Raw genomic sequence first — 56794 nt, 5'->3', positions numbered from 1 at the left:
ATTTATGTCGATACCCTAGCATCAAACGCCGGTTGCGATAGCATCGTGATCCTCGACCTCATGGTCAATGAGATCTTCCGTGATACCAGTTTCGAGGCTATCTGCTTCGGTGATACCCTGGCCTGGAACGGATTGATGCTAGATTCTACCGGGATCTATGTCGATACGCTGGCATCAAACGCCGGATGCGATAGCATCGTCGTGCTCGACCTGATGGTCAATGAAATCTTCCGCGATACCAGTTTCGAAGCGATCTGTCTGGGCGATACCCTCGCCTGGAACGGATTCATGCTCGACTCTACCGGCATTTACGTGGACACCCTGGCATCAAACGCCGGCTGCGATAGCATTGTCGTACTCGACCTGATGGTCAATGAGATCTTCCGCGATACCAGCTTCGAAGCCATCTGCTTAGGCGACACGCTCGCCTGGAACGGATTCATGCTCGATTCCACCGGTATTTATGTGGATACGCTAGCTTCAACTGCCGGCTGTGATAGCATCGTAGTGCTAGACCTCATGGTCAACGAGATCTTCCGTGATACCAGCTTCGAAGCCATCTGTCTGGGTGATACCCTGGCTTGGAACGGATTCATGCTCGATTCCACCGGTATTTATGTGGATACGCTAGCTTCAACTGCCGGCTGTGATAGCATCGTAGTGCTAGACCTGATGGTCAATGAGATCTTCCGTGATACCAGCTTCGAGGCCATTTGCTTCGGCGACACCCTCGCCTGGAACGGATTCATGCTCGACTCGACCGGTATTTATGTGGATACGCTGGCGTCTGCAGGTGGATGCGATAGCATCATTATACTTGACCTTATGGTCAATGAGATCTTCCGGGATACCAGTTTCGAGGCCATCTGTCTGGGTGATACCCTCGCCTGGAACGGTTTCATGCTCGATTCTACCGGGGTCTATGTCGATACCCTGGCATCAACCGCCGGTTGCGATAGCATCGTCGTGCTCGACCTCATGGTCAATGAAATTTTCCGCGATACCAGTTTCGAAGCCATCTGTCTGGGTGATACCCTTGCCTGGAACGGATTCATGCTCGATTCTACCGGTATTTATGTGGACACGCTGGCGTCTACCGCCGGTTGCGATAGCATCGTCGTACTTGACCTCATGGTCAATGAGATCTTCCGCGATACCAGTTTCGAAGCCATCTGTCTCGGTGATACCCTCACCTGGAACGGTTTGATGCTCGATTCTACCGGAATTTATATCGATACTTTGGCATCAACCGCCGGGTGCGATAGCATCGTCGTGCTAGACCTCATGGTTAATGAGATCTTCCACGATACCAGCTTTGAAGCTATCTGTTTGGGTGATACGCTCGCCTGGAACGGATTCATGCTCGACTCGACCGGTATCTACGTAGATACGTTGGCGTCCGCAGGTGGATGCGATAGCATTATTATACTCGACCTGATGGTCAACGAGATATTCCGCGATACCAGCTTCGAAGCCATCTGTCTAGGCGATACTTTAGCCTGGAATGGATTCATGCTTGACTCGACCGGAATTTATATCGATACTTTGGCCTCAACCGCCGGTTGCGATAGCATCGTCGTGCTCGACCTCATGGTTAATGAGATCTTCCGCGATACCAGTTTCGAGGCCATCTGCCTGGGTGATACGCTCGCCTGGAACGGGTTCATGCTCGATTCTACCGGTATTTATGTCGACACCCTGGCATCAACCGCAGGTTGCGATAGCATCGTCGTGCTCGATCTGATGGTCAACGAGATATTCCGCGATACCAGTTTCGAAGCTATCTGTCTGGGTGATACCCTCGCCTGGAACGGATTCATGCTCGACTCCACCGGTATTTACGTGGACACCCTGGCATCTACTACCGGTTGCGATAGCATCGTCGTGCTTGACCTGATGGTCAATGAGATCTTCCGCGATACCAGCTTCGAGGCCATCTGTCTGGGCGATACTCTCGCCTGGAACGGTTTGATGCTCGATTCTACCGGTATATATGTCGATACACTGGCGTCCGCAGGTGGATGCGATAGCATTATTATACTTGACCTCATGGTCAATGAGATATTCCGCGATACCAGTTTCGAAGCTATCTGTCTGGGTGACACCCTCGCCTGGAACGGATTCATGCTCGACTCTACTGGCATTTACATCGATACTCTGGCGACGGCTTCCGGTTGCGACAGTATCATCGTGCTAGACCTGATGGTCAACGATGTACTTCGCGACTCCAGCTTCGCGCAGATCTGTAGCGGCGACACCTTCGATTGGAACGGCACCCTGCTCGATACTACCGGTATCTACACCGATACCCTGGCGACCGCCTCCGGTTGCGATAGTATCATCTTGCTTGACCTGATGGTCAACGATGTACTCCGCGATTCCAGCTTCGCGCAGATCTGTACCGGCGAAACCTTCGATTGGAACGGTACTTTGCTCGATACTACCGGTATCTACACCGATACTCTGGCGACCGCTTCCGGGTGCGACAGTATCATCGTACTCGACCTCATGGTCAACGATGTACTCCGCGACTCCAGCTTCGCTCAGATCTGTAGCGGCGATACCTTCGATTGGAATGGTGTGTTACTCGATACTACCGGTATCTACACCGATACTCTGGCGACCGCTTCCGGTTGCGACAGTATTATCGTGCTCGACCTCATGGTCAACGATGTGCTCCGCGATTCCAGCTTCGCCCAGATCTGTAGCGGCGATACCTTCGATTGGAATGGTGTATTGCTTGACACCACTGGTATCTATACCGATACCCTAGCCACCGCTTCCGGGTGCGATAGCATTATCGTGCTTGACCTCATGGTCAACGATGTACTCCGTGATTCCAGCTTCGCCCAGATCTGTAGCGGCGATACCTTCGATTGGAATGGCACCCTGCTCGATACTACCGGTATCTATACCGATACCCTGGCCACCGCTTCCGGGTGCGATAGTATCATCGTGCTCGACCTCGCGGTGAATGATGTGCTCCGTGATTCAACCACCGCATCGATCTGCCCGGGTGACTCAATCGCCTGGAACGGCAACTTCTACGATATGGCCGGCATCTATACCGACACGCTGAGTACCGCTTCCGGGTGCGATAGCATTTTGGTACTGGATCTCGGCATATCAACCAACTGTATAGATTCTACCCTACTCAGTATCTGCGCTGGTGATTCTATCGTCTGGAACGGAATGGTATATGATTCTGCCGGTATCTACACGGATACGCTTATGGCTGCGAACGGTCAGGACAGCATCGTTACCCTTACCCTGGATATCCTGCCGACCTTCATGGATACTACTTTTGCAGCGATCTGCGAAGGAGAGCTATTCAACTGGAACAATACGACCTTTGATTCCACCGGAATTTACGTGGATACTCTCAGCGCGATGAACGGCTGTGACAGTATTCTCGTATTGGATCTGCAGGTGGCCGACGGCTTTACGGACACGACACTGGCCCGTATTTGCGTAGGGGAAACCTACACCTGGAACGGCAATCTATACGACAGCACCGGCATTTACACCGACTCTTTACAAACTACCAGCGGCTGTGACAGTATTTTGATCCTGGATCTGGCCGTATTGGATGCCTACCGGGATACTACCTCCGCAATGATCTGCATCGGTGATTCCATCGAATGGAACGGACAGTTCTACGATACCTTCGGTATGTACACCGACACCCTGGTGTCCCAGGGCGGATGTGACAGTATCATTGTACTAAACCTGGGTGAAATTCCCGTAGCGATGGATACCACCCAGGCGGTGATCTGTGCCGGTAACAGCTTTGACTGGAACAACATGACCTTCCAGGATGCCGGTATGTATACCGACACGCTACAGGCAGCGGGTGGCTGTGATTCCATCATCCTGTTCCTGGATCTGCAGGTAATTGATTACCCGCTGGTGGATGCCGGAGCCGATCAGTTGCTGGATTGTAATACCAATGTCGTTACGATCGGCAGCAGCGTACCGGGGCCGAATGAAACTTACCTCTGGGCGGGGCCGGGTATCAACGCCACCAATGCATCAGAGCCAGTCATTACCGTTGACCAGGCCGGCATGTATGTCCTTTCCGCCACCAACCAGGCGGGATGTACGGCCAGCGACACCGTCATGGTCGAAATCGACGTCTTCGAACCGGCCCTGAGTGCCGGTCCGGATCAAAGTCTGACCTGTACCGTTAGCACGGTAACGCTGACGGCAACTACCGATCTGCCGAACGCACAGTACCGCTGGACCGGACCGGGCATCAACGCCGGCAACCAGAACCTGGAAAGTCTGCAGGTAGATCAGGCCGGTGTCTATACCGTCTTTGTTACCGACCCGATTACGGGCTGTAGTTCCGATCCGGTAGAACTAACAGTTATTTCGGACATGAACGAGCCGGTACTGGATCTGGATAAGAGCAACAACCTGGATTGTAATAATTCCAGTCTGACGCTGGACGCCAGTAGCTCGCCGAACCTGAGCGGTATGATCCTCGAATGGACCGACAGCAATGGCAACCCGATCAGCAGCGACATGACCCTGACGATAACCGAGCCGGGCACGTACATCTTTACGGCGACGAACCCGAACAACGGTTGTTCGGCCTCCGAGACCATGACTATTCAGGATAGAAAGAACTATCCGGTAGCGGCGGCCGGGGTACCGCAGATCCTGGATTGCGGTAACGAAATGGTTCAACTGAACGCCAATGGTTCCAGCACCGGACCGAACCTGAGTTACGCCTGGGATACGCCAACGGGCGGTATCGTCGGCAATGCAGATCAGTTTGAGATCTCCGCCGATGCTCCGGGTTGGTACTTCGTCCAGGTAACGGACGATGTCAACGGTTGTACCAACCGCGACAGTGTACTGGTAGAAGCTAACTTCGATGCGCCAATCGCTGATGTCGATGATCAGGTGATCCTGGATTGCTTCGATGATCTGATCCTGCTGGATGGTACCCGTTCTTCAGCGGGGCCGGGTATCAATTACCGTTGGGAAGCGATCTCCGGACAGATCCTGAGCGGCCGCAACAATCCTTCGGCCGTTACCGACAGTCCGGGTACTTATGTACTGAACGTGATCAATATTGAAAGCAAATGTATCGACCGGGATACGATCGTGGTCATTCCACCTAATCCACCGACGGGCGCCACGGTGGAAACTTCCGTCGTCTGTTTCGGTGAAAATAACGGAACTATTTCCGTGAGCAATATTACGGGAGGTACGCCGCCGTACCTGGTAGCCGTCGGTAATGAAGTATTCACCACTCAGTTTGAATACGAAAACCTGGCTCCGGGCACTTACCCGGTAAGAATACAGGATGCGTTCGGTTGTGAATGGACCACGGTAGTCGTTCTGGAAGAACAGCCGCCGATTGAGGTGGACCTCGGACCGGACCTGAGCATCAAACTGGGTGAGACCATCCAGCTCAATACGGATGTGAACATTCCGTTCTCCGAGATCGATACGATCATGTGGGATCCGGCGGATAGTCTGAGTTGCACCAACTGCCTGGATCCGATCGCCGGACCGTACGAGACCACTTCCTTCCAGGTGACGGTAGTGGATACTTTCGGATGCCGGGGCACGGACGATGTGGCAATCGCCGTTGATCTGCGGCCGGACATTTACGTGCCGAATGGTTTCTCTCCGAACGGAGACGGCACCAACGATCGTTTTGTAATCTACGCCGGGCCGGGTATCCGCCGGATCAAAGAACTGAAGATCTTTGATCGCTGGGGCGAATTGGTATTCGAGATCTATGACTTCCTGCCGAACGAGGTGAACTTTGGCTGGGACGGATGGTTCCGCGGTAAACCGATGAACGCAGCGGTATTCGCCTGGTTTACGATTGCCGAAACGATCGACGGACGGGAGATCGTACTGAAGGGAGATCTTACGCTGGTGCGGTAAGAATGGGGATTAGGATAAAGTTTTCTCCGGCTTTTTCTATCTTCACCTCAGAACCAGCTTGAGACGACAAATGCTACAATTTGAGCAAACGGCAGCAGCGTATACCGACAAAACTGCGATACTGGCTTCGGGCCAGCAATATACTTACGAGCAATTGATCCGGGCGGCCCGTAGTTTTGCCACACAACTACTGGCCGGCCGGAACGACCTTAATGAAAGCCGGGTTGCCTATATGGTCGAGCCCGGCTTTCATTATGTACGCACCCAGTGGGCCATCTGGCTCGCCGGAGGCATTGCCGTACCGCTCTGCATCAATCATCCGCCCCCGGCACTGCGCTACACCCTGACCGATTCCCAGGTGGATCAGGTGGTCTGTACTGCGGCCTACCTCGACCTGATCCGTCCACTGACGGAAGACCTTGATCTGGAACTCATCGTGCTAGATAAAACTCTGGAGGCAGATCCGGAGATCGAACCACTGCCGGAGATCGGACCGGACCGCCGGGCCATGATCCTGTACACCAGTGGTACGACCAATCAGCCCAAGGGAGTCGTTTCCACTCATAAAAACCTGCGGGCCCAGATCGAAGTACTGCACCGGGCCTGGGAATGGTCCGATCAGGATCACATCTTATGTGTATTGCCGCTGCACCACGTCCACGGCATCATCAATGTGGTCAATTGTTCGCTCTGGCGGGGAGCGAGTTGCGAGTTCCTCCCGGCTTTCAGTCCAGAAGCCGTTTTCGCGGCCTTCCTGCGGGGAGAGATCAACGTGTTTATGGCCGTACCGACGATCTACTACAAACTCATCGCTCACTACGATACCCTGCCGGCGGATGAGCAGGCGAATATTCAGCGTACGCTGCGAAAGTTCCGGCTGATGGTGAGCGGATCGGCGGCATTACCCGTTTCGGTGATGGAACGCTGGGAAGCGATCAGTGGCCACCGGCTGCTGGAACGCTACGGAATGACCGAGATCGGCATGGCGCTCAGCAACGCTTACGCCAGTCAGCGGTTCCCGGGTCACGTCGGCCTGCCGCTGCCCGGAGTGGAAATACGGCTGCGCTCGGAAGACAACGAACCAATCGACGCGGAAGAAGCCGGTGAGATCCAGGTAAAAGGGCCAACCGTATTCACGGAATACTGGCAAAAACCCGAACCTACCGCCGAAGCCTTTACGGCGGACGGCTGGTTCAAAACCGGGGATATTGCCCAGTTGGATCCCGAAATGGGCTACCGTATTCTGGGCCGCAATTCGGTCGATATCATTAAATCCGGCGGATACAAGATCTCCGCGCTGGAGATCGAAGAAGTACTCCGGCGGCATCCCGCGATCAAAGATTGCGCCGTAGTGGGTGTTCCGAACGAAGAATGGGGGGAAATCGTGGCGGCGGCACTGGTCGGGGTGGACGGTTCGATTGACATTGAAGCCCTGAAAAACTGGTTGAAGGACTACCTGCCGGGCTACCGGATACCGCGTTACTATACGACGGTGGCGGACCTGCCCCGCAACGCCATGGGCAAAGTGACCAAAAAAGAAGTTGTCAAATTGTTTACCAATCCGGCTTAACGGCCGCCACCAAAGCCTGAGCTATGGATGCCTATACCCTATTCCCCTACTGGTTCATCATCGTTTTGCTGATCGTCAATGCGATTGCCGTGGGCCGTATCGAGATCGACATCGAGGACGAACACCCTTCAAACGAACAACATGACTGAATACCTGCAACAACACGGCAGTACCCTGCTCTGCATTACGCTCTACGTAGGGGTGATCATCTACCTCAACCAGTGGTTTGGGAAAATTGCCGCCCGCAATGTCAACGCCTATTACCTGGCGGAACGCAAGATCCCCGGCTGGGTCGTTTCCCTGGCGTTCTTTTCCACCTTCATCAGTACCAGTACCTATATCGGCCAGGCCGGCGAATCCTTCCGCTTCGGCTTTTCCTGGGTGTACGTCGGTTTGATCTGGGTGCTGTTCTGCATTATATCGTGGCTGTTTCTAGGGCCACGCATGCGGGCGCAATCGGTGCGCCTGAAATCGGTGACCGTACCGGATTACTTTCACCTCCGTTATCAGAGTGATCTGTCGCGCGTGATCCGCGTCCTGTCCTCCCTGATCATCCTTTTCGCCACGATGTGGTACATGACCGGGATTGCCAAAGGCGGAGCTAATCTGCTCAGCGTCGTACTGGAGATGCCCTACTGGCTCGGCGCATTTTTCCTGATCTTTTTTACCTGTGCCTATACCGTGATCGGCGGCATGTACGGTGTGATGTGGACGGACGCCGTACAGGGCATCCTCATGCTGATCGTAGCGGCCATGATGGTCGTAATCCCATTTGTGTATGTAGGCGGCTGGGATCCCATGTTCGAAAAGCTTTCCAACCTCAGCCACCCGGGACCGAACGGTGAACCGCTGGGCAATGATCTGCTGGAATTCGGAAAAACCACCACTTTCGCCTACATCCTGGCCATTGGATTTTCCATCGGTATGAAACAGATCTCGGATCCCAAACTCATCATTCGTTTTTATTCCATTAAGAATAAGAAGGACATGCGTTTTGCCATGATCTGGACCCCCATTTTTCTGGGCCTTTCCCTCCTGGCGGTCATGTCCGTCGGTGCACTCGTACACACCATGGTTACTCCGGAACAGGCGATCGGTCTGATGGAAGATTCCGACGAAACGGTCGGTCTGATGTTCAAGATATTCGATAATCCGCTGCTGACCGGCATTGCCATGATGGGCCTCTTTGCCGCGGGTATGTCTTCCCTGGCCAGCGTCACCCTGATTGCCGGCACCAGCATTGTAAAGGACATCTGGCAGATGTGGAAACCCATGACGGACCGGGCCACCGTGCTCAATACCAAATTCAGTATGGTGGCCTACTGCATTGTGGTTTACCTGTTCACGCTCGATCCTCCGGCCGGGGTAGTGGAGATGTCTTCCTTTGCCGGTTCGGTTTTTGCCGCCAGCTTTTTTCCAACCATTTTCGGGGGGCTTTATTTTAGATGGGGAACGGACCTCGGAGCGCTGGCGTCCATGATCGCCGGTATGATCGTTAATTCTGTCTGGCGGTTTGGGATCCGCTTTTCGGTACCCGGCATGGAAAATATCCACGAAGTGTTCCCGGCTTTCGCCATTTCCCTGCTCGTTTACGTGATCGTCAGTAAGATGACCGCCAAACGCAAACCGGACGAAAAGCACCTGGATGTCGTGTTTGGCAAATAAGGGTCATTTTGATCAGTTGGAGATCTAGCCAATGACTGTTCAGGAATGGATCATTGCGAAAGCATAAAATAGTCCTGTTCAGGGAGTGGGAAATAATGGCGATTCAGGATAGAGGCCGGAAAGGTCTGAAAAGGCGTTATAAATACCGAATCCCGGTGCAGGTCCGCGCCAAAACGCAGGGTATCCGGATGGATCAGCAGGGTCTTCACCCCTTCCCTTCCGGATCGGCAATGGGTAATGATCAGGCTCTCGTAGGGTACCGCCCAACTCATCAGTAAGGTATCCATCGGAGCGGAGTCTTCATCCAGAAAAAACCGCTGCTCCTCCGGCGGCGTAGCGGACATCCGCTGTGCTATCCATTGCCACCGTTCTTCAAACGGCGTGTGGTGCGCCGCGATCGTAACCAGTCGCAACACCAGTATTCCCGCAAACAGCCAGAATAGCGTGCGTTCCCTCAGCAAAGGAGTTATGTCAAAAAGAAAAGGAACCATTACGAAAATGGTCAGTGCCATATAATTCACCTCCACGTAGAAACGATTGGTGGCGTTGGGGGCACCGATATGCAGGAGCATGAGGTACCCGAGACCGGTAACCCACACCAGCGCCAGTTTCAGCCAGTATCTGCGATAAGCGTAAAAAGCAGTAACCAGCAGCATGAAAACCGGAAAAAAGTACCAGAGACTGAGCGCATTTTCCAGGAATTTGGCATGCGCCGGAAAGTCAAAATAGTTCGGAAAGAACTTTACGAGATTGGTGGAAAAGGTGCTGTATTTATCGTTGTCGTACCAGTTGGCGAAAATCAGGGATTTCACCGCAAGTACCAGCAGCATTCCGCCGGCCATCAGCCAGTACGGCCGACCGACTAATTTTTCCCGAAGATGCAGACCGAAAAAAGCCCAGAGGAAAAAGAAAGAGATAAATATCAACGGATGGTAATAAGCTAGGATGACCACACCCAGCGCACTTACCAGCCACATCCAGCGCCGATCCTGCCGGGGGAAACGCAACCAATAGGCAAAAAATACCAGTACGGCTCCCAGGCCCTGCTGTTGTTCGGAAGTAGCCCAGTAGAAAGCATCATATACGATCAGGGTATAGAGTAGGACGATGGCCCAGCCCAGTCGGTCGTTTCGCAGCACTTTAACCGTCAGCCAGTAGAAGAACAGGAACAGCAAGGGAAAAGAGATCGAATATAGCAGGGAGACCACCGCCAGCGGGGCTTCCGCTTTGATCGCGAGTAGGGGTAACAACTGCACAACAGCCGAACCAAAGCGGTTGACCATCACCTGTACCGTGCCCTCATTGACCATCAGAAAGGTCTGGTAGGCAATATCCAGAAACCAGGCCCGCTCCCGAAAAAATACGGCAGCCAGGATCACCAGTGCGATCATTCCGGCGTAACCGAGTAAACGAAGAGCGGGCCCGGTAAAGGTGTACCCCTGTTTGCTTTCCATGGGGCCAAAGGTACAAAAAGACTTAGTCTATATAACGCTGCATAATGCTGTCGATACCACTGATCGGCACCCACAGGCGTTTGTACGGCGCTTTGAGTTCCTGCTCCAGTTCGACCATGGTCCGTTCGAGCAGGAAGACATCCAGTATTTTATCGAGGTCTTCCTTTTTCTCCGGCACAAAAATGCTGCCCTTGACCTTGGCCAGATAGGCCTTCAGGAAGATCTGGCTCATATAGTGGAACCATTTTTCCGCCCAGGGTCGCATGGAGTTCCGCTCTTCCTTCCGGATGTGATTGTTATTCAAAAGCCCTTCGTATGCCACATAGTGGAAAGACCGGATCATGCTGGCTACATCCCGCAGCGGGGAGCGCTTCAACCGACGTTCACTGTAGCGCTGGTTCGGATCGCCTTCGAAATCCACAAATACGAAATCACGCCCGGTAAACAGGGCCTGGCCCAGGTGCAGATCACCGTGGGTCCGGATCTTGGCGATATCGATGGTTTCTTTGTAGATCTGCTTCAGCGTATTGAGGATCTCCTGCTTTAAGGGCTGAATACGTGCCACATCATCCCGGTAGTGATCGGGCAATTTTTTGTCGTGCCGGTTCAGCGACTGGAAAGCCTTTCGGACCAGCGACTGGAACGAGGAAAAAAGCGATCGCTGGTAGTGCAGCGAAAAGGACTCGGGACTAAACTGCGGATCCACATCATCGTCGGCCAGAGCCAGGTGCATTTCACCGACCCGCTGGCCCAGCAGTTTTACCATTTCGGCCGTGATCGGGTTCAGCATATCCTTCAGGTCCTTATCGGGAATGGCGTCAAAAGCGACCGGATCAATGATGGAACCCTTTTTAGGCTGACGTGTCGGCGTGGCGCTGAACTGGATATTTTCGTAGTAGCGCTTCAGGTCATCCAGGAGATAAGTCCAGGTTTCCGTCTGATAATCAACGGCTCGTTGCAGCATGCCTAACAGCATGGATCCACCGTCCGGACTCACGTAATCAAACCCGCCCACCAGTCGGGGGGTATGTTCAAAACCTTTGCGTTCGCTCAGGAAACGGGTGATCTCCATATCCGGATTGATCGCCTTATCCAGCTTGCGATACAGCTTCAGGTAATAATCGTTGTTGAATAATATCGACGTATTGTTGTGGTGCCCGGCGATCAGCAGTCTGGATTTGATCTCCTCGGTTTTCTTCAGGTATTTACCCAGTTTCTTTTCGCTGTAATACTGGATGTTACCGTGTTTAACCTTGATCTTTTTATTGCCGGCCACCTGCCGGAAAAGGTATTCCTGCATCTGCGTATCCAGGAATCCGTCAAAAATGAACCCATCCTGATCGCCGACCTGCGCGTGGGCGATGACGCCCTGCGGGTACTGTTCGGGCAGTTTGCTGTTTTCCAGACTGAAACAAAAGGCCAGTCCCATCTGGTAGACATCCGGCAGGCCACTTTCGTATTGTACTTCCAGGATCAGCAGGTAGGCTCCCTTGCCGTTGTAGGGAATTTCCACTTTCTCCAGGATCGACGTTCCCAGGATATTTTTGTCCTTGCCCAGGAACCAGTCGCTGCGCATCAGGTAAGCGGGCAGTACTTCGCTCTCCAGCTTTTCCTGAATGGCCGTATCCATTTTTTGCCACTGATCGAAAGCCACATTCGGGATCTCATCCGGATCCGGCAGACTGGAAGCTTCTTTTTTCAGCAAGAACCAGTGGTAGGCGTGCGGACTGAGCGTGAATATATAGTCATCCTGCTCGGAGACGAGCGGAAAGCGGTTTTTACTGAACACCTCGATCGGCACGTACCCTCCGTATTCGCTGAGGTCCAGTTCCGCCACCTGGGAGAAACGCGACAGATTGACCACCACCAGAATGATCTGATCTTCGTAGGTGCGGGTGAAGGTCAGTACCTTAGAATTTTCGGGATGCAGGAACTCGATCTCGCCGCGACCGAAGGCCTTGAATTTTTTCCGCATATCGATCATCCGCTTCGTCCACCAGAGCAGCGACGAACCGTTGCCCTGCTGGGTTTCCACATTGACCGAGCCGAAATGGTATTCCGGATCCAACACTACCGGCAGGTAAAGTTGCTGGGGATTGGCCTGGGAAAAGCCAGCATTCCGGTCCGGCGACCACTGCATCGGCGTACGTACACCGTCCCGGTCCCCGAGATAATAGTTGTCTCCCATACCAATCTCGTCTCCGTAATAGATCACCGGGGTGCCGGGTAAGGAGAACAGCAGGAAGTTGATCAGTTCTATTTTTTTCCGGTTATTCTCCATCAGGGGCGCCAGTCGCTGCCGGATACCGAGATTGATCTTCGCCTTCGGGTTTTTGGCGTATACTTTGTACATATAGTCCCGCTCCTCGTCGGTGACCATTTCCAGCGTCAGCTCATCGTGGTTACGCAGAAAGATCGCCCACTGGCAGTTGTCGGGGATCTCCGGGGTCTGGTCAAAAATATCCGTGATGGGATAACGGTCTTCCATCCGCATGGCCATGAACATGCGCGGCATGATCGGGAAATGGTAGTTCATGTGGCATTCATCGCCATCTCCGAAGTAAGAGGCAGAATCTTCCGGCCACATATTGGCCTCCGCCAGCAGCATCTTACCGGTGAAGTTCTCGTCTACGTGCTTCCGCAATTTTTTGAGAAATGCGTGGGTTTCGGGCAGGTTCTCGCAATTGGTACCTTCCCGCTGAAAAAGATAGGGCACGGCATCGAGGCGGAAACCGTCCACCCCCATTTTCATCCAGTGGTCGATGATCTTAAATACCTCTTCCTGCACCTGGGGATTGTCGTAGTTCAGATCCGGCTGGTGGTGGAAGAAACGATGCCAGTAGTACTGTTTGGCTACGGGGTCCCAACTCCAGTTGGAAGCTTCGTAGTCCTGAAAGATGATCCGGACCCCTTTATATTTCTTTGGATCGTCCGACCAAACGTAGTAATCCCGCTCCACCGATCCTTTGGGCGCCAACCGGGCCCGCTGGAACCAGGGATGCTGATCGGAGGTATGATTGATAACCAGTTCGGTGATGACCTTGAGATTTCGGTCGTGCGCTGCCTTGATGAATTTTTTGAAATGCTTGATCTTTCCGTAGGAAGGATTGATGTTGTAATAGTCTGCGATATCGTAGCCGTCATCCCGTAGTGGAGATGGGTAAAAAGGCAAGAGCCAAATTGCGGTCACACCGAGGTCTTCCAGATAATCCAATCGGTTGAGCAATCCCATGAAATCACCAATACCATCGTTATTGTGATCCATAAAGGCTTTAATGTGCAGCTCGTAGATAATGGCATCCTTGTACCAGTGGAGGTGATCGTCAATTTCCTTGTGGTTTTTTGTCATAATCCGGTTTGAAGTCATTTTATATTTGAGAGAAAATTTTACTTAGTTTAGATAAATACCGGGGAGACGGCCGGGGCGCGCTGCCCTTGCTGCCGGCAAAATACGTTCGGGCAAAATGACAAATCATTGCCACTAAAGGCCGCGGTACCAGTCCCTTAAAACAATAGCATTACAGTGATGATCGTACCGAATACGCAAGCATTTGTTGAAGGAGTAACTTCCTTTCCGGTGGTCAGCTATTTCGTACCGGGAGTTACCGACAACGAGAATCTGCCCACTCTTTAAATACGAATATTTTAAAGCATGTTCAAATTTCAGGTCATCAGAACCAAATATTGGCGGGCTATAAACAGATGGACGAGGGGTCCGATCGGTTCAGAAGTTGATCGCGGTGGGCGGATGGCCGGCTGTTTTCTGGCAACCGGCAAACCTACCGCTCTGAGTAAATCTAACAATTCCTCCCGGAAAAGGATGCATAATCCAGGGAACTTTTCCGGTTTTGGTCCAGATCCGCACTTTCCAACTCCTCTTTTCAATTCGGGAAAGATTACCAAAACTTTTGCCTAAATTCGAGCTTCTGGACTAGTATACTTTCAAAACTCTAAACTTATGCCAACTTTTCGCAGTACCAGGCTGGGAGTGCTATCCTTACTCCTGGTCTTCTTCTTCAGCATCTCACCCGCTGAAGGTCAACGCAATACCACATCTTCATCAGCCGGATACGACGAAAGCCTCTACAATGCGCTGGAATGGCGCAACGTCGGCCCGTTTCGCGGTGGTCGCTCCGCGACGGTAACCGGTGTGCCCGGCAAACCTAACCTCTTCTACTTCGGATCTACCGGCGGTGGTGTCTGGCGCAGCAAGGACGGTGGACAGACCTGGGAAAACATTTCCGACGGTTATTTCGGCGGCTCCATCGGAGCGGTAGCGGTTAGTGAATACGACAATAACGTGATCTACGTCGGCGGTGGTGAAAAGACCGTTCGCGGTAATGTTTCCTACGGTTACGGCATGTGGCGTTCGGTAGACGCCGGCAAGACCTGGACGCATATCGGGCTCGACAATTCCCGCCACATCTCCCGGGTACGCATCCACCCGCGCGATCCGGATCTGGTTTACGCCGCAGTAATGGGCGATCTGTATAAATCCAGTGATGAAAGAGGCGTTTACCGCAGTAAGGACGGCGGTAAGAACTGGGAACGCATCCTGTTTGCCAATGCCGATGCCGGTGCGGTAGACCTGATCCTCGATCCCAACAACCCCCGCATCCTTTACGCCAGCACCTGGCGCATTCGCCGGACGCCCTACAGTCTGGAAAGCGGTGGCGAAGGTTCGGCGCTCTGGAAAAGTACGGATGGTGGTGACACCTGGAAAAACATTTCCGGCAACAAAGGCCTGCCCGAAGGCATCTGGGGGATCAATGGGGTAACCGTGTCTCCGGCCAATTCCGAAAGAGTCTGGGCCATTATCGAGAACGACAACGGTGGCGTATTCCGCTCCGACGATGCCGGTGAAACCTGGACCAAACTCAACGATGATCGCAACCTGCGCCAGCGGGCCTGGTACTACAGCCGGATCTACGCGGATTCTCAGGACGAAGACATCCTCTATGTGCTCAACGTTCGTTATCATAAATCGACCGACGGCGGCCGCACCTTTGAATCCAATAATGCCCCCCACGGTGACCACCATGACCTCTGGATCGCTCCGGAGGACAACCAGCGGATGATCATCGGGGATGACGGTGGCGCTCAGACGAGCTTCGACGGTGGTGAGAACTGGTCCACCTACGGCAACCAGCCGACGGCCCAGTTTTACCGCGTCATCACGGATAATCATTTCCCCTATCGCATTTACGGCGCCCAGCAGGATAACTCCACGGTTCGGATCGCACACCGTACCTCCGGCCGTTCTATCGGAGAAAGCGACTGGGAATCTACGGCCGGTGGCGAAAGTGCGCACCTTGCCATCGATCCCGATAATCCCGAGATCGTTTACGGTGGTAGTTACGGCGGCTTCCTTACCCGGGTGAACCACGCTACGGAGCAGGCCCAGGCGATCAACGTCTGGCCCGACAACCCAATGGGTTACGGCGCGGAAGGCATGAAATACCGCTTCCAGTGGAACTTCCCGATATTTTTCTCCCCGCACGAATCCAGTAAGCTGTATGCCCTGTCCAACCAGGTGCATGTATCCTATAACGGCGGGCAATCCTGGGAGATCATCAGCCCCGATCTAACCCGTAATGATCCCGAGAAACTGGTATCTTCCGGTGGGCCCATTACCAAGGATAATACCGGGGTAGAATATTACTGTACCCTTTTCGCCGGTGCGGAATCTCCCTACGAAAAGGATCTGATCTGGATCGGATCCGATGATGGTCTGATCCACATCAGCAAGGATGGCGGAGAAAACTGGGAAAATGTCACGCCCGGCCGCATGCCGGAATGGATGATGATCAATAGTATCGATCCCGATCCGTTCGTCAAAGGTGGAGCCTACGTGGCCGGTACCCGTTACAAACTCGGCGACTACGAGCCGTACCTGTACAAAACCGAAGACTACGGTAAAACCTGGAAAAAGATCGTGAACGGTATCCCGGCGGATGAATTTACCCGTGTGGTCCGGGCCGATCCAAAACGCAAAGGTTTACTGTACGCCGGTACCGAAAAAGCGATGTACATATCTTTTGACGACGGTGCCAACTGGCAGCCGTTCCAACTGAACCTGCCCACAGTTCCGATCACGGATCTGACCATCAAGAACGACAACCTCATTGCCGCTACCCAGGGACGGGCCTTCTGGATGATCGATGACCTGACGCCGCTGCACCAACTGAACGAGACGGTAGCCGGATCCGATTTCTACCTGTACCAGCCCATGCCCAGCTATCGCATGGATGGCGGTTCGGGACGGCCTTCCAAAACCGAAGGACAAAATCATCCGGGCGGGGTAATGGTACACTACTACCTCAAGGAAAAACCCGCCGATACCACCGCCGTGAAGATCGCCTTCTACGAAATGGACGGCGACCTGATCAAGGAATTTTCCACCGATGCCAAGGAAAGAGGCAATCAGATTGACGAGCTTAAGGCCGGTGGTAACCGCTTTGTCTGGGATATGCGGTATCCGGATGCCAAAGATTTCAAAGGCATGATCCTCTGGGGCGGCAGCATGTCCGGACCGGAAGCTGTACCCGGAAAATACCTGGTAAAACTGACGGTAGGTGATGAGACCCTGGAACAGGAATTTGAGATCCTGAAGGACCCGCGTTCCGAATCTTCGATCGCCGACCTGCAGGAACAGTTTGACTTTGTACAGGGTATCAATACCAAGGTTTCCGAAGCCCACCAGACCATCATCGATATCCGGGATGCCCGCGATCAGATGAAATCTCTGAGCGAGCGGATGAAAACGCAGGAAGACAGCAAAGATATCCTCGATAAGATCAAGGCTATTCAGAAAAGCCTGACCGAGGTAGAGGAAGAACTGTACCAGACGAAGAACCGCAGCCGGCAGGATCCACTCAACTATCCGATCAAACTGACCAACAAACTGGCTGCCGTAAAATCCCTGTCGGACCGCGGCAATTTCGCGCCCACCGAACAGGCCAAACAGGTGCGGAAAGAAATTACAGAAAAGATCGACGATCAACTCCAGATCTACCGCGAGGTGATCAACAACGATCTGCCCGAACTGAATCGCATGGTTCAGGAAAAGGCCGTCGACGCGATCATGCTCCAAAAGCCCAAGGTGGTGAATTAAGCTGCCACCTGCATGAGCATCGATGCATTAGCCGGTGCAGTCCCTGGTGGACTGCACCGGCTTTTTTTATTACTGCGGTACGGCCTTTTTCCAGCCGGCCGCCAATTGGGCGGACAGGTCTTGCACCACCGCTGCGGAAGCCTCCCGATCCGCGACATTTTCTTTTTCGTGGGGATCATTCCGCCGATCGTAGAGTTCCGCCTTCACGTATTCGCCCCGGGTACCCGTCCGGTGATCCCAGGTATACCACTCGATGTAGTGATAGTCTGGGGTATTGATCGAATAGCCCATATACCGTCCGCCATCGGCGGCTACCCGGGGGCGGCGGTGAAACTGGCTGAAGGCCGCCGTTTTCCAGGCCCGCTCCGGATCCTCCAAGAGCGGAACGAAACTGGTACCCTGGGCGTAATCGGGGATCTCAATGCCGGCCAGTTCACAAAGCGAGGGGAACATATCCACCAGCTCGACGATGGCACTGGTCTGGACGCCCCTCTTTTCCTGCCCCGGATAACGGACGATTAGCGGTACCTGCAGATCGATATTGTAGTTAGTCATTTTACCCCAACTGTTGTGATCCCCCAGTTTCCAGCCGTGATCACCCCAGACAATTATGATGGTATTGTCGTACAGATTCAGGGCTTTCAGGTGGTCGATGAGGTCTCCCAGCAGGGCATCTACGTAGCTCACACTGGCGTAATATCCGTGCTTCAGGATACGGGCCGTATCCTCACTCATCCGGTAGGCGGAAGTGGGATGACCGATATGGCCGAAACCGTCGTAATGGCGAAGTTCATACATGGAGTTCATGGACCAGATCGGGGCTCCTTCCGGGATGTCCGGATTCGGGGCCAGTGGAATGGATCCGGGATCGTACAGATCCCAGTACTTTTTGGGTACCGCAAAGGGAAGGTGCGGCCGGAAATAACCGAGCCCAAAATAAAACGGCTGATCCGTTTTGGCCAGGCGGGTGAGGGTTCGTTTGGCCAGTTCGGTCTGCGCTCCGTCGTAGTATAGCGTATCGTGCACATCGGCGTCCTCCCAGGCGGGGCCGGTGTTCCATCCGTCCGCATAGCGCACCGCCTGCAATTGCAGCAGGGAATCCCTTTTGATGGCCTGCGACTGGTTGACCGATTCGCTGATATAGAAGGTTTCTCCGTCCCGACCCAGCCAGTCGGGTCGAAGATATTGGGCCGGGCGCAGATCCGGCTCGTGCCACGATACCGAATCCGGCATATAATTGTGAAAGATCTTGCCGATATTGACCGTATGGTAGCCAAATTGGGTAAAGTACTGCGGCATGGTAACCGCCGCCGGATTGATCTCCCGGAACTTGTCCCCAAGATGCCAGACCCGGGTGGAATCCGGGCGCAGGCCCGTCATCAGACTAGCCCGGGAAGGAGCACACACCGCCGCCTGGCAGAATACCTGCCGGAAGGTCATGCCTTCACCGGCCAGCTCGTCGAGACGAGGCGTAACCGCTACGGGGTCTCCGTAGGCACCCAACGTAGGTCGCAAGTCATCGATGGAAACGAACAATACATTGGGTTTTGCCGGCTCTTTTGGTTCAGTGTAGCCCGACGCGCAGCGGATCAGCAGGCAGGCGAACAACAGTAGTTGGAGTATTCTTTTCATGAATATTGGCAGATGATCAATCAGTAAATTGGAACCATCCGACCAAAGTAGTGACTCCTGCTATTTTATTACAGTGATCCGGGCGTAAATCGCCAATCCATTCACTCTCCAACCACTATCGGCCGACTTCCCCTTTTTCCGGCCTGTTCCAGTTGTAACCAATACATGCCGACGGGGAGATCGCCGGGCAATTCCACCTGCAGTTGATCCGGCTCTCCGAAACGGACCTTATTAAACACAGGTTTTCCGGCCGCATCGTACAGCGACAGGCGAACCTGCTCCCCTACCCCAGCTTCCGGTAAACGGACCTGCAGCGCATCCCCGGCTGATACGGGATTGGGGTAAACCTGAAAGGCCAGCGCCGCTTTCGGTTCCCGGGTAGCCACCGGATTGCTTTCCACCAAAAAGGCCAGATCCCAGTACAGCGGCGGTACCGGGATCTCCAGTGTACCGTTTTGGGCAAAGACCGTCTCTGAGCTCAGTTGTTCCCCGGAAAGGCAATCGTACCAGGTAACGGTATAGCCACCATCCGTGAAGTCGCTTATTTTTAGTGTGCCGCCGACGGCCGGATCGGGAGCCCCCTGCTCCTGTACCGACAGGTGGTTATAATCTTTGTTGAGCACCCAGCCCGCCGCCACGCTTGCCCTGTCGGAACGGAGCGCATAGGCGTCCACCCGGGAGCCCAGGCCGGAAAAGGCATAGGAAGCGATGGTGATCCAGTCCGTTCCGGTATTGTCCACAGTGATGATATTGGGTCCGGCACTGATCGGTACGGTGAAATTCTGGCGGGTTCCCGCTGCCTGATCCAGCACTTTGGTACCGTTGACCGTTATGGCGATCCGGGGGTTCGTACCCGCATCCGCATTGGTGGTGACGGTAAAAGCTCCGTCTTCCGGAAAATCAGCTACAAATGTGGGTGGACTGCGAAAACCGGTATTCCACTGGGATCCGTACAGATAGATCCCCAGGTCAGCCCCGGCCGGGGAGGTACCACCGTTCTCGTCAATGGTGATGGTATCCGTCCCGATGCCCGACCAGCCAAGCGTGGGCGTAAGCAGCAGATCACCGCTCACGCCGGTAACAAAAGCTGTGGCCGGTCGCAGGTCTTGCTCCAGGAAGGGTACGGTATTCGCCACATTGGACATCGGTGCGAAGTGGTAGTACAGATCCCGCGGATGGATGTAATTATCCCACCACCAGCTCATGCCCGTGCCCAGACCGCCGCCGAACAAGGTCGCCCACATCGCATTGTGGATATGGATACCGTCCGGATCGGTATTGGCCAGGCTGCTGTTGCCTCCCAGCCCAAACTCCCCCGTCAGGGTTGGTTTTCCGAATTCGTAGAGGTAGCTGGTAATGCCGTTCACCAGGGCCTTTTGCAGATTGGTCGTATTCAGGTAGTAATGGGTCTGGGTCAGGTCAATATCCGGATTGGCCCAAACCATGGGATCCTGCGCTTCATCGGCAAAGCTGGTCGTGACCAGGTGCTGATAGGGATCGATTGATTTCAGGTAGGCCGCCATTTCCGCGTGCCAGTCGGCAATACGGCCCTGGTTCTGCTGATAATTATCGGTCCAGCCCACTTCGTTGAAGAGTTCCCAGGCCATGATCGAGCGGGCGTATCCCCAGCGGGCCACGATGTAGCGCAGGCGGTTGCGGGTATGAGCCCGGGCCGTCTCATCCGTAAAGAAGTCCCAGGTATTCTGGCAGGTGCCGCCGTTGATCATATTGTAGGGACTATCACTCCAGTTGGGATTCACCTGGGAAGAGACCTGGCCGTGGTGTTGAATGCACAACATGATGAAAATGTCCAGTTCCGCACAGAAATCGAATAACCAGTCTTGGTAGGCCATATTGAGTTCCTTGTAGCGCCGCAGTCCGGCAAAGCCATTCCAGCCATTCTTCCATTCGATACCCAGTCCCCAGTGCGCCTGCCACAGGCGAATGAAATTACCGCCGTTAGCGCTCAGTGCATTCAGCCATTGGGTGTAATCAAGTACCGCATTGCCATTCTGCCAGGCCATATTCTCACCTACCGGAATGAACTGCTCGCCATTGTCGAAATGCAGATAATTGGTCTGATTGTTCCGCACGAAGCCCCGGTGTTCGCTGCCGGTGCAGGTGAAGCCGGCGGGTTCCGGCGTGGTACTCCCGGCCGCGTTGGTGATCCGTACGGCGTACTGCCAGGTGCCCGGCCGGGGAGGTGCAAAGCGGATCTTAAAGCGCCCCGTTCCGCTAAACTGAACGTTGCCCGTACCGGTATCCAGGCTGAACTCCTCCATGTAAAAGCCATCAACCTGGAAAGTCTCTCCGTCCGGTGCCGTGAATATGGCATGCACTTCGATCTCTTCGTAATCATAGGGATTGACGAAGGTTCCTTCCAGATCGATGTTCAGTTCGAATTTCTCGTATTGAGCTACGGTCGTATGCACAGCCTCCATGGATTTTACTACGGGCAATTGAGCGTGGAGCAAGATAGGCACAAAAAACAGCAGGGTGGCGTGTAGATATTTAGGCATTCGATAATCGTTTTGCGGTGATCAGTAGAGCGTGGCCCTTTTCCAAAATAAAGGTAAATAGCCAACCTCTGCGATTCACTGGCCGGATTTAACAAAATGCGGGGGAAATGGTAACAATAGCCCACTCACACCAGGCGTAAACTGCCTTTTGTTGCAAATACCCCCCAATTTTGCAGCTTTCCCCCACCCTGCACTGCGCCTTCAATCCAGACCTTTAAGGGTAGAAAATGCGGATGACGGAATGCTTCATCCCATCGGGAAAATTGCGCATGAAAGCGACCGGTGTGATCCGGCGCTCATCGGGCCGCAGCCCTGAAATCCCAAACTGCACAACCTATGCAGACTACGATCAATAAAGCATTAAGGGCGCAGCTGCAACAACCGGCCCTTCGCCTGAAAAATGCGCTGGAGCAGGAACTAGATCATTTGCTGCACTGGTGGGCCGGTAACCTGACCGACGAGCAGCACGGCGGCTTTTACGGCCGCATAGACGGCCACAATCGTATTCACCCGACTGCAAATAAAGGCGTTCTCCTGAATACCGGGCTCCTCTGGGCCTTCTCGATCGCCGGCCGTACCTGCCAGTCCCCCGTCTACCGGAGTCTGGCCGACCGGGCCTGGTACTACATCCAGGCGCATTTTATCGATGATGTCGAAGGAGGGGTTTTCCGGGAACTCGATTTCCGGGGAGCACCCATCCGGACCCAAAAACAGGTTGACTCCCAAGCTTTTTCCATTTATGCTTTTTCCGAGTATTATCGGCTTTCGGGTAATCGGGAAACACTCCGCCTGGCGCAGGAGATCTTTTTTCTGCTGGAACGTTACAGTTTCGATAAGGAAAAGAGTGGTTACCTGGAAGCCCTTTCTCGGGAATGGATGAGACTGGATGCTAAAGAAAATGCAGTGAAAACCCTGCACACCCACCTGCACCTGCTGCAGGCCTACACGAATCTCTATCGCGTTTATCCCGATCCTTCCGTACGGGATGCCCTGCGGGCGCTGATCCGCTGTTTTATCGATCAGTTTATCGATCCGCAGAGTTGGCATCTCCGGTTACATTTTGATGCAGACTGGACCAATATTTCCACCACGATCTCGTTTGGGCACGATCTGGCAGTGAGCTGGCTGCTGACCGATACGGCGACGGTACTGGGAGATGCTAGCTTGCTAAACCAATGCCGAGAAATTGCGGTAGCAATGACCCGGGCCTGCCGGGCTGAAGGTGTCGATAATGACGGTGGCTTTTTTTACGAAAGAGTGCCCGGACAATACACTGATCACGGCAAATACGCATGGGTGCAGTCAGAGGCCGTCGTAGGTTTGCTCAACGCTTTCCAGATCAGACAGGAGGCTGAAATGTTCCTTGCAGCCCAACGATCCTGGGACTTTATTGAAAGGGCCATCAGGGATAAAGATGGCGGAACGTGGCACCGGAAAGTCAACCGGGAACAGGTGCCCGTGCGCAGTGAAGATAAGGTGGGTTCCGGTCACAGTACCTACCATCACGTCCGGGCCCTTACGGAAGGGATCGAACGGATCAATACTTTTTTGTAAAAGAGAGATGGTAGAGTCCCGGAAAGGGCTGATGCCGATCCAGCTATTTTGGGACTCTACTCAAACCTCTACACGCAAGCTGTCCGTAGGGACAGGCTTCTTTAAAGTCTAACAAGCTTCTTTCAGCCCAAGACTTTGATTACAGCTTTATCAAAAAAAGTTAAGCGTTGGGACCGGTCCGCCTGGCCAGGTTACCTTTTGGGTCGGCCCAGCCATTGCACCCCGGAAAAGCATCGGTAATCCGGTCGCAATTTCGGATCAACGCCTTTTGCCAAGGTGCTGAAATGCTGCGGATCATTTTACCCGATCGGAGATCAGGTCCTTCAGCTCGGAAAAAAACTGGATCAACTCCACATTAGAGAAGTAGACCCGGGAATCATAGAGATAATTGTTGTTATTGGGATCGGAGATGATCAATTTTTGATCGTCTTCATATTTGTCAAAATTCAGGTTAATGAATTCGTACCAGGGAAAGAATTTATAGGCATGGTCAGCCGCAAATTCGTCTTCTTTTTTCTTGAATAGTTTGGCATCCTGCTTCTTTTTTAAATTCAGCCCCACCCCTTTCCGGGTCAGAATGACATCCCCGATGTAAGACAGCGGAGCGTCTTCGTAATCGGTAATGTTGTACTTGGTAATCAGTTCCCGTACGTGCTTCAGGTGCTCGTAAGCGCCGGCTCCCTCGCTCATACATTCTTCCACACAGAGGAAAGCCTTGGTCTGTCCGGGCGTATAGTAGCGGTCATTGTATTTTTCGCAAAGTGCCGGGATCTTCTCATCCACATCGGCCAGATTGAGCAGGCCGCCTTCGATCACCAGATACTTCACCGTTTCGCACTTACTGACATCCAGTATGATGCGGTTGGATTCCGAAGAACGTTTTACGCATTCGCTGGAATTAACGTAAAAGATGTCCAGTCCGCGGAACAAAAAGGTCTGACTGAGGCCCTTTTCCCGATTCGAGTAGTTCTGGATCTCCACCAGAAAACTATTCGGCTCGTTGTAGCTGGACAAGGTAAGTTTCGGCATTTCGATCGTGACCTGGGGTACGGTATTATCGATCATATTGGTCGCATCGGCAGTGGCGCCGCTGGTTCCGCGAAAATAATCGGTCAGGTCGATGATCACCGGTGCCTGACCGCTGCCGGGCGTTACCCGGATCAGGTCATTCCCGATCTGTTCCAGAAAGCGGGAAGGTACGAGACTCAGGATGTTACCGGAGCGGGGATTGGAAGTTTTCGCCACGATCCGGATACCGCTGTCATCCCAGGAAAGGGTAACGGGCAGTTCCCGCAGGTTGGGGATATTGCTGGAACCACCGGACTGGGCCGGCGCGGTTGAGGAAAATGCCAGAGCAAGCATCGTGAGGATTAGCATAAAGGTATTTCTACGCGACATTGTAAAAAAGATTTAGTGTAGTTAATCAAATTTGGATCTAGTAGACACCGGCCGCTTTTCTTTGAGCTGGCGCCAGGGTACCGTCCGTTTCCGGCAGGAGAATATCCTCCGAATAGGCCCGGAGTACTTCCCGGTCGTTCAGACTTTCCAAAAAGGCGGCGATGGCCTCCTGTTCGTCATTACTTAGGTTCAGAGCGCCCGGGGGGAAATCAGCATTGGCGGCATGCGGGCGACTTGGATCAAAAAGGTACGCGAGGGTTTCCCGGATGTCGTTAAACAATCCGTTGTGCATATAGGGGGCGGTAGCAGCCAGATTACGCAGGCTTGGCGTTTTGTAGTAGTATCGGTAATCCTGAGCCAGCGCCGCAAAGGGCGGGTGTGCTTCCAGCCCGGGATCACCGTCCCGGAGATCAGCCCATTTCACCCCCAGGTGGATGCCGTGGGAATGGTACTCCTGCCGGCGGAAAAAGGGTGGCTGTAAGCCCGAGAAAAGCGGTGCGAAATGGCAACTGCCGCACATGGCTTTCCCCATAAAAAGATTATACCCGGCCACGGCTTTGGGATTAAGGGTAGTGTCCCGGTCCCGGAAATAGTGATCTAAGGGGGAACCAAAGCTCACCAGGCTTCCGTTGTAGGCGGTCAGCGCTGTGACGACCTGATTGGAATCAATACCCCCAGCCGTGGAGAAACAGTCGGCAAACAGCGCCCGGTAGCTTTCGGAAGTATTAAGTTTTGCCAGGATCTCCGCCATGGAGGTCCGAAATTCCTGGGGATGGTATACCACCGAAAGGATCTGCTCCTGGATACTGGCCAGGCTGTTGTCGTATTTGTAATATCGGTTGAATACACTGTTGATCAGCGAAGGTGCATTGCGTTCCAGCCCGGCCGAGAAGTCAAAACCCCGGCTGGTTGAACGTCCGTCCGAAAAGGCCTTTTGCGGTTTGTGGCAGGAGGCACAGGTCCGTTTGTTGTTGCCCGACAGGATGGGATCGTAGAACAACAATTCCCCCAGGCCTTCCAGATCTTTCAGTTCCACTCCCGCGGGCATGTCGGACAAAAATTCTTGGCGGTTGAGCCAGTTTTCCGCAAAGGGCGAAGCTCCTTTCCAATTCAGCGTTCGGGTCCAGGCCGGGATCTCGGCCCCAAACCGTTGCAGGGCCAGTTGTTGCAGGCTTGTCCAGACCGGCTGTAAGGTATCCCGCAACAGCGCGGCCCGGTCCAATTGGTCAAATTCGGTGCCTTCCAGAGCAGCGTACAGATCCCGCAGTTGGTCCAGAGCCTGATTCCAGGCTTTAGCATCCGTCATTTCCGGACCGAACCACTCCAGATATCGAATATGGGACCGTAGAGCGGCCCGGTAATCGGAAATAACCTCCGTAGGATCGAGCCGGTCAAAACCGCTCAGGGTCAGGAAATACTGCCGATACTGGTCGAGTAAGAGGGAGAATAACCAGTCCTTCGGCCAATGATCGATCCCGACTTCCAGGGCACCAACCGTCCGGGCCAGCAGGCTGTCTATGCGCTGAATTCCGATGGTATCTACCGGACCGCCCAGTGATCTTTCGATCAATTGCAGGGCTCCCGCCTCCGGATAACGCGCATCGTAGATCGCGTCCCGGCGCACCCAGTGCACGGAATTATTGAGCTGGGCCAGTTCGTCCGTGTTCAGCAGGATCGCCAGGAAGCCCTCCACGGTTTTGTAGGCGCGTTTCAATTGCTGGTAGCGAGCCGCCCTTTCAGCCGGGTCCTGCTGCTGCACGGATTTGAACCCTTCCCATTGTTGAAGCAATTGATCCAGGTCTTTTCGAATTTCCTTTTCCAGGCTTTTTTCCAGAGTACTGCGGTTGGCAGCGCCGCCGCCGATCAGGGTAATGGCGACCATTATGCCGATAACGGCCAGGTATTTCATGGATCCGATACATTATTGCAGCCGCAACTGCGTGGATGGCAAAATAGCCGAAAACGCATTGTTAGAAAGGGGAATATTGAGAGCCCGGACACTGACATCCTGATCCAGTTCCCCCAATACCCCATCATTAATACACTACATGCGTTTCTTTAATCGGCCGTTTCGGCGTGGTATTTCTTTTGCATATTGCGGACGTAGGCGGTAACCGACTTGACAATGACCTTACCGTCTTCGTATTTCAGTTCGAGATCGCGGAAATCTATATTATCAAAATTTTCCTTGAATTCCTCGGCCTGCTTATCGGACACCTTGATCTGCAGTTCTCCCAGCTTTGGGGAATGGATCGCGAAGTACTTCTTATCGGCATTGTATTCGCCCAGGACCATTCCCTCTTCCCAGAAGGCATAATTCGTATAGTACTTCAGAACGGTCTCAGCGACTTCTTCCCGAATATTTTTGCGGTACTTATCCCGCTGGTTCATGCGGCGGGCGTGCTCAGCGGCACTTTCGAAATCTTCTTTCCGGGTCCACTCATCGAAGCGTCTTTTGGCCAGTAACTCGATCCGTTCGGGAAGATCCGGGAATCGCCAGATGCGAATGGAGCCATCACGACTGGCGCTGACGATGCGGCTACCGTCGGGACTGTAGATGACTTCTTCTACATCGGAATTGTGGACATTGCGGCTCAGGTCCATGATCATGCTTTGGGTGGCGAGGTCCCACAGCTTCACGGTATGGTCTCCGCCCGAGGTGGCCAGCACGGTACCGTCCGGATCGAAGGCTACCGACCAGACATCCGTCACATGGCCCGGCAGGTCGAATAGTTCCACGCCTTCCACCACATCCCAGACGCGGGCTTTGTTATCCCAGGCGCCGCTGGCCGCCAAGCGGTCATCGCGGCTCCACTCTACATCCCAGACCTCATCCGTATGGCCGGAAAAGGTCTGCATTACTTCGCCGGTCTCGACATCCCAGATCCGCAGCAGGTGGTCGCCGCTGGCGGACATGACCTCCGTACCCTCGCTGTTGAAACACACCGAGGTCACATTGTCCTGGTGGCCGGCAAAGATCTGCAGGCGTTTACCGGAATTGATGTCCCACACGATGGCCGTGCCGTCCCAACTGGCGCTACACAGTTTGGTGCCGTCCGGACTGAAGGCGAGATCGCGTACATAATCGCCGTGCCCGGTAAAAGTGGAAATGCGGCGACCGGTCTCCACATCCCAGATGATCACTTTTTTATCGACACCTCCGCTGGCGATAAAACGCCCTTTCGGGGAATTTTTAATACATAGGATATCGTCGGTATGTCCTTCGAGGGAACGAACCAGTTCCCCGGTTCTCGGATTCCAGACATCTACGGTATTGTTGCCACCGCCGCTGACCAGATAAAATCCATCGGCAGAGAAGTCGATCGCGATCACGGGAGATTTCGTAACAATGCTTTTTTCGAGATAAGGCGCAAAGGTCTGGGCCAAAGAAAGGTTATAGATCAGGCAGAAGCACAGCAGAAAAAGCTTGGCTTTTAAAAGTTGCATGATAAGGGTATTTGCTACACGGCTGACACACACTAGCCATGAGTTAGATTTAAAATAAGGTTTCCGCGGGGAGTCCGGCACTGCAAAGTCAGTACCGGGATCTTTTTCGGCCGATCCGGCCGGCGGTTCTAATCACCGCTCGCAACGTGGTACCGGCGATTCAGGCCTTTCAGATAAGCCGTCAGCGACTGTACCTGTACGTGGCCGTCCACAAAATTCAGCTCCAGGTCCCTGAATTCGACCCGATCGAATTTTTCCTTGAATACCTCCGCCTGATCGAGGGGCACTTCAAACTGGAGTTCGCCCAGTTTGGGAGAAAAAATGGTAAAGGTTTCCTCGTCGGCATTGTAGTCTCCCAGCCGGATGTCCAGTCCCCAGGGTGTATTGGCTACGTAGTAGGCCAGCATTTTGTCGGTGTAATCCACCTTCATCTGGCTGATGCGCTTGTCCTTTTCCTGCATCCGGGCCTCGTATTCCTCGGTCTTTTCCAGGTCTCCCTTTTTCGTCCAGTCTTTGAGTTTCTGGTCGGTCAGCAGGCGGATGCGTTCGGCCAGGTCCGGCATTTTCCAGACGCGGATGGTACCGTCCCGGCTGGCGCTGGCGATATGTTGCCCGTCCGGACTGCAGGAGACTTCTTCCACGTCGGAAGTATGCAGTTCCCCGGAAATGTTCTGAATCAGTTCTCCCGTAGCCAGATCCCAGAGTTTGACGGTTTTATCCCCTCCGGAAGTAGCCAGAACCAGGCCGTCCGGATCGAAATCGACGGACCATACATCCGTGATGTGGCCGGGTAATTCCAGGATCTGCTCGCCGGCTTCAATATCCCAGACGCGCGCCTTATTGTCCCAGCCCCCACTGGCGGCGAAACGGCCGTTCTTACTCCATTTGACATCCCAGATCTCGTCGGTATGTCCTTCCAGCGTTTTGATGACCTGGGCCTTTTCCAGATCCCAGATCCGCAGCAGGTGATCGCCACAGGCAGTAATGACTTCCGTGCCGTCCTGGTTGAAACCGACGGCGGTCACATTATCCCGGTGATTGCCCAGGGTTTCCACCCGGTTGCCGGTGGCCACGTCCCAGAGGGCGGCGGTCCCGTCCCAGCTGGCGCTGCACAGGTAACGACCATCCGGACTGAAAGCAAGGTCCCGAACGTAGTCCCGGTGACCCGCCAGCCGGGAGATCACCCGGCCGGTAGAGAGTTCCCAGATAATTACTTTTTTGTCGACACCGCCACTGGCGATAAAGCGACCGTCGGGTGAGTTGCGCACGCAAAGTACGTCGTCCTTATGGCCTTCAAATGACTTGACCAGCCGGCCGGATTCGGCATCCCAGACATCGACGGTGCGGTTGCTCCCACCGCTGATCAGATACTTGCCGTCAACCGTATAATCAACGGCAATGATGGGCTTTTCAGTAATGATACTGAATTGAAGATTGGCGGGTTCTTTCTGAGCGTGTACCGGGCCGATGCCAAAAACGACCAACAGAAAGATCCACCTGGTGTAGTTTGCAAATAACATTGTTAAGAATTTAGTGAAGAGGTTTTCTATTACGCTCAGGTTGGGGCAATACGATCCCGGGCCAATCACCGCACCTAAGTGTGATTGGGGTCAAAGACCTGCACCGTCGGCAACAGCCGATAGCAGCGGCCGTACCGATCCGGTCATCCGGCGGCAGTAATAGCTACCAAATGAAATGGGAAGTATTCCTTTGGGTGAGACCTCAGTTCCGTGTACAAACTGTTGGTCCGTATCCGGGAATACAGATTACCTAAACCTGAAAACTTAAATTTTGGATTTAAAAACGTTCGATAGACAATTGGAATGAGGGGAAAAACAGAGTAGCTCTTTTCCGGATTGCAGCGTAATCACCGACTACGGATTGCAGTAGTGGAAAAAAACTTTTGGTTTTGAATCTTTGCTAATGACGTGAACGTTTTTTCAACTTATTTGGGTACATACAGTATAGTTCAAAGTGCTGTACCAATTGAGTGTTGTTGTAGTAAAAGAGAAGTGTTGTTGTGTCTGGTGTCTTGCAGTTGAAAAGTAGAATTGTGTTGTAGTTTATGATTGACTTTACGGTGGTAGATCGCAGAAGTTTCAATTTTGATGAAAAATTTTTAATTTCAGACTAATTTATAATTTTATTTTATATGAAAATAACGTAAAATACTGATTATCAAAAATATAAAAGCAGGCCATATTTTACACTCCTCCCCGACAGTCTAAAATATTTTCGTTACCTCCACTCTGGTTTATTCCGGAGCAAAGCCGGAAAATCGCAAAATAAGCCGAACATAGTTTCGTAAATTATCAAAACTTTCTGCAATTTCGCGAAACCGGGAACCTACGTACACTATTTGCTATTTTCCCGCTTATTAAAGTGCCTAAATCTTACCAATATCCATGTCAGACAACAAGATCATATTTTCCATGGAAGGGGTCTCCAAGACCTTTCCACCCAATAAACAGGTTCTCAAAAATATCTGGCTCTCCTTCTTCTACGGGGCCAAGATCGGCGTACTGGGTCTCAACGGTTCCGGTAAATCTACGCTTCTCAAGATCATTGCCGGGCTCGACAGCAATTACGAAGGTCGCATTTCGTTCGACGGTAGTTATAAGATCGGCTACCTCGCACAGGAACCCGAACTGGACGAAAGCAAAACCGTCCGGCAGGTCGTTGAGGAAGGGGTGCAGGAGATCGTGGACCTCATGGCGGCCTACGAGGAACTCAACCTCAAACTGGCCGAACCGATGGACGATGATGAAATGATGAAGCTCATCGATAAGCAGGGAGAAATGATGGATCAACTGGACCATCATAACGCCTGGGAGCTCGATCACCGCCTCAATACCGCCATGGAAGCCCTGCGCTGTCCGCCGGATGACGCCCAGATCAAGGTACTCTCCGGAGGGGAACGCCGCCGGGTAGCGCTGTGCCGCCTGCTGCTCAGCAATCCGGACATCCTGCTGCTGGACGAACCGACCAACCATCTGGATGCGGAGTCCGTAGACTGGCTGGAACAATACCTGCAAGGTTTTCCGGGTACGGTGATTGCCGTTACCCACGACCGTTATTTCCTCGATAATGTTGCCGGCTGGATCCTCGAGCTGGACCGGGGCGAAGGTATTCCCTGGGAGGGCAATTATTCCTCCTGGCTGGATCAAAAAGCCAAACGCCTGGAACAAGAAGAAAAAGCGGAGAGCAAACGCCGCAAAACCCTGCAACGCGAACTGGACTGGATCCGGATGGCTCCCAAAGCCCGTCAGGCTAAGGGTAAAGCCCGTTTGAATGCCTACGAAAAACTGGCCGACGAGGAAATAAAACAGAAAGAGGCTCGCCTTGAGCTGTACATTCCACCCGGTCCGCGGCTCGGGGATCAGGTGATCCAGATCGAGAACGTAGCCAAATCCTACGGAGACCGGGTCCTGTTCGAGAACCTCACCTTTGATATTCCCCGCAATGCCATCGTGGGTATTATCGGTCCCAATGGTGTCGGTAAAAGTACGCTGTTCCGCATCATCATGGGCGAGGTCGAACCCGATACCGGAAGTGTCTCCAAGGGTAATACCGTTGAGATCGCCTACGTAGACCAGAGCCACGAAGAACTGCAACAGGCCGAAAAGACCGTATATGATGCCGTATCCGGCGGGCAGGACCTGATCACCGTCGGCAATACCAGCGTCAACGCCCGGGCTTATCTGAGCCGTTTCAACTTTTCGGGTTCCGATCAGCAAAAAAAGCTGGGCGTCCTTTCAGGCGGGGAGCGCAACCGACTCCACCTGGCCATGACCCTGCGGGAAGGCGGCAACGTACTCCTGCTGGACGAACCGACGAACGATATCGACGTGAATACACTCCGCGCCCTGGAAGATGCGCTGGACGACTTCGCCGGATGCGTGCTGGTGATCTCCCACGATCGCTGGTTTATCGACCGGCTGGCCACCCACATTATTTCATTCGAAGATGAAGCCGAAGTGATCTTCTTTGAAGGGAACTACTCGGCCTACGAAGCGATGAAGAAGGAAAAAATGGGTGATGTGGCTCCGCGTCGTCCGAAGTTTAAAAATGTGATCAACCGGTAGTGAACTACCGATCCAGCTCCATCTCTATGCAAAGGGATGGAGCTGTTTCTTTTCATGCTTCCTCCCCCATCCACGCCAGATACAGGGCTGCTGCCAATAGGTGTTTAAGGTCCTTCCCTTCCTCTTTACCAGTTTAAGTGCTTATAGTATTATTACCCCATCCCAGAATTGAATTTTATAAATAACTTCATTTTGCTTTGACCATCAGATGTAATCAAAAAAAACAATATATACACTTCAATATAATTAAAACTCCCACTGGTGATTTGTCAGCAAATTTCGAATCAGAATTATTGTAAAAAGCCTTCTTTGTAATCAATAATTGCTACATCTAATTCTTTGAATTACAGTTTTTTATACACTAATCGCAATAATAATCGTTTTTCCATTAAATATACTTTTTTAAGGTTCATTATTCCTAACTTTAATCCAAGATCAATTATTTCATTAATAACTAATTCCCCGTTTTATGCTACGCATTGGATCTTATCTATTCCTTTTATTCCTAACTTTTAATGTTGTTGGTTCCGCACAAACTAAGGTTCGTAAACTCCCAACGGCATCGCTAGTGCCATTTACCTACAGTGAATATGCATCTGCACAACAGGCCGACGAAGCTTATCGAATGGTGACCCAGTACGTCACTTCTGCCAATCGATTTAGAATAATAGATCGAGAAAACCAGGAAGCCGTAATGAATGAGTTGGACCGGCAGAAAGATGGCATCTATTTAAATGGCTACATGGTAGAGCAAGGACGTGCACTTGGTGCAAAATACCTCATCATTGGTCATTTATTAAATGCCGATAGAGGCTTACAGTATGCTACCGTTCAACTTGCGGTTGTGGATGTAGCTACCGGCGAAAGTCTTGCGGTAGAATTACTATCTCCTAAAGGCAGAAACGCCAGCACCGTGACAATGGCTACTGAAGAATCGGCCGAGGACGCAAATGCATCAAGCAGTGCTTCCCAAATCACTAAAGATATTGTTGATGGTTTAATTCAGATCGCATTCAACAAAAGTCTCGAAAAGAATGTCAATGACTTTCTGGATGAGTATTTTCCCCTACAGTTCATGATTACCAACCTTGAAGTTGAGGAGGATGCCGTCATTGCCGTTGAATTATTCGGCTACCGGTTTCACCAATTCAAGAAGAACGAGTCTTTCCGGGTTATCGAAGTGATCTACAGAAAAAATCCGGATGGATCTTCCGGTGTCCAGAAAAAGGAGATCGCTTCTCTTAAGGTTACTTCTGTGGAAGGAGATTACGCCCAGTGCAAAGTTTCCAAAAAAGAACAGGAAGCCTTTTTCGAAAAGAAAGATATAGAAGGCCTCGCCGTAATAAAATAGCCTACAAAAAGTCCGTTCGAAACCCGCACGTATCCCTAAGCTGGCAAAACTGTTTCAACAAGGCAAGCGAAATGCTGCTGCAATATTGGTGTACAGAAAGGATTCATTGATCATTTCCTTTAAAAAATTTCCGGCTTCAGAAAGATCCTGGTTTTCGAATGGACTATTATTTACCTATCTATCCGTATTTATCATGCGCATAATAATTCTGCTTCCGATAGTTTTCCTGCTTGCCTGTAACAATAAATTACAGGTGACTACTAACGAACCATTGGGTACCACTTTTCTCGAAAGCCCGGGCTCAGGCCTGGTGACCCTCCGGTCCACTGGCGAAGGATCCAATTTTAAAAAGGCTGAAAAGGACGCCATCATTCGTGCTTTTGAAACAGTCATTCTCCGGGGGATGCCTCGATTTACGGCTCTCAGTCGCCCTATGGTTGCCTCGGAAAGTGAATTTCGTGCCAAAGCACCGGAATTTTTCAATGGCTTGGTACAAGAAGGTACTTACGAACGCTTTATTACTGAACAGTGGGACCCCGTAGAAATAGCTGCACAACGTGGCAAAAGGATTTCTAAGGATATGACGATCAACTACCAGAACCTCCGTAAATACCTTGAAGAGATCGGGGCTACCCGAAAATTTGGTTATTGATTTCGGCTATCAACTATTACGGCCATTCTTGTATCGGTCAAAGTTTCAATTACACTTTAAGTCACCAAGCACTGTAAACCGGTCTGATGACTATCTATAAAACCATATCATAACATGAGATATTTACTCCTATTATTACTTTCCTCTTTTTTCCTTCCAGTTGAAACGCTGGCCCAGGGTAATGGGGAAGTAGCGAACATACAGCCATCAATCATCGTCATTCCCTTCGCCAAAGAACACGAAGACCTACGTACGGTGCTCGAGGAAGATATCGCCCGCCGGGTCGCCATCACAAAAGTCAAAGAGGGATTTGATAATCGAGGGTACACGACCGTTGATTTCCGGGCTACGCTGAATATACTAAATACTGATGCCACTTATACTTCCGGCGATCTGAGTGATGTAAAAAGCGCTATCGTTGGCGCTTCCCGGGCGGATATTTATGTAGAAGTAGAGGTAGATACCATTGCCGGTACGGGTGGGGCAAACAGTGCCCGGATCATCCTTACAGCTTTTGATGCCTTTACCGGAAGGTCTCTGGCCAACAAGACCCATAGCAGTCCGCAAAGTCGGGGTGATTTTACAATGCTGGTGGAAAGAGCGCTCAGTAGTACCGACGGCGATGGAGAGCGGGTAGAACTGGTAGAAGACTTCCTGAATGTCATGCAGGAAAAATTCAATGATATAGTGGAAAACGGCCGTACGGTCAAACTACTTTTCACCCTTGATCAAAATGTAGCGTACGATTTCGATTCCGAGTCTGCTTCCGGCGAACTAATCTTCGATGAGATTGACTTTTGGCTGGAAGAAAATGCATACAAGGGGAACTACAGCGATCTCCGAGGTTCCAATCTAAGCCTGACCATTGATGAAGTACGCATCCCACTTAAGGACGAAAGAGGTCGTAACTACCGTCCTTCTCGTTTTGCCCGTGATATTCGATTATTTCTTAAAGGTTTAAATGTACCAGACAATGGAGGTGGTCTCATAGCGGACACCGATATCCGTGGTGGCACCATTTATGTATCTCTTAAATAAATTATCTAGTTATATGAAATTTCTTCCAATTCTAATTACAATTTTTGTTTGTGCTTTGGCTATAAAGGGCATGGCACAGGATGATAGCCAGCTAACGGTTGGCGTCTATATGAAACCGAATAGTTATTCCGGTCTGGATTCCATTCAGGTTAGCAAACTGGAGACCCGGATCATCAATATCATATCGACAAGCGGCGTTACCTCTAATATTTCCGCTTCCCGGATAGGGCCCATCACGGTCGATCCCGAAGAACAAAACATTTCCATGAAAACGATGGCCCGGGGAGTCGTTTGCTTTCCCAAGATGGAAGTGTACGGTGAAAATACTGTTGATGTAGGTTTGAAGAAAATTAATGTGGTTGATGTATCCCTGACCCTGGCGATTCAATATATCCACGAGGATATTATTTTTTCTAACCTCCAGTTACAACTACAAGGTCAGGGTAGAAATAGCAACCAGGCCATAAATAATGTGATCCGAAATCTCCGGCCGAATGATTCGCGTTTTGCCAAATTTTTAAGTCAAACCCGGGAAAAGATCATTAATTATTACAAGAACAACTGTGATGATATCATCGAGCAGGCCCGCCAGTTGGACCGGCTTGATTCCCCGGTTCGCGCCCTGCAGATCCTGTGGCCGATCCCCAGGGAGGTGAGTTGCTACGAAGACGTCAAGGAAATGACTGTGGATATTTACCGTAAATACGTCAATAAGCGGTGCCGGCAGCTACTCATGGAGGCCAGAACTTACCTGGCGGCTAACAATTATGACAAGGGGCTGGAGCGGCTGCGGTTTATTGATCCAACCTCCCAATGTGCCGAAGAGGCCATGAAAATGATCGAATCGATCCAGCAGGAAATTGATTCCTCCGATGCGGAGAATCGCAAGGCGGCTATGGCCTTACTGATGGAACGGCAGCGGGAACGAGCCCGTACCGAAACTGGCGCCAGAATTGAAACGGAAGTGGCACGGGCTAATGCACAGCTTCCTATTTTACAGCAGAATTTCAATACCGTTCCAGCGCGGCAATAGCATTAAAGGTTTCTAGCCAGACGAAACCCCAATGTCTTGCCACGATAAATAGGCGGACGACTATCCCGAGAAAAAGACTGAATCTCGTTGGGGCCATCCTGAAAAGAACCTCCACGAATCACCCGTCGGGTACCGCCTAAAGGCCCGACGGGATTTTCTTTGGGTGAGTAGGTGTAGAAGTCATCAGCATACCAATCGTTACACCACTCGGCAACATTTCCACTTAGATCGAACAGGAAAAGCGGATTTGCATTTGCTAAGCTGCCTGACTGAACCGGTTGTTCTCTGGAATATCCGGTAATAGAGCTATTGGTCTTCAATCCGGGAGAAGCATCGAAATTTAACTCGCCGGGATCCGCTATGCTTTTTCCATTACCGAAATCGGCCTGTCCTTCTCCCCTTCGCAAATAATTTCCTCCCCCACTGTGAGCGGGTCTGGAAGCAACGTATTCCCACTCGGCCTCGGTGGGCAATCTGTATCCATTGGCCTTTAGATCTGCAAACACCTCTCCTCCGTTAATCTGGTATACTTTCTGATATCCAAATTTTTCGCTCAGCCAGTTGCAGTAATTAACGGCATCAAACCAGCTCACATTTATGACTGGTTGTTTTCCTCTACCCCATCCCTCATCTTCCGGCAGAGGAAGCTTCTTTTCTTCACAATAAGCATCAAAATTTTCAAAAGTGACTTCCACCGGGGCGATAGCAAAAGGACCGACTTCCACCAAATGGACATGATCGGCAGTACCAAAGGTAGTTCCCGTTTTTCGTCCCATTTTAAAAGTGCCGCCGGGAATATCGGTCAGTTTCGGTATGGCAATGACCTTCCGCGAATCGACTACCTTCGGTGGCGGTTGGCGCTTTACTTGGTCGACCACTCCCGGCTGACAGACGTCCTTGTGGACAAAAACAAATTCCCCCGATGGTTCGTGACCGTAAAACGTTCCGTTTTCAGGAGAAGAAACCGAGATGGTGTTCACATATTGCTCCAGATCATTACTGGACACTACATACCGGCCTTTCCGGGGTAATTCCCTCAGACACTGCAGCCAGCGGTCTACAAAAACGGATTCAGCAGGGGTACGCTCCATTTTATTTCCAGAGGAAAAATACAGACGGCTGCGATAGCGAAGAGAAGACCTGGCTAATGTTTCACAGTTGACCTCGCCCTGCCAGGGCAGACCTTTCGGATGCCCTCTGTACCGATTTCCGAATGCGCCCGAATGGCAGGCATCCAAAGCAACGAGAATATGTTTCGCCCGGTTCTCTCCCAGATAATCACGCAGTTGGCCGTAGCTTAGCCAACCTTCTCCGTAGCGCGACGCTTTGGGGCCGTCGCTGGGGATCAGATATCCCTGATTGCTGTGCTCTTTGTATAAACCGTGGCTACTGAAGAAGAACAACACCTGATCCTGGGCCGTAAACGGCCGGCTGTTGATCTCCTTCAGTTTTTCGTGTAGCTCGTCGTTTGTCAGATTAGCAAATTGTTCAACTTTAAATTGGTAACTTTCAGTAAGTTCTTTCGAAAGTATTTTCACTTCTTTTTCTACTTCGGTTAGGGGAGTCCATCCTTTCGTGAAATGGGTATTATAGAAGATAAATGCATAATCTTGACCATTGTAATTCTGGGAGTGTACTATGTTAGGTACCGAAAAAATTATGGTGAAGAACCAAAAAATCAAACTGGGTTTAAACAGAGCGTACATGTTTTTGGTTTATTGTTTTTTCCAGGATAGTGCCTGTAAAAGTTTTATCAAATATCCACCGAGCATGGCTTCTGCAGCCCCTAAACACAAACTGAAGAGACCAAAGGAGATTATGCTGGCAGCTTTGGCCCGTATCAAATAGATTATTACTATGAGATAAATTGGGAAAAGCCAGTAACTGAATCTGATTAAAGAGCCATTGACATAATGAGGCGAAAACTCCGTTCCTTCCGGCTCCGGTGAAGGGGAAAATGATCCAAACTTTACCGGAAAAAAGATTAACAGTACAACGGACAAAAAAGAAAGCGTCGTTTGCAATTCGTCATTGTTGTATCCGCCAGTACTGTATTGATAGATCAGCCAGCATATACTGATGCCCTTACTTAACAGGAGGCTGGAAAGAACGAATTTTCTGAACCGGTCCAATGTCCAGTATTTCCGGCCGTTTCTGGTGGGCTTCGGCTGTGCCGGAAGCCGATCTACCCAGGAGAGAATACCATCCGATATCCGGGCGTGACTCATAGAATAAGTCGTATAATCCAACATACCCTTATTCCATTTTTCTTCCTGTACACTCAATTTACTTTTCAGTACCATCAGCCCCCGGTGCACGTCCTGTAATTGGCAGATCTTAGCGTACTTTATTGCTTCGTCAATAGCTAACCGAAGCTTGCCTTTCACGACTGTATCCTTGATCTCGTCCTTTGAGTAGCTCAATTATTCGATATTTAAGAAGTGTTTTCAATGTAATCCGTCCGGATATAGAAATGGAACTGGTTTTACAGATATCGCGCCCATGGATGAAAAAACGGACCTCGATCAAGAACCTAACACTTCAGAGTAATAGATTAATTGCGTTTCCTTTTCAAAAATTCTATCAGTTCACTCTTAAAGATAATGGCATGCTCCTCAAGGAAATCTTCAAAATCCGGATCCATATCCATCCACCCGCTTTTCCGTGGCCGGTATAATCCTGAGCCAAATTTGCCGGTGATCTTAATGCGCAGATAGACCTCTTTCTGACTTTGACTCAAATTAATATTAAATTCTAGTCTTTCTCTTCGCATATCGTTACAGGGCCCCCACCATAATTCTACGAAATCACACCAGATCGACTGCCTTTCATCGGTTAAGACTTCCTGACACAGATCATTAACGTAGAATTCCAGGTAGAAATCAGATTGCTTATCCGAATGGACCAGAGTGGGTTTCCTGCCTTCACAATCCGGTTTATTCTGTTCGTATTTTTTGCGGGCAAACTCTAAAATAAGCGGGAAGACCTTCTTCGACGATGTATATCCTTTCAATGTCCCTTCCACTCCTCCCGAACCGGTGGAAAAATCATCCATCGGGATGTAAATTTCTACCGTCTGAGATTTACAATCCGCTATTTTGCTATCTTCCTTTACTCGCCCCGCCTCCTGCCACAACCAAATGTAGAAACAGGAGTTATATACTTGCTTTCCGGGATCGTAATGCGGCATATAAATTTGAACGTTTCCCTGGGTTGGATCAATTTCCATAAAGCGGACAAAAGTCTGAAACAAACTCTCCTGTAAAGTAGGTGCACTTACATTTGCCTGATAATTATTCTTTAGGGATCGCCATATCCCGGCGACACTATCGGGATTACTGGAAGGAATTTGCAGAAATAACTCTACCTCATATCCATTATTGGCAACTCTGACACTATCAACCGACAAAAACTGCCCCAGTTCTTTTTGATCTAGCCACCTTTGGAAGAGTTCCGCTTTTTTGGCAAAAAAAGCGAGATCATTTCCTAAATACTCCTGGGCATCTAAATGGTTGGGAAAACAGCAGAGCAATAACAATGAACCTAAAACACAGAATCTGATCAAATACATTGACCGCATAACTTTCGGGGTTTAAATTCCATTTCCTGAATCTATTCCATAGGTGGTAAAATAATTAATTTAATTAATATCTAAGGCTATTATATATACATTCCAAGAATCATCTTTCTATATCCTATCAGGTAAATCATTAACTTTAATGCATGATTATCAAACAAATACAAACATAGGTCGTATTTTTTCCTTTTTAAAAGTATACTTAAAAATTGCTATACTCCCCTACTCCCCCATCCACGCCAGATACAGCGCTGCTGCCGGAGCATATTCGGAGTCTCCCTCCGAATCAACGGCCGAAAGCTCATAGTACTCTCGAAAACCATATCGCTCCATCACCGCCAGACTGAAGGTTTTGACCTTGGTCGCCGCCGCCGTCATACCGAATCGCCAGAGGCCGTGGTACAACAGCCAGTTGGCGGGAATAGAGATGCGGGTATCGGGCGGAAAATCGTAATCTTCTTCAGCAGGTAGTGGCCGCAGCAGGTAAGTAAATGCCGAACTTTTGAGAGTTTCCAACACCACCTCCGCCTGATCCTGATCCGGGATCTCCCCGATCAGGGGCAGAAAGCCACCCAGTCCTTCGGTTGGGAAAGAGGCCTGCTCCTCCAGATCAAAAGGCTTGTAGCTGCCGTCCGCTTCGCTCCAAAGTTTATCGTTGAGGGAAAAGGTGGTCAGTTCATTCCACAGCAGAATATCCGTGACGTCCGCTCCGAGTAGATTACCGATATCCAGCAGGCATTCGTTGGACCATACCAAAAGCGCATTAAAAAGCGGATCCTGCCGTCCTCCGGGCCATACGCTGGGAATCGGCCGCAATTCAGACCTTTTGTCACGATTTTGTAACAATAAATCTTCTTCCGGATGGGTTACAACCAACAAGCCGTCTTCTTCCGGATCGCGTTCCCGGTAAAGAAAGCTATGAAAATCAAATACTTGCGAATAATTTTTTTTCAAAAAGTCCAGAGCGGCCTTTTCGTTGGGCGCCAGTTCGTAAAAACCGGCCAGTAAACAACCAAACAATGGGGGCTGTAAAAGCGTTTTTCCTGCAGTGTAGTAATCCATTGAAGCCATATACGCTAAAACCCTTTCTAAAAAAGAAACTCCTCTCTTCCAATCCAAGTAAGCAAGACCTAAAGCAACAAAACCCACTTCATAGTCCAGTTTGCCATTGAACAACAACTGTTCGTGTTGGATGGTCAGTAATTTTTCGGCCCGATCGATCAGTGATTGCAAGTGCTTGAGTTTTTATACTCAGGATTTTACTGATTACAGCCGACAAAGTTCCCGAAATGCGGGAAAAAAGTCCGTCCGGCATTGGAAACAGTTTGATAAAAAAACTATGTGAACTAAGTTTGCGCGCTCAAATGAAATCAACTTTGTTTGAAAACCAATTAATCCATGACTGCAAAAACAAGACGGTCGAGTAAAAGAGAATTAATACTGGAAAGAGCTCGATCCATTTTTACCGAATACGGTTACGAGAAAACTACTTTAGACGACATCGGGTCCGAATGCGGACTGAACAAAGCCTCACTGTACTACTACTTCCGCAACAAAGAGGAGATCTACGTACAGGTGCTGCTAACCGAAGCTGACAAATACATCAGCGACCTGCAGGAGAAAGTTCAGGACTACCATACTACCGAAGAAAAGATCTTTCAGTACCTGCTGAACCGGATCCGTCGTTACGCCGAAGCGCTCAATGTATCCCAGCTTTCCTTTTCCAGTGTCCAGAAGGTAGAGCCTATGTTCCAGGACCTGTTCCAGAAGATCAAAAACGAAGAGATCGACTTTTTACAGCAACTGCTTTCCGAGGGTATCCGCACCGGAGACATCGAGGAAGTAGATGCCCACGAACTGGCCGAATCCTTATTCGTGATCTCGGATGCGCTCAAACACGAGCGGATGATCCAGGAGAAGCCTTACCATAGCGGGGTTTACAATTATACCAAAGTGGAAGATCAGCTCAGTATGATGATCCGGCTGATCTTTAAGGGGCTTAATTTGAATTAGTCCCCAGGATTAGTTACCATATACCAACGGTAAGTCATACCTTACAGCCCATCCTTTTACCTTTAAGACTGCGGTCGGTGTACATCCGCGCAGATAAGGGGACCGGACTGCGGTCAGCATAACTGAAATTAAGGACCTCTCCAATTGAACAGTAGCTCACCTTCAACCGTTAATCGTATAGATAAGTAACTAAATCAAACAAATGGCAGAACCCAAGAAATCGGTCCCCAATGACAAAAAACCGTCACGTTCACCTTTCAGCTGGATGTGGATACTGCTGGTATTCCTGCTGGCAGGTCAGGCCATGGTGTTTTTCGGTAGTGGAGAGACTGAAACGATAAGCTGGACGGAATTCCGCCGCGGCATGCTGGCCAAGGGTGACGTGGAAAAGATCGTGGTGATCAACAAGGAGGAGGCCGAAGTATACCTGAAACCGGATAAGATCGGAGAAGGTGACTACGCGGATATTGATAAAAAGAATTCCGGTCCGCACTACTCTTTCAATATAGGTTCCCTCGAAAATTTCGAACAAACCATCGACGAAGTACAAACAGATACGCCCGCAGACGAGCGCATCGACTTACAATACGAAGAAAGAACGGATTATCTGGGGAACATCCTCTCCTGGCTGATCCCACTGGCCATCATCATCGGTATCTGGATCTTTATCATGGGCCGGGTACGTCCCAGCGGCAATATGGGCGGCAGCAACATTTTTGACTTCGGTAAATCCAAAGCACAGCTGTTTGAGAAGGATCAGAGTAAGATCACTTTCGACGATGTGGCGGGGCTGGACGAAGTAAAAGTCGAAGTTCGCGAGGTAGTGGATTTCCTGAAGAACCCCACCCGGTATACCCGTTTGGGTGCCAAGATCCCTAAAGGTGTCTTGCTGATCGGCCCTCCGGGTACGGGTAAGACCCTGCTGGCCAAAGCGGTTGCCGGGGAAGCCGGCGTACCGTTCTATTCCATCTCCGGTTCCGAATTTGTGGAGATGTTTGTCGGTGTGGGTGCTTCGCGGGTACGTGACCTTTTCAAAAAAGCCAAGCAGAACGCCCCGAGTATCATCTTTATCGATGAGATCGACGCTATTGGTCGCTCCCGGGGCAAAGCGGCTTCCTTCCAGAGCAATGACGAACGGGAAAATACCCTGAACCAGATGCTGACCGAAATGGACGGTTTTGGTTCCAATACCGGAGTGATCGTCATGGCGGCCACCAACCGGGGAGAGATCCTCGATAGTGCCCTGCTGCGTCCGGGACGTTTCGATCGTCAGATCTATCTGGAACTGCCCACTAAAAGTGAACGCCGCGCCATTTTTGAGGTGCACACTGCACCCCTGAAACTGGCTCACGATCTGAATCTGGACCAACTGGCCAGTCAGACGCCCGGTTTTTCCGGTGCGGATATTGCCAATATCTGTAATGAAGCGGCCCTGATCGCGGCCCGTCGCAACAAGGATGCGGTGGAGTTTGCGGATTTCATGGATGCCACCGACCGGGTGATCGCCGGTATGGAGAAAAAGAACAAGATCATTTCCGAAGGAGAAAAGAAAACCATCGCCTACCACGAGGCCGGTCACGCTACGGCGAGCTGGTACCTCAAACACGCAGACAGTCTGCTGAAGGTATCCATCGTTCCGCGCGGGCGTTCGCTGGGTGCCGCCTGGTATCTGCCGGAGGAAAACGTGATCTACACCAAAGAGCAGTTTGTCGACCGCCTCTGTGCCACTCTGGCCGGCCGGGCTTCCGAAGAGATCAACTTCGGAAAGATATCTTCCGGTGCGCTGGATGACCTCGAAAAGGTAACCAAACAGGCGTACACTATGGTCGCTTACTACGGCCTGAGTGAAAAGATCGGTAACCTGAGTTTTTACGACAGTACCGGACAGTACGAATCCAGTTTCCAGAAACCGTACAGCGAAGCAACCGCCCAACTGATCGATCAGGAAGTGAAAAGCCTGGTGGAGGCGGCTTACGAACGGACCAAAAAGATCCTGGTTGAACACCAGGCCGAACTGGAAGAACTGGCTGAATTGCTCCTGAAAAAAGAGGTGGTCTACAAAGACGACCTGGTAGGAATATTCGGAGAGCGGAAGTTCGCTGAAAGCGAGACCGCTTCTTCCTAGAAGATATAAACAGCGCTAAAAAAGCCGGATAGTCCAAACGATTATCCGGCTTTTCTTTTATACCCCTACTCCCAGCAGAGTGGCAATATGCTGTTCTGCGTAGCCGAAGGAGCCGGTCATGCCTTTACCGCCGATCCCCGTGACAATGTGTACATCGGGCATTACTTCCATTTCAAAGATATCGCGGTCCTTACACTGGCTGTAGATACCGATCCAGGTTTTGTCTATCGCGTAAGTTTCCAGCTGATAGATCTCCCGGGCCGCCCGGATCATAAATTCATTCATTTCATCATCGATCTGAAAATCGACGGGTTCATCGCTTCCGGCATCCCAGTATTCGTGGGAGTCTCCGAGGATCACCCGGCCGTCAGCGGCCTGCTTGAAGAGGATGTGGATGCCCCATTGACGGTGGTAGGCATTGGCGTCTTCCCCGGCCTTGATCCGCGCGAACGAAGGACACTCGTGAAAACTCTCATAACGCCGGATCGTCCAGCCCGTAAGTACGGATCCATTGATCTTTAGGCTGGACTGAGCTTTGGTCAGCAGCATCTGTAGCTTCACGCTTTGCAGGCTACTCCGGCGAAAGGTCTCCGGAAAAAGGGTCTGAAAATCACTGCCGGAACAGACCAGCACCTTGGCCGCGGCAATCGGCACCCCCCGATTGTTGAGCAATACCCGATCCGCTCCCCTGTTCTCGATAGCCGTTACCAGCGTGCCCGGGAAATAGGCCAGTTCGTAACGTTCCCGCAGCCAGGCAATGATCCGATGGATCGCCTGCCTCGGATCGACCGTCAATTCCTGGGTAAAAAAGAGGCCGCCCTGCACGTAATCCGCCCGCAATCCCGGGTAACGCTCCAGGCATTCCGTCCGGCTCAACAGTTGGGACGTATAATCATTATCCCGATTGATCCCGGCCAGCTCTTCCAGCAGGGTCATTTCCTCGTCATCGGACGCGACATAAATGCTCCCGTGGGGCACCACCGTGATGTCGGTCTGCCGCTGCAGATCCCGGTAGATTTCCAGACTTCTGCGACCGTAGGCCTGCCATTTGGCATCCATGCCGGAGGGCACGATCTGCCCGAAATTCCGGACAGTCGCGCTACATGGTTGCTGATCTTTTTCCAGAATAGCCACGCGTTTACCGGCCCGCAGAGCATGGTAGGCATGGGCCACGCCCAGCATTCCTCCGCCGACAATTGCGAGATCGTAAGTGTTCATTTATCTGATTTTGCAGTAATTAACTGATTAGAATCCCAGGGTCATCCTATAGAACCAAATGAGAAAGACAGGCTGACCAGAAAGTTTGGAACGACAAATAGCAAGGCCTTCTCCCATTCTCCAAGCCTCGCCCTCTCCAAGTCTCCAAGTCTCCCACTCTCCAAGCCTCGCAGTCTCGCCCTCTCCCATTCCGTCCATTCTAAAAAAAGGTCCCGGACTTAGAGACCTACCCTTCCTTCAAACTGACCGCAATAGCCTCACCGATGGTACGCACGATGAAATCAATCTCTTCCTTACCAATGATCAGTGCCGGCCGCATCGTGATCACATTGCCTTCGTAAAGTTTGAAGGACAATCCACGTTCCAGGCAGTAACTAAGCACCCGTTGGGCAATCTCGGTGGCCCGTTCTTTCGTTTCCGGATCCTTGACCAACTCAACGCCAATCAGAAAACCCCAGCCGTCGATATGACCGATCACCGGATAGCGCTCCTGCAATTCCCGCAACGAATCCCGAAAATATTGTCCCAGTTCGGCTACCCGTTCCGCGATCCGGTCTCTTTCCAGTACATTGATTACCGCCAGGGCCGCGGCGGCGCTCAGCGGGCTTTTTTCGTGGGTAAAATGACCGATCGAACGGTGTTGGACCACATTGTGGCGATCCTGGGTCAGGATGCCCGCAAACGGCACTACGCCTCCCCCCAGCGATTTACCCAGCACCACTACATCCGGGGTCAGGTAGTGCTCGTGGGCGAAGAGTTTGCCGGTACGACCCAGCCCGCAAACGATCTCATCGAAGATCAGAAAGGCATCGTGGCTGCGACACAAGTCGGCTACCCGCTCCCAGAAATAGGCACTCGGCACGTGTGGCGCCGAAGCGATCGGCGTACCTACAATAGCCGCCAGGTCGGGATGATGTTTCAGGATCATCTCGATCTGACGGAGATAAAGTTCATCGATCTGCTCCCGGTCCTCGTCGTGATGCAGACCCCAGGGATTGCGGTAGTAGTTCGGGAATTCCACGTGAAATGCGCCGGGCACCATTGGCCCCTGCCCCAGGGTAAAATGGGGATCTCCGCCCACCGTAGCCGCCTGGTAAGTAGTGCCGTGGTAGCAATCCCAGAAGGAGATGGTTTTCCATTTTCCCGTTACCTGTTTGGCCAGAATGATCGCCATTTCGATCGCCTCGGAACCTCCGGGGCAAAACAATACCCGGTCCAGACCAGCCGGCGAAATTTCCACCAGTTTCTTCGCCAATTGAACGGCCGGCTTATTGGTATACCGGCGGGGCGTGAAAGCCAGTTGATCGTCCAGTTGCTGCTTAACAGCCGCTACAACTTCCGGATGATTGAAGCCGATGTTGTGGACGCCGTTGCCGTGCAGATCCAGATATTTCCGATCATCCAGATCGTAGATGTAAGCGCCCTCCGTGCGACTGAGCACATTCATTACCGGCGTGGAAAGGGCCTGGTGCAGGAAATATTTACGGTCTTCGGCCAGCCAGTGCTGGGTTTGTTCGCTTCGTTGCTCGCGAAAAGTACTTTGGCCGGAAAGGGTGTTGGTATCACCTTGGTGGATCAGCATATGGATTGGATTTTAGGTGAAGGGAAGGTACAAAAAGCTATTCGCCCGCGAAGGTAAAATCCTCATTTACAAGAACATTCCCGCCGCTGTTATTTATAAATTAAACAATTATTAACCAAATGTAAACCGGAAATAGACAAATCATTATATTTGCATCACTGCCGTTAGGAGTATTTTATACGGAAAAGTTTCAATTGTATAGAATATAATATTTAGCCTAAAATTCCCGGAACGCCCTGCAGTTCTCCGGGAGCCCTACCCTTCTATTCTCAAACATCGCAAAGCAGCAACCTTGAAGTGGAAAAACACGATATATTTTCCGGTTTTATATCTTATGGTGTTCCAGCTGAATGCTCAGACGCCTTTTGATTGCAACGGCCGGATCTACCGGGTGGTCGAGCAGAGGGGAGGCACCGTTCTGCAGGAACTGAATATTGATCCGGCCGGCAGGAAGCTGGATATTATGGATCTACAGTTTTACCGGGATGTACAGATCAACGGCATTGCGTATCACCCTTCCCAAAACCTGATCTACGGGGTACTGCTGGGAGAAAATTATCGCCTTTGCCGGATCGATGGCGATCACCGCTTAAGTACGCTGCGGGACCTACCGCTGCCGGAGGATATTTTGTTCGTTTCCGGGGATGTCTCTCCGGATGAACGCTATCTGGTCCTGTTGGGTTACAGCCGCGATCAATCGACCAATCTGGCCGCTCTGATCGACCTGACCGACCCGGCCTATCCCACCGAGATCATCCGTCTGACGACGACCTCGCCGGTTCAGCGCCAGGTATACTGCGCCGATATTGCCTTTCATCCCACCACCGATCAGTTATTCGGCTTCGACGATCTATCGGATCGCCTCGTAACGATCGACCTGGAAGAAAGAAAGATCGATAACACTTTCTATCCTGCTACCGACCAGCTTCGGGGGAATGTACCGAGCATATTTTTTGACGCCGAAGGGGCGCTTTTTGGCATCGGTTCCCCCGAAAACGGCTTGGTGCCGCGTCGGAATTTATACCATTTTGATGTGGTCAGCGGCGAGGTTGATCTCCGGGAAGAACGCAGCTACGAAGATAACCAGGATGCCTGTTCCTGCCCTTTCCGGCTGAAACTCCTGAACCGGGTGTCCAGCCGTTCGGCGCCCACCTGTACGGAATTGACCTTTACCTTTACGCTGATCAACCGGACCAACCGACCGCAGGAAGGCCTGACCCTGACGGATACTTTTCCCACCTACACGGAGATCGGTGAAATAGAGCCCCTCCCCTTCCCGGGAGAGGTAATCAGGGAGGAGAACCGGCCGATCCTGCACATTCGTAACATTACACTGCCGGTCGGCAATTTCAGCTTTGCCGTCAAACTGCGGATCAGGCGTGATGCGCCCCACACAACGGTCTACAATACCGCTTACCTGGACGGTATCCAGGGAACAGAAACGGCACGCCTGCCCTCGGATGATCCGGACACGCATCAGGCGAACGATCCTACCTTCTTTGCCATCCGCCCGCTGCATATTGATCCGTTACAGGAAGAACTGCTGATCTGTCCGGACAGTACGATCACCCTGCGGGCCGATCTGGCGTCTTCCGGCCTGGATTACCACTGGAGTACCGGAGCGGTGACGCCCGCCATCACAGTTGCGGATCCCGGCCTTTACCGACTCACTGTGACCTCCGGTTGCGAGCAGGCGGTCGGGGATTTTCGGGTAGCGTACGATCGGGTAAGTGTGGAACTGGGTCCGGAGCAAGATCTCGAACGGGGACAACCGCTTACCTTGCAGGCAGCCGCCCAGAGCCATTCGCCGATCATCAGTTACGAATGGACAGCCATCAGCGGAACCCCGCCGGATTGTGCGGACTGCCCCGATCCAGTGATCCGCCCGTTATCCGATACCCGGATCCACCTCCGGGTGGTCAATGAGCACGGTTGTCCGGCTTCGGATATCCTGCAGCTGCGGGTAAGGGATTTCGGACTATTTGCGCCTACGGCATTCAGCCCGAACGGTGATCAGATCAACGACGTTTTTTACCTCCAGAGCCGAGCGCCCTATAACTTTCAGTATTTTCGGATATTCGACCGTTGGGGAAGCCTGGTCTTTCAGGCCCGCGAAGGAACAACCAATAGCGTCGAGGCGAGTTGGGACGGGAGCAGCCGGGGCCGAATGATGCGGGCTGGCGTTTACATCTGGACGGCGGAGATTACAAATCTGGCCGGGCAGGTTTTACAAACCAGCGGTGAACTTAATCTGATCCGATAGGAAAGAATGCTGCCGCCTGCTTAAAGATCCGTCGGGAGGAAATGCGACTAATAATAGGGATGCGAGTCTTCCCGTTGATGTCCCCTCTTGGTTTAGATGACACAAAATCTGAGTCCCGTCAAATAATTCCGGCACAAATTCATGCCTCCCGGATGCGGATCTTGCTTAAGCAGGCTTCATGGCAGCAAGTAGTAATGGTGTCAGTAGGCCTCCCAGGCGTCTGTTTGGGTAGAAGTTAGTGTTTCAATGTGTAGTGTGTAGATCCCGTTGGTTTTGGTAAAGCTGAGGGTTGTGGATTCGGTATTGCAGAACGGACCGCCCCAGGGGCCGTAGTCCGTAGTGCAGCCGAGCCACTGGCTAAATGCAATGGTATTGCCGTTCCTTTTGATCACCAAGCGATTGGGCACTTCGAGAGCCTGTACGAAAAAATTGACCGTCGAACCTTTGGTCTTACATTCGAGATCCAGCGTGTCGGCGGGATAACTGTAATATCCCCTGCCTTCGAAATGCCCGGAGTAAGGTTGGCCGCAATTGAATAGTTTCTCTCCGACCAGGTCAAATTTATGAACGGTGAGCCGTTTAGCCTCATCCTGTATCGCCTCGGCCTTGGTGAACGAAAAGCCGGTGAAACTAAATAGCGAAGCGATCAAACCCACGGAGCAAAGTGCAATAATAGTTTTTAGGATTTGTTCCATAATGTAATTGATTTAGAATAGAATCGGATCGTATGGCGCTTTCGGTAATAGCGAACTGCTCCACACCGCCCGGGCGGCATAAAGCGATGCAATAAAACGGTAATCCGGCACAGGCCGGTTACGAACTAGTTTGGGATATACTCCTCAGGGCGGAAATTTTCGGGTATGAGTTCCGGGAAGGCCAATAACGACGGATGCCGCCAACCTTCAGTTGGTAGGTTCACACGCAGTGTTTCAGAGCCCGTAAAGACTCTGGTCTGTAGTGTAAACAAATACCTCGACTTTGCCGTCCGGAAAATAGATCCCAAACACGCTCGTAATTCGTAGAATTGTAGTTTGCTGTAAAATCAGCGCTAAAAAGGGATAGAGCAAATTCCTAAAAAGTAGCGGTTGGGTTAGAGTGGGTAATAATTAGAGAATAGTTTAAACCCCAAAAATGAGATTATGACGGAGAAATTAGATAGGTCGTTCGTTATGCAATATATGATTTATTGCTAATACATACAAGCCTTACTGCAAGCATTTTTTCCAAATCTTTTTATTTTTCTTTATCTCGGCCCAAAAAAAAGAGACCGCTTCCCGTGGGAAGCGATCTCCATAAAATCGGTTAATCATCAGTACAAATTGTACGCACTATATAAGCCAAGCGTGTTTACCGTTTGCTGGTCCGGCCGATCATTAGTTTTCCCACCATACTTTGGTGGTGATCTCGTCCGGTCCCTGGCGACCGATCGCGGTCTGCCGGTTCGCTTCGTTCAGTGCGCCTTCCTTGGAAGGATACTCAAAACGACTCGGATAGGTATTGTAGAACGCGTCCGGTCCCGGCTGAATGGTGTGCGGGAATCCGGTGCGTTTGAACTCGTTGAAGCCCTGATAATCCGTGTAGAACAGGGCGATGTATTTCTGATTGATGATGGTTTCCAGCTGATCATCGTAAGCTACTCCCGTCCGGTTCAGGTAATCTTCCGGCAGGTCTACGCCCCAGTAAGCGAAATTGGCCCGCACTCCATCCTCGTAGTGCATCTGGGCATCACTGCTGATCCATCCCCGCTGGGCTGCTTCCGCCAGAATGAAAGCCACTTCCGAATACACCATCAGGCGGCCTTCGTTCGTGTTGGGTTGGTAGTAGAAATAATTGATATTGAATTTGGACAGGAAAGCATCGCCGCCCTTGTATTCATAGGCCGGGCCGTCCACGATGCCATTCTGCATCCCTTCGATCCGCGGAGCGCCTTGGTTTACGGAATTGGCGGTCGGATCGGCCAGGAATGCCAGCCGTGGATCTTCAAAGTCTTCCAGTAGTCCCACCAGGGTTTCGGCGATCCGGTATTCATTGTAGGATCCCACGCGGTAAACCGACTCTTCCGTTACCGGGTGAGCATTTGGATTGGCACCCAGAAACTGCAGCGCGGCATTATCGTCATTGGACGTAAAGATCGGATAAGTTTCCGGAGCGTTGAAGATCTCGGCGATCACCGACTTCGCTTTGTCAGGCTGTACTTCGCTCAGACGCAGGGCCACCCGCAGGCGCAGTGAGTTGGCAAATTTCCGCCACTTCTCCAGATCACCGTCGTAAAGGATATCTCCCTTGATGGCCGGCAGATTGCTGCCGCTCAACAGCTCGTTGGCTGCTTTCAGGTCCGCCAGCAGTCCGTCGTAGATAGTTTCCTGACTGTCATAAGCCGGCGAGTAGATCGGGTTTTCCGATTTTGCCTGTACGGCTTCGGTGTAGGGAATATCACCCCACATATCGGTCAGGATGTGGAACATCCAGGACTGCAGAATGATGGAAACGCCTTCGTAGCTGGTATTTTCCCGCGCGACAGCGATGTCTTCCAGCACCTGGGCATCGCGGATCGCCAGATAGTAAGTATCCCAGGTACCGGACTGATCGCCCCAGTCAAAAAGATCGAAAGAAGTAAAAACAATACGGGCACCGTACTGGGCCATCAGGTTACCTTCGCTCCAGGCATCTCCTACCGCCCGGCGAATGGAGTTGCGTTCTACATTGGTTAGCAAGAGTTCCGGGTTATTGTCGAGAGACAGGGCTACGTCCGGATTGTCATTGCTCACTTGAAATTTATCGCAGGCCGTCAGTCCCAGCAGACCACACAGACCGGCGATTTTTATGATGTTCTTCATGATTATTAAATTTTGTTTTTCCAAAAACCGCTTACCACTTCATTCAATTCGATGCAACTTGTTAAAAGGTATAGAGTAGAGGGACTGACAATCGTTAAAATGAGCGATTCAGCACTATTCTCTCAGTCTCTCTACTCTCCACCATCTTCTCTTTACAATTCAAGTATCACAACTTGAATTACTTAGAATCCGACATTTACCGAGAAGCCGATACTGCGTGTGCTCGGTACCGTAGCGTTCTCCACGCCGGGGATGTAGCGACCGCCTCCGAAGGAAAGCAGTTCGGGATCTCCGTGGTTGAATTCCTTGGCCCACAGCAGCAGATTGTTCCCGATCAGGGAGATGCGCAGGCTATTCACGAAAGTATTACCCAGCACGCTTTTGGGCAGCGTATAGCTCAGGCGTGCTTCCCGCAGTTTGATGAAAGTCGCATCGTAGATCCCCTCGGATTCGTTATTCCGGCGGTAACGGTTGTTGTGGTAGGCATTGGCCGGCTTGTCTACGGTGTTTTCCGTATAGCCGATCACGTTGCCGTTATCGTCCGTTACTTCCATTACGCCGTCGCCGATCACACCGTCCGTTTTGGTCTCACCGGTAGATTCATCGATGTAGCTGATCCCGGAATCGGTGATGCCCGGATGCGCACCGCCAAATTCCGGTGCCCGCCCCCAAAGGGTTTCCACTACGTTGCCGGAAGTAGCCGCGATCAGACGGGTTCTGGACAGCAGTTCACCGCCCTGACGGCCGTCAAACAGGAAGCTCAGGCTGAAATTCTTGTAAGACAGTTCGTTCATCCAGCCCAGGGTGAAATCCGGATTGTAATTCCCCAGTTTACGCAGGGTGTTATCCTGTTGCACCAGACCGTCATTAAAGATGATCTCGCCGTAGTAAGGGCTATTCGGATCTTCAACGCGTTTCAGGCCGGTACCCCACATATCACCCAGGGAACCGCCTTCTTTCGCTACCAGCGTAATGCCGTTGCCACCATAAACGTACTGATCCACACCGTCGGGTAGTTCCAATACCTTATTCCGGTTCAGACCGAAATTGAACATGGTGTTCCAGTTGAAGCCGCTGCTCGTACGGATCGGATTCAGGCTCAGCAGTATCTCTACGCCCTGGTTCTCGATCTTACCGGCATTGATCACCCGGGAAGTTTTACCGGAAGAATGCGGCAGGTCGATGGCAAGGATCTGGTTTTTGGATACCGTATTGTAGTAAGTGGCGTCCAGACCGATACGGCCGTTGAAGAAACGCAGATCGGCGCCGACTTCCACGGAAGTCTGGATCTCGGGTTTCAGGTCAAAGTTCGGCAGGGTATTCGACGGAGAGGCCGTGGCGTTGTTCCCCCAGGGCGTGCTGCCGAAGAAGAAAGGATCGCTCAGGCGGTAGGGGTCAGTATCCGAACCTACCTGCGCCCAGCCCAAACGCAGTTTGGCGAAAGACAAGGCGCTCGAAGACGGTACGTCAAACATCTCCGTCAGCACGGCGCTTAATGAGGCCGATGGGTAGAAATAGGAATTGTTGGCCTCGGGCAGTGTGGAAGACCAGTCATTACGGGCCGTCAGGTCCAGATAGAGCATGCTCTTGTATCCCACCTGGGCAAAGGCGTACAGCGAATTGATCTGCTGTTCGGGGCGGCTGATGGACTGTACCAGCGGTCCGTCCGCATTCGTAAAGGAATATACTCCCGGAATGAGCAGTTTGTTGGCGCTGATGCCCTGGAAATGGTTTTTGCGTTGCATCTGGTTACCGCCGAAGTTGGCGCTTACAAACCAGTCGTCATTTACCTGTTTTTTATAGCTCAACAGGAAGTCAATATTCGTTTCGCGAAAGTTGACTTTATCTTCCCGGTACTGACCGTTCGGAAAACGCTGGGTGGAATACGCGCGCTTGATGAAGCGGTATTCGGAGAACATATCCGTACCGCCGCGCAGCATCAGGCTGAGGTCATCGGTGATATCGTACGTTGCCGACAAATTACCGATGATGCGGTCTTTGGACAGCGCATTGGTATTCTCGTACATGGTGAAGTACGGATTATCGTGGTAATTGTAGTTGTAGTTGAACTGCTGGAAGCCTTCCAGTCCGCGCTGCCAATAGTCCCGCAGGCTTTCGGTGCTGACGTTCTGTCCCCACCAGATGAAGAGGTACATAACCGATTCGGTACCGTAACCGTTCACCGGACGGTTGTCGGATTCCGAACGGATATAGTTGGCCTTGGCCGATACTCTGAGTCGATCGGAAAGATCGTAATCACCGGAAAAAGTCACCGTGTTCCGGCGCAGATCAGTATTGGGCAGGATACCGGTATTGTCAAAATTGGTGTACGATACGCGGAAGTTGCCGTTATCATTACTGCCGAAGAAGGAGATATTGTTGATCAGAGTGCGACCGTTTTCCATGAAATTTTTCACCGGATCACCGGGATCGTCGAATGGTGTCGGCTGGATCGCTCCGCGGCGGTTCAGATCCACCCCGCTGGAACCCAGGATGAAATCGAGACCGTGCACATCGCCGCCACGCAGGCCGTTGGCGGTTGGGGAATCGTGCTGGGCCCGCAGGGTACCGTCGAGGCGTGGGCCCCAGGATTCATCCACCCCGTCAAAAGTACCATTACCGTAACCGTCAACGAAGGCAAAATCAAAGTTCTTACCCTGACCATATTCCCGTTGGTATTCCGGACCGGCCAACATGGATTCGAAGGTCGTTTTGGAACTGACCTCCACACCGATGCCTTTGCGGTTCTTACCGGATTTGGTGGTAATGATGATGGCGCCGTTAGCAGCCCGGGAACCGTACAGGGCCGTGGCGTTGGCTCCCTTCAGTACGGAAACCGATGCGATGTCGTCCGGGTTGATCTCGGCGGCACCGTTACCGTAATCGAGGTGCATGTTATCGGCAATGCCGTTGGTGCTCGTCCGGGTATCCGTTTCGTTATTAATGGGAATACCATCGACAATAAAGAGCGGCTGGTTGTTACTGCTCAGGGAAGACATCCCGCGGATCACCACACTGGCGGATCCGGAAGCCTGACCGTTGGACACGACGTTCACACCGGCAGCCCGACCGGCCAGGGTGCTGACGAAATTCGAACCGTTGACGGCACTAACATCATCACCGCTAACCTGTTGCAGGGCGTATCCCAGGGATTTTTCGTCCCGGGTAATATTCAGGGCAGTTACTACGGCCTCATCCAGGGTAACCCCTTCGGCCAGAGCAATTGCAATTTGCGTGCGGCCGTTCAGGGCCACTTCCTGTTCGGTGAAACCTACATACGAAAAGACCAGACTGGCGTTTTCATCGGCTACCTGAATGGTAAAATTTCCGTCCAGGTCGGTGATGGTACCGCTTGAGGTACCTTTTTCGTAAACATTGACGCCGATAAGCGGCTGATTATCCGCCGCGCTGGTAACGGTTCCGTTGACCGTACGCTGGGCGAAACTTTGGATGGCTGTGAGTGAGCAAAAAGCAATACACAGGCTAACGAGGCGCAGCACGCTCGCTACTCTCCGAGTAAAATCCATGTGTGTGTTGTTTAATTAAATAATCTGTGTTGACTGTAAGTACCTAAATAAATAGGGTTTTAGGCTAAGCCGGAACAAACGCTTAGCGGTACCGGCGATACAGATCGCGGTAAATAAGTTTAACAGTGTTTTGTTTGGGATTAACTAATCAGGACGTCTAAGGATGCTTCGTTTTATTTGCATAAATCATTCCTGTGGTACCGGTCAGGAGAAGTATTACAAGCAGAAAGTTGGTATTTCCGGTTAGAAATAGGATATATCGAAATATTTCTAAGATCGCCGCAAAGTTGGCAATTGTTTATTCATTGCAGGTTACGTCAAGATTAAATGATCATTAAGTTACAGTTGTCAAAAAGCGTCATTATAGACCTATAGTAGCCTCCTCTTCCGGAACAGAAAAGGTTTTACATTATAACAAGCAACCAGCCGCGTGCAAATTGTTACACACTACAGATAAAAGATCAGGCCAAACGCGCCAATTTGTCCCGTTTAATGAAATATTTATGCGGGTCAAAATTGCTTTCGGGTGAATTTCGTCCTTTCGATCGCTGCTATTTAATCTAAGTTGCGATGTAACTTAGGTAGCGGGTATAGAGTAGCGGGTAGAGGGATTACCAATCGTTAAAATGGAGCAAAATCGCTCATTTTACCGGTTGCAGTCTCTCTACGCTCAACCATCTACTCTCTACAATTCAAGTATAGCAACTTGAATTAATTAGATCATCCGGTCGTCTTAAGTGGTATGGATCTGTTTTATAAGAAACTATCTTAAAAATAAATACTGGTTTACGAAGCGCGCATTTTTTCCCTGCACAGCGTTGCAAAAAAGATCACGTAGCTTAGGCTATGCTCACTTTTTCACGCCTTGTTCATGAAAAAAATCCGGGCTTCTCAACGGCAGCACCATTTTTAAAACAGTTTCAAAAATTTGGCTGGGAAGTTCCGCGGGTCGGTCGTTTTGATGTCGCAAAGGTAAGGCATGAAAACGTTTCGGGTGTAGCCCCAAATTTAAGTTTGGGTTAATGATTTGTAAACTCCACACACCGGCAGCGGTCCGGAGCCGGACCTGTTTCAGCAAGGAAGGTATATACCGGCAAATGGGATCAGGCAGAACATGAGTCATCGTACATTGCGATTGAACCCAAAATAGTGAAAGAATATTAGAATAAGAGTAGGAAGAGCGAGATAAGGCCGATGAGTCACCTGCTTCAAAAAGCCGTTCGGGATGTA

The 56794-nt window shown here is 51.5% G+C and carries 32 protein-coding genes; 14 read left to right on the top strand and 18 right to left on the bottom strand.

The genetic code is table 11. The annotated features are described in order from the left end of the window. Positions 1–45 precede the first annotated feature (45 nt). From CRP01_RS38215 to CRP01_RS38205, 4 genes are read left to right on the top strand one after another with little or no spacing between them, the layout of a single operon-like run. Positions 46–5910 carry a T9SS type B sorting domain-containing protein gene (locus CRP01_RS38215; protein WP_222845921.1) on the top strand — a complete coding sequence of 1955 codons (5865 nt, stop codon included), beginning with the start codon at positions 46–48 and terminating at the stop codon, positions 5908–5910. 58 nt (positions 5911–5968) lie between these two features. After that, positions 5969–7480 carry an acyl-CoA synthetase gene (locus CRP01_RS38210; RefSeq protein WP_233752829.1) on the top strand — a complete coding sequence of 504 codons (1512 nt, stop codon included), beginning with the start codon at positions 5969–5971 and terminating at the stop codon, positions 7478–7480. Positions 7481–7503: 23 nt separating this feature from the next. After that, positions 7504–7629, top strand: a complete 126-nt coding sequence (locus tag CRP01_RS43245; RefSeq protein WP_262510348.1) for a hypothetical protein — start codon at positions 7504–7506, stop codon at positions 7627–7629. Beyond that, positions 7622–9145: a sodium:solute symporter family protein gene (locus CRP01_RS38205; protein WP_222845920.1), complete on the top strand. Its 1524-nt coding sequence runs from the start codon at positions 7622–7624 to the stop codon at positions 9143–9145. The genes CRP01_RS43245 and CRP01_RS38205 overlap by 8 nt, the downstream gene beginning before the upstream one ends. Positions 9146–9195: 50 nt before the next feature. On the opposite strand, the gene CRP01_RS38200 is transcribed toward CRP01_RS38205, so the two are convergent. Then, a complete protein-coding gene (locus CRP01_RS38200; RefSeq protein WP_099155378.1) occupies positions 9196–10599 on the bottom strand; it encodes a hypothetical protein in 1404 nt (467 codons plus the stop codon). Between the two features lie 22 nt (positions 10600–10621). Further along, positions 10622–13948 (bottom strand): maltose alpha-D-glucosyltransferase, encoded by a 3327-nt coding sequence (treS, locus tag CRP01_RS38195; protein WP_099155377.1) that lies wholly within the window; start codon positions 13946–13948, stop codon positions 10622–10624. Positions 13949–14557: 609 nt separating this feature from the next. Between treS and CRP01_RS38185 the strand changes: the two genes are divergently transcribed. Beyond that, positions 14558–17713 (top strand): VPS10 domain-containing protein, encoded by a 3156-nt coding sequence (locus CRP01_RS38185; protein ID WP_099155375.1) that lies wholly within the window; start codon positions 14558–14560, stop codon positions 17711–17713. A 69-nt stretch (positions 17714–17782) separates the two neighbouring features. On the opposite strand, the gene CRP01_RS38180 is transcribed toward CRP01_RS38185, so the two are convergent. After that, a complete protein-coding gene (locus tag CRP01_RS38180; RefSeq protein WP_099155374.1) occupies positions 17783–19345 on the bottom strand; it encodes a sulfatase in 1563 nt (520 codons plus the stop codon). 101 nt (positions 19346–19446) lie between these two features. Then, positions 19447–21864 (bottom strand): DUF5060 domain-containing protein, encoded by a 2418-nt coding sequence (locus CRP01_RS38175; RefSeq protein WP_099155373.1) that lies wholly within the window; start codon positions 21862–21864, stop codon positions 19447–19449. A gap of 336 nt (positions 21865–22200) precedes the next feature. Here CRP01_RS38175 and CRP01_RS38170 point away from each other — a divergent pair, with 336 nt between their 5' ends. Beyond that, positions 22201–23418 carry an AGE family epimerase/isomerase gene (locus CRP01_RS38170; protein ID WP_099155372.1) on the top strand — a complete coding sequence of 406 codons (1218 nt, stop codon included), beginning with the start codon at positions 22201–22203 and terminating at the stop codon, positions 23416–23418. 294 nt (positions 23419–23712) lie between these two features. Here CRP01_RS38170 and CRP01_RS38165 read toward each other — a convergent pair whose 3' ends face one another. The 4 genes from CRP01_RS38165 to CRP01_RS38150 all read right to left on the bottom strand — a co-directional run bounded on the left by CRP01_RS38165 (position 23713) and on the right by CRP01_RS38150 (position 29783). After that, positions 23713–24816 carry a hypothetical protein gene (locus CRP01_RS38165; RefSeq protein ID WP_143473728.1) on the bottom strand — a complete coding sequence of 368 codons (1104 nt, stop codon included), beginning with the start codon at positions 24814–24816 and terminating at the stop codon, positions 23713–23715. Positions 24817–24853: 37 nt separating this feature from the next. Continuing rightward, the gene (locus CRP01_RS38160) at positions 24854–26725 is read right to left on the bottom strand and encodes a cytochrome-c peroxidase (protein WP_099155370.1); all 1872 of its coding nucleotides are present in this window, start codon (positions 26723–26725) and stop codon (positions 24854–24856) included. A 149-nt stretch (positions 26726–26874) separates the two neighbouring features. After that, entirely contained in the window at positions 26875–28263 is a 1389-nt protein-coding gene (locus CRP01_RS38155) for a WD40 repeat domain-containing protein (protein ID WP_099155369.1), read from the bottom strand. Between the two features lie 128 nt (positions 28264–28391). Next, entirely contained in the window at positions 28392–29783 is a 1392-nt protein-coding gene (locus tag CRP01_RS38150) for a WD40 repeat domain-containing protein (protein ID WP_099155368.1), read from the bottom strand. An 885-nt stretch (positions 29784–30668) separates the two neighbouring features. On the opposite strand from CRP01_RS38150, the gene ettA reads away from it, so the two are divergent. The 5 genes from ettA to CRP01_RS38125 all read left to right on the top strand — a co-directional run bounded on the left by ettA (position 30669) and on the right by CRP01_RS38125 (position 36422). After that, entirely contained in the window at positions 30669–32348 is a 1680-nt protein-coding gene (gene ettA / locus CRP01_RS38145; protein WP_099155367.1) for an energy-dependent translational throttle protein EttA, read from the top strand. Between the two features lie 469 nt (positions 32349–32817). Then, positions 32818–33699 carry a hypothetical protein gene (locus tag CRP01_RS38140; protein WP_143473727.1) on the top strand — a complete coding sequence of 294 codons (882 nt, stop codon included), beginning with the start codon at positions 32818–32820 and terminating at the stop codon, positions 33697–33699. A gap of 106 nt (positions 33700–33805) precedes the next feature. Next, the gene (locus CRP01_RS38135; protein WP_099155365.1) at positions 33806–34351 is read left to right on the top strand and encodes a hypothetical protein; all 546 of its coding nucleotides are present in this window, start codon (positions 33806–33808) and stop codon (positions 34349–34351) included. A 114-nt stretch (positions 34352–34465) separates the two neighbouring features. Further along, entirely contained in the window at positions 34466–35389 is a 924-nt protein-coding gene (locus tag CRP01_RS38130; RefSeq protein ID WP_099155364.1) for a DUF6175 family protein, read from the top strand. A 70-nt stretch (positions 35390–35459) separates the two neighbouring features. Then, on the top strand, positions 35460–36422 hold the full coding sequence (locus tag CRP01_RS38125) for a hypothetical protein (RefSeq protein WP_099155363.1): 963 nt from the start codon (positions 35460–35462) through the stop codon (positions 36420–36422). A gap of 2 nt (positions 36423–36424) precedes the next feature. Here CRP01_RS38125 and CRP01_RS38120 read toward each other — a convergent pair whose 3' ends face one another. The 4 genes from CRP01_RS38120 to CRP01_RS38105 all read right to left on the bottom strand — a co-directional run bounded on the left by CRP01_RS38120 (position 36425) and on the right by CRP01_RS38105 (position 41232). Then, positions 36425–38128, bottom strand: coding sequence for an SUMF1/EgtB/PvdO family nonheme iron enzyme (locus tag CRP01_RS38120; protein ID WP_099155362.1), 1704 nt, complete (start codon positions 38126–38128; stop codon positions 36425–36427). Between the two features lie 9 nt (positions 38129–38137). Next, a complete protein-coding gene (locus tag CRP01_RS38115) occupies positions 38138–38845 on the bottom strand; it encodes a hypothetical protein (protein WP_099155361.1) in 708 nt (235 codons plus the stop codon). A gap of 131 nt (positions 38846–38976) precedes the next feature. Next, complete coding sequence (locus tag CRP01_RS38110) at positions 38977–39993, bottom strand: hypothetical protein (RefSeq protein ID WP_143473725.1); 1017 nt, start codon at positions 39991–39993, stop codon at positions 38977–38979. A 228-nt stretch (positions 39994–40221) separates the two neighbouring features. Next, the gene (locus CRP01_RS38105; protein ID WP_099155359.1) at positions 40222–41232 is read right to left on the bottom strand and encodes an MGH1-like glycoside hydrolase domain-containing protein; all 1011 of its coding nucleotides are present in this window, start codon (positions 41230–41232) and stop codon (positions 40222–40224) included. A 165-nt stretch (positions 41233–41397) separates the two neighbouring features. Here CRP01_RS38105 and CRP01_RS38100 point away from each other — a divergent pair, with 165 nt between their 5' ends. Both CRP01_RS38100 and ftsH read left to right on the top strand, forming a co-directional pair. Continuing rightward, positions 41398–42012, top strand: a complete 615-nt coding sequence (locus CRP01_RS38100; protein WP_099155358.1) for a TetR/AcrR family transcriptional regulator — start codon at positions 41398–41400, stop codon at positions 42010–42012. A gap of 202 nt (positions 42013–42214) precedes the next feature. Continuing rightward, entirely contained in the window at positions 42215–44137 is a 1923-nt protein-coding gene (ftsH, locus tag CRP01_RS38095; protein ID WP_099155357.1) for an ATP-dependent zinc metalloprotease FtsH, read from the top strand. 57 nt (positions 44138–44194) lie between these two features. Here ftsH and CRP01_RS38090 read toward each other — a convergent pair whose 3' ends face one another. Together CRP01_RS38090 and pbfA are read right to left on the bottom strand one after the other, a co-directional pair. Beyond that, on the bottom strand, positions 44195–45355 hold the full coding sequence (locus CRP01_RS38090; protein WP_099155356.1) for a TIGR03364 family FAD-dependent oxidoreductase: 1161 nt from the start codon (positions 45353–45355) through the stop codon (positions 44195–44197). A 226-nt stretch (positions 45356–45581) separates the two neighbouring features. After that, positions 45582–46937 carry a (R)-1-hydroxy-2-aminoethylphosphonate ammonia-lyase gene (pbfA, locus tag CRP01_RS38085; protein WP_099155355.1) on the bottom strand — a complete coding sequence of 452 codons (1356 nt, stop codon included), beginning with the start codon at positions 46935–46937 and terminating at the stop codon, positions 45582–45584. 292 nt (positions 46938–47229) lie between these two features. Between pbfA and CRP01_RS38080 the strand changes: the two genes are divergently transcribed. Beyond that, the gene (locus CRP01_RS38080; protein ID WP_143473724.1) at positions 47230–49200 is read left to right on the top strand and encodes a T9SS type B sorting domain-containing protein; all 1971 of its coding nucleotides are present in this window, start codon (positions 47230–47232) and stop codon (positions 49198–49200) included. A gap of 200 nt (positions 49201–49400) precedes the next feature. Here CRP01_RS38080 and CRP01_RS38075 read toward each other — a convergent pair whose 3' ends face one another. From CRP01_RS38075 to CRP01_RS42920, 4 genes are all read right to left on the bottom strand, one after another. Continuing rightward, a complete protein-coding gene (locus tag CRP01_RS38075) occupies positions 49401–49895 on the bottom strand; it encodes a hypothetical protein (RefSeq protein WP_099155353.1) in 495 nt (164 codons plus the stop codon). 678 nt (positions 49896–50573) lie between these two features. Next, entirely contained in the window at positions 50574–52037 is a 1464-nt protein-coding gene (locus CRP01_RS38070; RefSeq protein ID WP_099155352.1) for a SusD/RagB family nutrient-binding outer membrane lipoprotein, read from the bottom strand. A 182-nt stretch (positions 52038–52219) separates the two neighbouring features. Further along, positions 52220–55564, bottom strand: a complete 3345-nt coding sequence (locus CRP01_RS38065) for a SusC/RagA family TonB-linked outer membrane protein (protein WP_099155351.1) — start codon at positions 55562–55564, stop codon at positions 52220–52222. An 850-nt stretch (positions 55565–56414) separates the two neighbouring features. Further along, on the bottom strand, positions 56415–56794 hold a 380-nt coding region (locus CRP01_RS42920; RefSeq protein ID WP_222845919.1), incomplete at its 5' end, for a hypothetical protein.

Source organism: Flavilitoribacter nigricans DSM 23189 = NBRC 102662 (genome assembly GCF_002646595.1).
In the GTDB taxonomy this organism is placed as follows: Bacteria; Bacteroidota; Bacteroidia; order Chitinophagales; family Saprospiraceae; genus Flavilitoribacter; species Flavilitoribacter nigricans.
This window is presented reverse-complemented; position numbering and strand designations above follow the sequence as displayed.

What these genes read in the sequence shown, in the direction of transcription:
- CRP01_RS43245 (WP_262510348.1), top strand. Translation starts at nt 7,504, where the DNA reads ATGGATGCCTATACCCTATTCCCCTACTGGTTCATCATCGTTTTGCTG.
- CRP01_RS38205 (WP_222845920.1), top strand. Translation starts at nt 7,622, where the DNA reads ATGACTGAATACCTGCAACAACACGGCAGTACCCTGCTCTGCATTACG.
- CRP01_RS38200 (WP_099155378.1), bottom strand. Translation starts at nt 10,599, where the DNA reads ATGGAAAGCAAACAGGGGTACACCTTTACCGGGCCCGCTCTTCGTTTA.
- treS (WP_099155377.1), bottom strand. Translation starts at nt 13,948, where the DNA reads ATGACAAAAAACCACAAGGAAATTGACGATCACCTCCACTGGTACAAG.
- CRP01_RS38185 (WP_099155375.1), top strand. Translation starts at nt 14,558, where the DNA reads ATGCCAACTTTTCGCAGTACCAGGCTGGGAGTGCTATCCTTACTCCTG.
- CRP01_RS38180 (WP_099155374.1), bottom strand. Translation starts at nt 19,345, where the DNA reads ATGAAAAGAATACTCCAACTACTGTTGTTCGCCTGCCTGCTGATCCGC.
- CRP01_RS38175 (WP_099155373.1), bottom strand. Translation starts at nt 21,864, where the DNA reads ATGCCTAAATATCTACACGCCACCCTGCTGTTTTTTGTGCCTATCTTG.
- CRP01_RS38170 (WP_099155372.1), top strand. Translation starts at nt 22,201, where the DNA reads ATGCAGACTACGATCAATAAAGCATTAAGGGCGCAGCTGCAACAACCG.
- CRP01_RS38165 (WP_143473728.1), bottom strand. Translation starts at nt 24,816, where the DNA reads ATGTCGCGTAGAAATACCTTTATGCTAATCCTCACGATGCTTGCTCTG.
- CRP01_RS38160 (WP_099155370.1), bottom strand. Translation starts at nt 26,725, where the DNA reads ATGAAATACCTGGCCGTTATCGGCATAATGGTCGCCATTACCCTGATC.
- CRP01_RS38155 (WP_099155369.1), bottom strand. Translation starts at nt 28,263, where the DNA reads ATGCAACTTTTAAAAGCCAAGCTTTTTCTGCTGTGCTTCTGCCTGATC.
- CRP01_RS38150 (WP_099155368.1), bottom strand. Translation starts at nt 29,783, where the DNA reads ATGTTATTTGCAAACTACACCAGGTGGATCTTTCTGTTGGTCGTTTTT.
- ettA (WP_099155367.1), top strand. Translation starts at nt 30,669, where the DNA reads ATGTCAGACAACAAGATCATATTTTCCATGGAAGGGGTCTCCAAGACC.
- CRP01_RS38140 (WP_143473727.1), top strand. Translation starts at nt 32,818, where the DNA reads ATGCTACGCATTGGATCTTATCTATTCCTTTTATTCCTAACTTTTAAT.
- CRP01_RS38130 (WP_099155364.1), top strand. Translation starts at nt 34,466, where the DNA reads ATGAGATATTTACTCCTATTATTACTTTCCTCTTTTTTCCTTCCAGTT.
- CRP01_RS38125 (WP_099155363.1), top strand. Translation starts at nt 35,460, where the DNA reads ATGGCACAGGATGATAGCCAGCTAACGGTTGGCGTCTATATGAAACCG.
- CRP01_RS38120 (WP_099155362.1), bottom strand. Translation starts at nt 38,128, where the DNA reads ATGTACGCTCTGTTTAAACCCAGTTTGATTTTTTGGTTCTTCACCATA.
- CRP01_RS38110 (WP_143473725.1), bottom strand. Translation starts at nt 39,993, where the DNA reads ATGTATTTGATCAGATTCTGTGTTTTAGGTTCATTGTTATTGCTCTGC.
- CRP01_RS38100 (WP_099155358.1), top strand. Translation starts at nt 41,398, where the DNA reads ATGACTGCAAAAACAAGACGGTCGAGTAAAAGAGAATTAATACTGGAA.
- ftsH (WP_099155357.1), top strand. Translation starts at nt 42,215, where the DNA reads ATGGCAGAACCCAAGAAATCGGTCCCCAATGACAAAAAACCGTCACGT.
- CRP01_RS38090 (WP_099155356.1), bottom strand. Translation starts at nt 45,355, where the DNA reads ATGAACACTTACGATCTCGCAATTGTCGGCGGAGGAATGCTGGGCGTG.
- pbfA (WP_099155355.1), bottom strand. Translation starts at nt 46,937, where the DNA reads ATGCTGATCCACCAAGGTGATACCAACACCCTTTCCGGCCAAAGTACT.
- CRP01_RS38075 (WP_099155353.1), bottom strand. Translation starts at nt 49,895, where the DNA reads ATGGAACAAATCCTAAAAACTATTATTGCACTTTGCTCCGTGGGTTTG.
- CRP01_RS38070 (WP_099155352.1), bottom strand. Translation starts at nt 52,037, where the DNA reads ATGAAGAACATCATAAAAATCGCCGGTCTGTGTGGTCTGCTGGGACTG.
- CRP01_RS38065 (WP_099155351.1), bottom strand. Translation starts at nt 55,564, where the DNA reads ATGGATTTTACTCGGAGAGTAGCGAGCGTGCTGCGCCTCGTTAGCCTG.